Source organism: Copranaerobaculum intestinale (assembly GCF_009831105.1).
Classification (GTDB): domain Bacteria; phylum Bacillota_I; class Bacilli_A; order Erysipelotrichales; family Erysipelotrichaceae; genus Copranaerobaculum; species Copranaerobaculum intestinale.
In genome coordinates this window covers 1-57,671 of sequence record NZ_WUUQ01000005.1, presented here as the reverse complement: position 1 = coordinate 57,671, position 57,671 = coordinate 1, and the positions used below count along the sequence as shown (strand labels likewise).

The following is a 57,671-nucleotide window of genomic DNA, read 5'->3' as shown; positions in this document are numbered from 1 at the left end:
TAACAGCTGCTTCATAAGCGAAGCTTCATTACGAGCAATATCACCGATGGTATAGATTCCCTGCCGATATAATTTCTCTGCACTGGATCGTCCGACAAATAAAAGATCCTGTGCCGGGAGTCTCCATACCAGCTGCTGATAGTTATCCTTGCTGATAACCGTGGTCGCATACGGTTTCTGATAATCACTGCCCAGCTTCGCAAATACCTTATTCCAAGATACCCCGACCGAAATGGTCAATCCCAGTTCCTCAAACACCTGCTTTCGGATACGATCAGCCAGTATGTTCGCATCACATCCAAAATAGGACAGAGAACCGGTTACATCGATCCAGCATTCATCGATACCATACGATTCAATCTGATCACTGTAGCGTTCATAGATCGCTTTTACCCGCTGTGAGTAATATAAATAATCCTCAAAATGCGCATCGACCGCAATCAGATCCGGACATTTTTCATACGCTTCATACAGCGCATCTCCGGTTGTGATGCCATATGCTTTCGCTTCATAGGATTTTGCCAGAATAATGCCGTGACGCTTGGTAATATCTCCTGCTACTACTACCGGTTTCCCTTTGAGCCTTGGATGCTTCACAAGCTCTACACTGCAGTAAAAATTATTCAAATCACAATGTAAAATCGCCCGTTCCACGTTTTAACCACCACCTGTACCTCATATATACGGCAGTCCGAAATAAAAAAACAGCGGTAATAATTACCGCTCTGGAAACATTCTCCTTTGCTTGCTTTCAAAAAAGACGTATAATGGGGTACATAAAGGAGTGAAGGAGCATGCCCGAGTCAAAAATTACCAAGCAGGCAATCGCCCAGGGATTCAAGACCCTGCTCTTAAAAAAAGATTTTTCAAAGATCAGTGTTTCGGATATCGCCGGCCAGTGCGGACTGAACCGACAGACCTTCTATTACCATTTTCAGGATAAATATGAACTGTTAAACTGGATTTATTATCAGGAAGCAGTCATCCCGACAATTGACGGCGTAACCTTCGAAAATTGGAATGAACACCTGCTTTCCTTATTTAAAATTATGAAAGCGGATGAAGCCTTTTATATCCGGACGATCCGCAGTGAAGAAGTATATCTTCAGGGATATTTGCAGAACTTGACCACTACGGTTTTCTTACAGGCTATTGAAGACCTGGATAGCGAACATCATTTGGATGCCAAGGATAAAGAATTTTACGCCCGCTTCTATGCCTATGGAGTCAGCGGCTGTATTATCAGTTGGATTTATGAGGGTATGAAATCAACTCCGGAACAGCTGGCCGAGCAGCTGGAAAAGCTGGTTGAGGATACAGAAAAAATCGCTTACCGCAAATATCGGGAGCAGGTTTCCCGCTAAAAGTGATCCAGCATCCACTCCAAGATAGTGTCTTTATCTGCACTGAGTAATAGGATCAGCAGTTCCTCATACAGGCGGTCATACTCTTGTATTTCCATTGGACGAACCCGCAGCGAAAGCCCCAGTTCCATCACATTGCGGGCGGTGCGCTTTCGATTCTTATCACGATGATTCAAAAGCGGATTCAAAGCAATCTCCATGATTGCTTTTTTTATTTTACGATCGACGCTCATTGCCTTCACCTGCCTCTTATCCACCTCCTATTGTAAAAGAAAGTAGGAAATATGCTATATACAAATCATTTCTTCTGTCTAAAAAGCGTACTTACCGAGTTGATAAGATTTGCACGGCGATGCGATTTCCGTTTTCCGCAGCACGGCGATACCAGTACAAGGCACGTTCACGGTCCTGAACAAATCCTTCACCCTCATCATACATGCGGGCCAAGTAATACTGAGCTTCCGGCTGATCGAGCGCCGCCGCCTGTTCAAAATACAGAATTGCCGTTGCCAGATTGCGGTCGATCCCCAGTCCCTGATAGAATTGTTTACCGATCTCGCAAAGCATATTGGGATCACTGCTTTCACGGCTTCGCTCCAGCCAGGTAAAGGCCATCTGCTTATCTGCGGGAATACCTTCCCCATAAAAATACATCATGGACAATTCTTCCGCAGCCTTAGGGTGATTGGAAGCATAGGCCCGTTCCAGCCAGATGAGCGCTTTACCGCTGTTTTTATCGGTGCCAATACCTTTGCGATACATCTGCGCCAACTGAAACTGCGCGTTCATATCGCCGGCTCTTGCCGCATCCCGGTATTCATCAAAGGCAGCGTGATATTCTTTCAGCTTCATGCATGCCTCCGCCGAAGACAGCTTCAGCCACAAATCATCACGGCCCGCATCCTTCGCCATCTGCAGATATTCGAGCTGTGACCGCCATTCTCCCATTTCCCCATAGAGATAAGCAATTCGAGAAATCATATCCAAATCGGTATGGTGATTTTGCATATGGCTGCGATACATCTGAATAGCTTTTTTCAATGTGCGGTTTGCCTGCTGTGTCTTGCCGATCCGCTTCAAGGCCAACCCTAATTCACTGTTGGTTACTTCATCATCCTTGCCTTTGTGGATAGCTTCCTCCAAAAACATAACCGCATTTCGACATTGTGACTGCATATTCAAAATACTGCCGATCTGATAATTGATCTCTCCGTCATCACGCCCTGCCGAAACCGCCTGATAAAACTGATGCAGAGCTTTCTGCAAATCGCCGCACTGAACATATATCCAACCCATTTGATAATACAGTTCATCTCTTGGCAGATCATCATCCTGTTTTAAAAGCCGCAATGCCTCCTGCCAGTCCTCTTCCTGAACTGCTTCCCGATAGTGTTCCCATTCCATGCTGTCACCTCCCGGTCTTGTCACCCCTATTATATCAGAAATTTTACCGATCCAGGTATCAATACCCAAGACTCGATTTTGATTGCTGAAAAAGGAAAATCGTTTTACAATACCTGTGAGGTGAACAGCATGAAAGAAATCGAAGTGGTATGCGGCGCGATTGAACAGGGAAACGTCTATCTCATCGCCAAACGGGGAAAAGGCATTCATGAAGATATATGGGAATTCCCCGGCGGGAAAGTAGAGCCCAAAGAAAGCCGCGAGGATGCGGTGAAGCGCGAATTAAAAGAAGAACTGGATGTTGACGTGGAGATCCTTGAATATTTGACAACGGTGGAGGATGCATTCGATGATACCCTGCTTCATGTCCATGCCTATCGCTGCAGAATCCTCAGGGGACAGCCAACCCTGCATGTTCACAAGGAAATGCAATGGGTTTCGGCAGATGAACTAAACGATTATGGATTTCAGAAAGCCGATCGGGCAATTATTCAAAAAATTCAATCTAAACAAAACCGCTGAGATTTTCAGCGGTTTAATTATATGAGCTGCTTGGTAAACAATAAGCTAAAAATATAAACAAGAATGATTATTGAAAGGATCACTTTATCCATCAATCAATCATTAATAATATTTGATAATGATCCTTACATTCCCTATTCTTTCTTAATAGATCGGGAATTCTTTATTTCCAGTTTCTGTTTATGTTCCCGATATACCCTTTTATAAAAAGTGATCCACATATTTAAAACATTTTCTTTCGAATAAAATTCACTGATTTCCTCTGACCATCTAATACTTTGCGCATAAACCTCCGCATTCTCCTTTAAGCTGCGAATTTGTGAAACAAAGGTTTCATTCTTCTTACCGCTTAAATATTTATGAAAAAGAATGTCTTCATAAAGATCAAGATCGCGCAGCACCAACGGAAGATGCAGATTTACCGCTTCTAAAATCGCCATGGGAAACAATTCATTATAAGACGGCATAAATAAAACATCGGCAATATTGTAAAGCTCGTTCATCTTGGCGCGCGGCACAATACCTAAAAATTTCACGTTTTGCGGAGGGTTTTCCATAATTTTTTTCAGTTTTTCATACCCGTCCGTTATCCGCCCAAAAGAAAATCCCCCGCACCAAATAAAGGTGATATCCGGCAAGCATCGCGCTGTTTCAACAAAGTCCAGTACTCCCTTACGAGTCTGCACCTGCCCAACGCCGATCACCACAAAAGCATTCTCATCAATATCATACGCATTTCTCAAAGCACGAACTTCACATCGCGGTTTTTGGTAAAACGCTTCTTTGGAAACATAATTAGGAATATACACCAGCTTCTTACGCGGGATTCCATGATTTTCCAGGGCATGTATGAAAATAGGATTTACTACAATCAGATAATCTGCATACCTATATAAAGAAATTACATACTTTTTAAATAATTTAAAGATTGGCATTGGCAGATCAATGCTTCCATCCAGTGTATCCGGTAGGAAATGGACATAGCAGACACTGGCCGCATGGCTCATTTTCATTTTGACGTAGTTCCTCGGTTCAACCGTGTGAAGATGCAGAATATCACACTTTTTAGAACCGTTAAGAGTAACTGTAAACAGTTCCGCTGCCCCCTCTTTGATCAGTCTTACTTGTTCCAGATAAGCACTTCCAACTCCTTGACCGTCTATTTTATCGGCACTTGAAAGCATATTAATTTTTATTTTTTCCATTTTGCTTCTCCTGTCTCACTGTGTATTACATTTGTATTATTGTATTAATTATCTAATACAATAATACAATCAACTGATTACTTTGTCAATCGGAAACGCAGTTAACAGCAAAATGAAGCTGCTTCCATAAAAAAGGGCAGTCACATCTTAACCACCCTCATATTTTTGATATAAATATTACTCTAAATTAATTACCGATAATCGTTTTTAGTGATGATTCACTTGATGCTTTTTCCCTTTTTTGCGGCGCAGTCTCATAAACAGAATGACCAGGATCATCATTACTGCCAATATTCCGGCACCAATCGCAAGTATCATCATCCAAGGTATGCTTTCCTCATCAGTTGTCGTTACCTCTTTGACATCATCCACCGCAGTAACGGCAATATCGCTGCGATGAACCAGCGCAAACGTTCCGGTGCGGTCAAGCTTAAAGACAACCTTGTTTTTTGTTTGCATGACCGGCATTTTCACAACATCTTGACCATTGCTAAACAATACCTCATACTGATCTGTCTGCTTCGTGTCATCCGGTTTTGGAAGGGACACAACTACCTGCGTATCCAAGGCTTTTATTGCTTTCCCATTGTCCGATATATCAATAAAACGATAATTGTCGACCTGGACATGATTGGCTTTCGCAAGCTCACTGATCAGGTCTTTCGCATCAGCGTCTCCCTTATCTGAAATGGTGAATACAATTTCATTTTTATCATTTGCTTTTATATTCGATAGTAATGACAGACCCGATACGCTGATCCGTTTATCAAAGGTTTTCAAAGTTACTTTCAGATTATCACCGAGGGCTCGTTGAAACAATTTATCCATCGAACGGATATCGGTGATCGTAAAGAATTGTTTTCCATACTCCTGTACTTGTTTTTTAACTTTCAAAATAGCCTTTTTGGCATCTTCATTCAGCATAACTTTGCTATGATAGGTTTCAATCATGGCAGTTATAGATTGATCAATCGCTTCTTTCTTTGCATCCTTTTTTCGTACCTGAATGGAATAGGATATAGATACACCGCCGACTTTTACCGTTACCTTCTGCTTACCTGCCTTATCCAGATGATAATCGGATACCATATCCGGAGTAACAGAAATATTTATAGTGGATTTATCAGCGAAGGTCAGCTTTACTTTACCAGCCGTCACATCTAACTGATCCCCGATGATATAGGAAGCCTTTGGCTTTGTAATCCATTCTATTTTTTTGATCTTTTGATACTTCGCATGATATGTTTTCTTTTTCGCAGCACTGCTCAAGGTTTCTTTCCACCCGGTAAACAGCATATTTTTCTTTACCGGCGCATCAACTGCCGGAACCGTTCCCTTTTGTACCGACAGCTGGATCTTTTTACTGCCGTCCTCAAAGGTACCGCCTTTTCCGTCAAATGTGATGTCATAGAAGGTATGGGTAGGGTTTTTCTCACTTTTCAATAATACTGCAATATCCGCTGCTTTGATATAGCCGATGTTGTCTGAAAAATTATAGGCTTCCGCATTTCCCTTTCGCGCACTTACAATCGGATCGGTCTGAATCTGATACCAGGTTCCCGCCTTATTCTTGACCGTTTTAATAATCGAAAAGGACATACTGCTGATCGCCTTGGTTTCATACAGCGTTTTTGCTTTTGCTTTTGGTGATGCATAGACGGCAACATTTTCAAAGTTTGTATGAATGCCTAAGGTATAACGGCTTCGATCCTGAAAACCCATGGAACGATCCATTCGGTACATATAAGACGCAGCTTTCTCTCCCCAATATGGATCTGAGGCATAGGATACATTCATTCCGCTTTGTTTATCCCCAAAGAATCCGCCATGATACATATACTGCTTTGGATTCAAATAGGATTTAGAAATATAATTTCTGGCATGGGAATAAATGCTCTGCGAAACTTTATCATAACGAGACGCGCTTTCCTGCGCTGATGAATCAAACGCCGCATGACCGAATAGATTATTTTTCTGATAACTGATACTGCTTCGTCCCATGCCGCTTTCATTCATTGCCAAAGCCATCATCATCAAGGCATTGGCGCCATACATATTCTGATACTCTAAAAACGGCACAGCACTGTCTGCCAATAAGGATTGTGTCCATATATCATGGAGACCATCACCATCCATATCCATATAACCGCGGATTTCCTTTTTCAGTCCCTGATCGTCTTTTAAATAATTCGTAATCGCTTTGGATGTATAAGCAGTAACGGAGCGATGCGGCAGATATTGATAATAATTATAATAAGGATTACCGGCATTGACGGCATGCTCATCCGTTCCATTTCGTATATCATCAATCATATCCGTAAGCTTTGATTTTGTATAAAAGGAATGCCCGTCATAGCTGTAATACACCTTATCTGCCTTTAGATAATCCGGGGCCTGATCCAGTACGACCGTATTTCCGTAACCCTTTGAGGAAAGTGAGGTTTTGATGTGATGATACAGCTCCCCCTCGATGACCTCATAAGCAGAAAGCTGCTTCACCTGTTCCAACGGCAAAATTTCCACATCGTCCATAACCGCCCGTCCGCCGACACCGGAGATCAAAAAAGCGGCAGTCTGATAATCTTCGCCACTGCTGATATATGCCGCATCAGCACCATAGCACGCATTCGTATAACCGGCTTCACCATTCATCACATTGGTGTAGTTGACATTATAGGCACAGGTTGCTTCACGTTTAAAGGTTACGATACCGTATTGAATCTTCAGTATCTTTCCCTGATAATAAATGGCCGGATTGCGTGAGGTCTTCAAAGCATCCTCATACAGTTCCTCCGCATTCTTTAAGGAAGCGGTCTGTTTCTTGTCAACTGCTGTCCCATCACTTCGATGATCCACGATATGATATAACTCATCATTTGCGATATCTTTAGCGGAAACTGCCGATACCTGTAACATCTGACCCGGTATGATAACCCCGCACGCCAGTAACAAGCTCAATAGCCCAAGGTAGACCTTTTTCATAATTTACAGTCCTCCTTTTTATGTTACTTATCATACCATATTCTGACAGGAAACATCACATGGAAAGAAAAAACCGCATCGGCGGTTTCTTACTCCTGATTTGGTTTTGGATCCTTGACAAATATCAATACGATACCGCCGATTATCATCATCGGAATCAACCCCAGAATACCATAGGAAGTATTGCCGGATAGGGTGATAACAAGGGATACCGCGATCGGTCCCAAAATCGCTGAAAATTTTGAGAATACAGAGAAGAAGCCGAAGTATTCATTAGCATCCTCCTTGGCCGGAATCAATAGCGTGAAGTACGAACGGGATACCGATTGAATACCTCCCTGAAACAGCCCCACCAGCACGCCGACCACCCAGATCAAATTCACATTAGACGGAATCATAGCACCGAATGCAATGATAAAGAAGTAACCGACGATACCGGCATAGATCATACATTTTGAACCGAAACGATCGACCAGCCGGCCAAAGTAGATTGCACTTGGAAAAGCGATAAATTGAATGGCGATCACTACTGCCAGGCTCATGATATCAGATACTCCCATATCCGTTGCAAGTGATACAGCCATCTTGATAACAGTATTTACACAGTCAATGTAAAAGAAATAGGATATGCAGAATAGAAAGATATTACGGTTTGCTTTGATATTTTTAAACGTGTTGAACAGCCGTAAAAAGGAATCCTTGACAATATGCTTGGTCGGCTCATGATACTGGCGCTGATGAACATTCTTCAGCAGCGGACGAGAATATGCGAACCACCAGAAAACACTCAGACCCATTGAGATGCCAACCGCTAACCGATATGTCAGAGCGAAGCTTCCCAGCATCAATGTTCCATTTTCATCACCGAACAAGGTAACGGCCGCGAAAGGTATTATAAAGATTAAAAATGGCAGGACAGAACCGATATAGCCCCACGCATAGCCGGCAGAGGATACTTTATTTACCCGATCATCCGATGTAACATCCACTAAAAATGCATCATAGAATATAATGGAACCATTATATCCGATCATCGCTATGATAAAGATAACGATTGCGGCCTGATAACCGATAAATGGAAGTGCCAAAGCAAAGCCGGCAATAATACCGATATAAAGGAAAATGCGAAATAAGCGTTTTTTCTGTCCCTGATAGTCGGCGACCGTTCCCAGCACAGGGGACAAAACGGCTAATATAGCACCGTATATAGCGTTCGCCCAACCGACATAAACACTGCTGTCACCCGGTGTAATACGATTGATTAAGAGCGGAAACAGAACGGTCATCGTCATCAGCACCTGGGCAGAATTTCCGACATCGTAAAGAATCCAGCTAGTCTCTTCTTTGGTGAAGCCGAGTTTTGTTAAGATTTTCGTAAACATATCGTACCCTCATCTTTTCTTATATGTATCATATCAAATAATCGGAAATCTGTACGGTAATTCATGAAATTTTTACATTTCCTAGGAAATATGAAGTCTCAGTAAATTCAAGGCATGATTACAAACCCGGTTGATGATTTCGGTCTCATCACCAAATACTTCGATATGCGCGCTAAAGCATCCTTCATCACAGCAGATTGCGGTGTAGATATGACGCTTTCCTATCTCATCCAGTTCACTGAGCGAGGTAACGACACTGACACATCCTAGCTGCCAAAAAAACTGCTCGGCCAGCAATCGCACGTAGCTGTCAGAAACATAATTATTAGCATAGTGAAACTGCCGGAATTGTTCCTCGGTAACCGCAACACGATTAAAGGACAGCACTTTACGCATGCCTTCAACCTGTGCCAGCTTATAGATGAGATGACCGCGGGTAGCACCCTCGATGACTGCCAGCCGCTGCCGTTTATGTAATAAATTATGAACCGCTACTTCTTCCAGGGTACGGCCGCTGCCGCTGTAAATAAATGTTCCAAGCCGCCGATACAATTCCTTCAGCATCGGCTCCATCATGCGGACCGCCTTTTCCTCATTGCGGGCAGCACCGGTCAGCCGCAGTTCTACACCGTTTTCTTTTGCATATGGCGCCAGGGTAGGATTTTTACTGTCCATCAAATCCGCACATAGATCGTTTACTTTCGCCTCGCTGATGCCAAACATATACAAGGTTTTTGATACTAGAATTTTATCTGAAAGCTGCCGCAGATACGGTACTACCTGCTTATCAAACATCGGTTTCATCTCTTTCGGCGGTCCCGGAAGCACGACAATTACTTTCTTCCGCGTTTTCAGGATAAATCCCGGAGCAGTTCCATGCGCATTCTGTAAAATGATCGCACCCTTCGGCACATAGGCCTGTTTCTGATTGCTATGCGATGGTCCCTGATGAGTAAAGGCTCGCACCCGCTTATCCATATTATCAAAGGCAACTTGATTGAAAATCAGCGGTGCATCAAAAAACTGTGCAACTGCCTCTTTTGTCATATCATCCTTCGTAGGACCCAAGCCACCGGTCATAATCAAAATATCACAGCGCTCGATGACCCGTTCCAGATGCTCTAAAAGCCGCTTTTCATTATCTCCAACCACACTTTGGTAAAAAACATCGATACCCAGTCCGGCTAACTGCCTGGCGATATACTGAGCATTGGTATTGACAATATCCCCCAGCAACAGCTCTGTCCCCACACAAATAATTTCCGCATTCATCTTCTTATTCACCCTTGATCTTTCTTATTTCTGCTTTAACATCCTCACCCAACTCTATAACCGCATAAGTACATCCCGATTCCCCATAAGCAAGAGAACCGGGATTGATCAGCCACACTCCCTTTCGCTGACTGATTGATGCAACATGTGTATGACCGTAAAGAACAATCTGACAACCGTATTTCTCAGCTTCCAGACACAGCCGATCCTCCAATATCTGTACCAATTCCCGCTGCATCTCTTCATAATGCATTCCTTTGCGGATGACAATTCTTTCCAGCACTTCCTGCTCATAACACTGACCGTGTGTAACAAGCATCGTATAACCAGCTTCATGAAGAATCCGCCGAGGCGGAAACGGCTGACTGATATCGTGATTCCCTTTTACATAACAGCACGGTGGCAAGTCCTTCGGATCATATCCGATATCACCGCAATGAATAAATACATCGGCATTGGGATAGGCATCAAATACCTGTCTGGCTCGGTTCCATTCACCATGAGTATCACTTATCACCACAATTTGCATAAGCGCCTCCGCATCTAACTTTTATTATATCATTTTACCTGCATTTTCAATGCCCAAATTCATAATATATATAGGTATATTTATAAATTTCAATGTCAGAAAATCTAGGATTGAAAAATGACTGAAGTGTGCTATAATATTATGGCAATGCGGGCGTGGTGAAATTGGCAGACACGATAGACTTAGGATCTATTGCCTTCGGTGTGCAGGTTCGAGTCCTGTCGCCCGCACCATATAGGATATGAGTCGTGAAAGTGAATTAGCTTCACGGCTTTTTTGATACATAAGCGATTTATGTTTTTATCCATGATACTTACTGCTTTCGTTGTGAAAAGCAGCGTATTTATTTATGCTTCACTCTAAATGAAAAGTTTCACATAAAAAAACGTCCGGGATAAAACCCGGACATTTCTCCATTTTCTTTCTAGCATTTTTTCTGGATCCTGCTTAAACAACCGCATGGATCACAGCCGCAGCACGGACAGCAGCAAGGCCGGCATGGCGGAACTGGTGATTCACATGATGGTGTAGAAGTACCAACAGATGCACTCTGGGGACTAAATTGATCTTGCGTATATGCCTGTATAAAGTAATAATACACGGTTGAAGGTGACAGCGGCGCATCAACATAAGCAGTGTCAGCTGTATTACCTATTAATTGATAAGGACCTCCTGCAGCATTACTTCGATAAATATAATATCCATCGGCGCCGGCAGACGCTTCCCAAGTAATAAGGATTTCCGCGCAGCTCAATGCCTGTAACTGTACATTTGTCGGGGCAGATGGCGTAGGTGATAATGGATGCGTAGTTGCGGCCGCATAAGCACTTGCATTTCCTAGAACACCGTCAACGGTCGCTGCAACTCGATAATAATATGTGGTATTGGGAGTGAGTCCGCTATCCATATACGTTAGATCAGCCGTTGTTCCAACCAGCTGATACGTACCATTCGGTGACGTACTTCGATAAACAGAATACGCTGTGGCATTCGGCACGGCATCCCATGTTGTTATAATCTGGGTTGAACTCACTGACATCGCAGCGACATTTGTCGGCACTGGTATATCCGCATCTGTTGTCGCAGATGCAGTATTACTTTGCGCACTTTCAACTTCATTGACAACAGCAGTTACCCGATAATAGTAGGTTGTATTGGGAATCAATCCTACATTTGTATAAGATGTTGTGGTTGTGATCCCGATCAATACATATGGACCGACCGCTGTTGTACTGCGATATACATGATAGCGAGATGCGTTTGCGATTGGATCCCAAGTTGTATTGATCGTAGTGGATCCATTAGCAGCCGCAATCAGGTTTTGCGGTACATCGGAAGCGGCAGTAGTCACAATTGCCGGTTCTGACATAGGACCATCCCCGTCTGCATCATAAGCAGTTATCCGATAATAATACGTGGTATTAGCTGCCAATCCAGTATCCACAAGCGCTAATGAGGTTGTTTCCTGCACAAACTGATACGGGCCATCCGATGTGGTGCCGCGAAATACGTGATAACCAGCCGCCGATAAAACAGAAGACCATGTAATTAAAACATTTCCTGCATCTATCGCAACAGCTGTAACGTTGCTTGGGGCAACTGTAATGGCTGTACCATCGATGCTTTCATTCTTTTGTTCCATCATGATTATCCTCCTTTCAAAATGAGACAATGTCTCAATTTTAGTATATGGGACATAAAATATCAGGTGTTGGCATAGCGGAAATCAAAACCGGCATTTAAATGAATGTGCTTAAAAAATGATAAGTTTTAATATACAAATATGGAAAATAGATATGATATGTTCAATCTGATGAGAACCAAATTCTAATTTCAAATTATCCAAGCACAAATTGTACAGTTTTTTTACTATATGAGGTTTCAGAATTTGTATTGTAGTATCGTTCACTGCACGCTGTACATCTAGTTAATAATCTGTTTAGTCATCTTTTACTTCAAATAATACACTTTCATATATATTCAAACCTCTTCTAAAATAAAAATATATATTTTCTTGACAATAAAATTCACCTCTTATATACTAATATTATAAAAGAACAAAAATTTATAAATGCATTTTAATAATCAAATATCAGTAGAGCATTCTTAGTTTCAAATAATATATAAATAAGATAATGATTTAAGTATATTTGAGATAAATAATCAAATTATCAAGAATATTACGTTTGATAATGATTGGAAAAGGAGGGATAAATCTTTTACATTTTATAATTTATATGTTCAATTAATCGAATGAAATCATAGAAAGGGGGAACTAGATAATGGTAACGTTCAAAAAATTCACAGCATCAATTCTGTTGATAATTTGTTGTGCTTCTTTATTTCAGTCTATTAAGTTTCTGAATGGTGATACTAGTAATAATGTTATTAATGTTAAAGCTAAAACTAAAATCGTAGAAGATAAAAGCAATCCGTTTTATAGTGAAGAATTTTTAAATCAATACTTTCAGGATTTAAAACCTTCCGATAAGGTTCTTAAACTACCTGGTGGAGGATATCTTCACGGTGAAGCAACAATTTTAGATTCAAAGGGCAATGCAATTTCAACTTATAATAGCGAAACAGATCCAAAGGCAAAAACAGTCGAAGAAACAAAAAAAGAGTTACTGAGTGAAGGAGAAATTTATGAGTAAAAAAATTTTACTAAGTATTATATTCTTATGCTTAATCACACCTATTAAAATATCTGCAAATGAAAAAGATGTTAGTAACATATATACAAAATCATACTTAGAAGATTATTTTCAAGAACTGGATGATTCTGATTTAGTTTTAGAAATGCCGAATGGAGGATATCTTCACGGTGAAGCAACTATTTTAGATTTGGAAGGCAATATTATTTCAACTGTTAGTAGTCAAACTGATGAAAAAGCGAAAACAGTAGGTGAAATAAAAGAGGAATTATTGGGTAAAGAAATTATTACAAATCCAAGCTTTATTATGGCAAGAGGATCTACACCTCCTACCAAGATGTTGGAAATAAAAAAAGGAACAACGTATCGATCAAACTATTTTAGTGGTAAGGGTTGGAGATTCAGCGGATATAGTTTCTTTGCAAAGGAACCTTATCCCGCAACTGGTGGTATAATTACGTTTCAAACCTTTAATGATGATGGAAGAGTTGGAATTTTAAGTGAAGCTTTAAAAACACAATATACAGGTGCGATAACTGGAACGGCAGTTTATCGTGGAAAGCCATATTCTGTCTTCGCGTATTCAACAGGAGAATATGCACAAATTTATTATACATATAATCCAAACCCGAACACTTTCTATACAGTATCGTATTGATAAAAACAGTATGATTTATAATTGGAAATAAGAGGCTCATATGGCAGCCTCTTTTGCTTGTTATGCCTAAAGGTTTTGTTAATTAGAGAACGTATATAATTAATGAGAGTTGGAATGATAACAATTAAGTAATCATACCGATATTCTCAGATTTTTTGAAAATTTATTAGACAGCACTACTGTTTTACTATATGAAATTTTAGTATTCGTTTTACAGTATCATTCATTGCACGCTAAACACCGAAATAGTCTTAATGTTTTCATAAAACCTTACATCTATAACGTAATAAAATATGTTATCATAATAATAATAGAGGTGGATTATATGAAACAGAAGAAAATTCTTTTGATTATCAGTCTGGCAGTATGTATAGGGGTATGCGGTACAGGGGCTTTTTTCTTTTACAAAAATATAAAAGAAGTAGAAGCAAAAGAAAGAGCAGATCATCAAATGGCCGCAAAGAAAGCATTCGCTTCACTCTTCACCGATAAGGAACAAAAGCTTATCAAACTACATGTAACAAAGCAGAAGGTCGAAACTGCCAAGAAAGCAGTTGACCAGTTGGAGAATGATGACATCAAGAAACAAACATATAAGAAACGGCTGCGGCATATCGATTCCTTTCTTGAAATTCGCGATCTTATCATGTCCTATCTGCCAAATTCGGTATTGAAAAGTGATACAACTGATGAGAATATTGAAACAATGAGAACCAAATTTAATAAGCTGGAGCCAGGATTTCAAAGTGTATTAAAGGAAATGTTTGATCTTGCCGTACATCAGCGACAGGCATTAATCGATCTTGAATCCTTGGTTCAATCCTTTTATGCCGATAACGTAGTGAAAGAGGATATCAATACTGATGATTTTAATGCTTTAAAGGAAATACTGAAGACATTGCCGCAGCGAGATATCGCAGAAGGCTATATGGGGAAAGTAACAGAAATACAACAGAAGCTGGATTACTTGGAAGAACAGGAGCGGCAGCGAATTGAAGCTGAGCGCCAAGCGGCAGTAGCTCGTGCTCTCGCTGAATCAGAAAGGCTGCGTAAAGAAAATGAAGCAATTCAGGCCGCCAATGTTATAATTCCTAATGTGCCGCTTATCGATCAGAGTATCAATGTTCATAATGGCTGTGAAGTAGCGTCCCTGTTAATGGGGTTACAGCATTTCGGAATCAATCGCGGCATGTCGCTGCGTGATATTGCGAATGCGGTGCCAAAGACAAATGATCCGCACACCGGTTTTGTATTGGATATTTTCACTCTGTATCCGCGTAATGTCGCACATTGGATCGCACCGGACGCCTTATCCGCATTCGGCCAAACATATCATGCCGGAGTTGCCAATATAAGCGGTTCCAGTGTTGAACAGCTGAAGGCTGAAATCAACGCAGGCAATCCGGTTGTCATTTATGCGACATATGGCTTTGCCTGGCCGACCGCATGGTGCTGGAATGGTGAAATCCCGGTAAATATGCATGTGATGTTAATGGTTGGCTACAATAAAATCACCGGTGATATCATTGTGAACGATCCATGGGGAGGCAGACAGATCCTCGTATCCAGTGAGAATTTTGCCAGAGAATATAATCGACGCCATTACGCAGTCGCGATACGGCCATAAAAACAGGAAACACTGCTGAAAATCAGCAGTGTTTTTACTTCATGAAATATCTTAAATTTACGTTTATAAAAGCATCAAGCATAAGGATATGATTGTAAGAAAATTTTAATTTGTTTAAATAGGACATGTCCTCTTTTTGACGTATTATTTGAGTATGCTCTTTCAGTAAAATGAAATAAGTCCCACAGTCATTTTATGATAGTTATGAAATTATGCTATTTGCTGCATTCACTTTGTAAAGTGAACCGTAACTGAACCAACATCATTGGAAATGGTAATGAGATTTGCTCCATGATCACGGTTGGATTCGCTGGAATCCGTTCCAAAGTGCTGAGAACCAAAATTTACTTTACCTATATCATTCTTAATATCATAGCTGTAAGATTCCTGTTTACCGATAATCTGACATTCGATCTTTCCGGTGTCATTATCCAGCGTTATCTGTTTCGCAGTAATTCCATTTATTTTCACGGTTCCGGTATCGCTGTCTACTTTTAAAACCGCACAATCCAGTTTGTCGATATCAGCTTTGCCTGTATCCACATCCATATCCAGCGAATTCGCTTGAATGGATCCGATTTTAACAGTACCGGTATCGTTTGATAAAGATAATGCCGCCGCCTGCAAAGCTTTCACCTCTATCGTTCCGGTATCGCTTGAAAGCTCCATATGCTCTGCTTTCAAACTATCTGCTTCTATGCTGCCGGTATCAGAACTGATATCCAGATTCGTTAAATTTGCATTCTTAGGAATGGTTACGATAATTTGATATTTGGGATTGCTGAAATTTAAATGAGCAGAGGTTACTTCAAATTCCAAAGCTCCGCCGTTTTGTTTCTGGTGAATATACTTTTCAGGAATGTTTATGCAGTCAATCTCGAATGTATCATCATCACCGATCAATACCTGCACCTTTCCGATTTCCATGGATATTTCCATGCTGTTTAAATTTTTATATGTGTATGTTTTAGTCTTTTTTGATATCTGCTGTTCCACATCACCATTAAAATTTATACCGAAGAAATATCCATTTTTAGAATAAAATCCAAACGCATTATGGTAAAGACTTCCTCCGTTGGCGTAGCCTGCAAAAATTAACACGATTCCCAGCGTGATCAGACTTGCAGAGATCATACCAATGATTTTGTACTTTTTCATTCCATTGTCTCCTTTCTGCGAAAACGCTGATACAGACGGCTGACCATGCGGGTAAGCTCCGGAATACCCTTACGGGATAAATAAATCGTCAAAAGGATTCCCAGAAGTGATAACCCGATTGAAGCACAGCCCAATCCCAAAGCAATCAAGGAATTACCAGGAGCCTGTGAGAAATTGTAGATACCCGATGCAAAGCTTACACCGCCTGCTGCCAAGAAACCAACGATCGCGATGAAAAGTGCAAAAATCACACAGAATACAACAAGCATCATTGAGAAAATCAAAAGAATCAACGCAGCTCCCAGCGGTAAAGCAATCGGCAATGCACATACCCCCAGAATTAACATCCATAGATTTTTCAATGAATGTTTATTTTGCTTATCTGCACATGCCTGCGCGTCTTTTGAATCCTGTGATTTTAAAACAGCATCTGCCCTTAATTGTGCCGCAAATTTAGCCGGTGTACCAAGATCATTGATCGCCTGCTGTTCATTTTCCTCGCCTGCTTCATCAAAATATTCATTGCAGTAAGCAAGCGCGTCCGCAATTTCTGCTTCAGACAGACCGGACAGCCGCTGCTGCAGCTGTACTATATATTCACAACGTGTCATCCGCTTCATCCTCCTTCTCCAATAGTGAATCAATTGTTTCCCGAAACGTTTTCCATTCTTTCACATAAAATTGGTATTGATCCTTGCCATTTCCGGTCAAACGATAATAGCGTCGATTTCTTCCCATATGCTCTTGATCATATGTTTCCAGCATGCCTTCCTTCAAAAGCCTGCGCAGCACCGGATACAGCGTTGATTCACTGACGCTTAGAACATCCTTTACTTCCTGAGTAAGCTTGTATCCATACGCGTCTTCCTGATGAAGAATCGCCAGTACACATGCGTCAAGCAGTGTGGATCCTATCTGAAATGTCATAATATCACCTTTCTTCAACAATATTATATGCTGTATAATATTATCTGTCAACTAGGAATGTAACTTATTCCTGAAAGCATGCTATACTAGGAGCATAACAGAAGGAGTATTCAATATGGAAAATTGGTTTGATTCAGCAGTTTTTTATCATATATATCCGCTGGGTTTATGCGGATGTGAGCTTCGTCAGGAAAATCATGTGAATGAACATCGTATTCTGAAAATTCGTGATTGGATACCTCATCTAAAAGAGCTGTCTATAACCGCTGTTTACCTAGGACCGCTGTTTGCTTCTTCCTCTCATGGTTATGATACCAGCGATTTCAGAACCATCGATCCGCGGCTTGGCACTAACGAGGATTTTATAAATGTATGCAAAGCGCTTCATGAGGAAGGCATCCGAGTTGTTTTGGATGGAGTGTTTAATCATGTCGGTCGGGATTTCTGGGCATTTCAGGACGTTATAAAGCATCAAGAACAGTCTGCCTACTGTAATTGGTTCTATAACCTGCATTTTCATGAGATCAGTCCTTATCAGGATCCGTTCGTATATGAAAACTGGGAAGGACATTGGGAGTTGGTAAAGCTAAATCTGAACAATCCAGAAGTCGTAAGCTATCTAATGGATACCATTATGATGTGGATCGATACCTTTGATATTGACGGGCTGCGGCTAGATGCCGCGAACTGCATTGATTTCGATTTCTTTAAACAGCTGCGGCGGCACTGCAAAAGCCGAAAAGCTGATTTTTGGCTGATGGGCGAAATTATTCATGGTGATTATAATCGTTGGGCAAATGGAGAAATGCTGGACAGTGTTACCAACTATGAGTGCTATAAAGGATTATATTCCGCCCACAACACCCGCAATTACTTTGAAATCGCCCATTCTATGAATCGGCAGTTTGGTCCGCAAGGTATCTACAAACACTTAAAGCTGTATAATTTCAGCGATAATCACGATGTGAATCGATTAGCCTCAGCACTATCAAATAAACAAGATTTATTCAATGTTTATACGCTGCTGTTTACCATGCCCGGCATTCCAAGTATTTATTACGGCAGTGAATGGGGCATAGAAGGATGGAAAGGCAAGGATAGTGACGCTTTGTTAAGACCATGCTTGGAACTTCACAATTCCGCCTATGATCTTTCTCTAGCTGATCATATTGCGGCATTATCCAAGCTTCATCAGAAGCTGTCAGCATTACGCAGTGATGAATATGAAACAGTGCTGCTGCGCAATGAACAGTTTATCTTTAAGCGCACCTATAAGGATAATGTCGTTTATGTAGCCTGCAATCTCAATGATCAGCCCTATGAAGCAGCATGGAATGTTCAGGGAAATATTTTGATGGATGAATTAAATGATCATGCCTTATACAGTGTTGAAAATCAGACGGCTCATATTACAATTCCGGCAAAACGCTCTTTAATTCTCGTATGTATGGAAAGAGAGCCGCATAATCATGAAGAATCCGGCGATCAAGCTTCTGTTGATACCAATTTACTGAATGCCGCTTTGCCAATGCCCGGACGTTATCGTCATTTCAAAGGAAAAGAATATGAAGTTCTGATGATTGCCAAACACAGCGAAACACTGGAAGACTATGTTGTTTATCGAAAGCTGTATGGAGACGGCGGTGTGTGGATTCGACCGCTTGCTATGTTTAATGAAATCATTGAAATTAATGGTAAGAAACAAAGTCGCTTCACACCAGTCTGTGAAGAATGAAAAAGTCTCCTTTCGGAGACTTTTTCATATCCGTGCTTCTATTTCAAAAGCTATAAACTAATACATGACTTTTCATCGGAACAGATTTGCATTCCAAACGCATAAGCCTGTTTCAGATAAGGGGTTTCATCAATGCGCGGTTTTCCTTCCGCGCTGCCGCAGCCGCCTGCCAAAAGCATACCCCGGTCATGAAACCCAATATAGTTTACAATCGCAAACTGATAATAGGATACCGCCTGTTCAAAAGTCCAGAAAAAATTATCCGCGGCTGTCATCAATAAAGCACAGTCCTTAGCTGGGTAACGCTCATATCGACCAAGCGGGGGATTCTCATCAGCTTCCGCAATGCAGTAAAAGCGTTCAATAAAAGCCTTTAGTCGGGATGAAAAAGTCCAGAAATAAAGCGGTGAAGCAAAAACAATCATATCCGCGGCTTTGATTTTCGGTATCATTTCCGGAAAATCATCACGCTGCACACAAGATCTTCCATGGCGGCAAGCATTGCATCCTAAGCAACCCTTAACTTCCATTTTTACCAATGATAATGATTCTACCTCGGCCCCTGCATCTATTGCCCCATTAATAAATGCATCTGTCAGCCTAGCTGTATTCCCATGAGGCCGGCCGCCACCGATTACTACTAAGATTTTTTTCATATCGCATCCGATCCTTTCAAGTATCTTTGTACTTCTTATACTGCATGATCATATCCCTTACATGATGCTCTGTGCTGTATAAATATGAACGTTCATCAAGTAAGTATTTTTTATCAATTTTAAATCCGCGGCGGCTGACTCTCCATTACAAAAAATATCAGTAAACCAATTAATTTGTAACTAAAATCAACACTAACCATGTCGTACGGTCAAAATAACCCAATATCTCTCGCATGTCCAGCTGATATACAGCTATACGATAACAAATATACTCTAAAATACCGTAGGTAATAAGAATCAAAATCATCGGCATCAACTGAACAAAAAACTCATTCATGATAATCCCTTCCTATTTTTATTTATAAAGGAAACATGCGTCAATCGATATTTATTTCCGATTTGGACGCCGCTTAATTCTCAGCAGCTTATCAATATCCGCATATTGTGAGGAATCATGAGGCAGCAGCATCAACCATTTTCCGTCATGATAAGTTTCTGTCTGTTCATAACATGCCCTTGTTTCCGCGGTATACGCAAATTGTTCTGCTTCAAAAGTATCACGTTCCTTTTTGCCCAAAACGATCAGTAATCCAAGACAATCTGGATTGATGCACAGTGAACAAAGTGTCTTGCCGCCACGGCGATATTTATATTCATACCGCCATTTTTTCCCGCCGCGGCCCCACTGCTTATCCATATCATACTTGGCTTCAATACGTGTACAAAGTTCTTTCCAAACTTCATATAGAGTTTCTCCCAGCAGTTCTTTTATTTCGGCTTGATCCATAACACAATTATTCATTGTTTGCGCCTCCTATATACAATTAATTATCTGATGTTAAACATGCTATGTCTATCTCATAAAATGCTTTCATGTAGTGCAGTATCGCAGAATACTTTTCAGTATCAAACATATACTTTTCTTCATTATAACACAGTCCAAATGAATATTAGCAAACCAGCGAATTGATAAACGTTATTCATATAATAGAAGATCAAGGATTTTACTTTTGTTTATTACCAAACAGAAATGAATACTGCTTTTTTTCTGTATCTTTTTGATTCTGGTTTTATCACAATCGGTATAGATTATTCTTTCCCAACACAATTACGTTTTCATAACAAAAAAAGCCTATTTATACAATAGGCTTTTTTAAGTAAAATGGTGACGCGTACGGGATTTGAACCCGTGAATGCATGCGTGAAAGGCATGTGAGTTAACCGTTTCTCCAACGCGCCGAATGCTTTATAATAATAGCATACCTATTCGGCTTACGCAAGCATATTTTTAATCGGTTCATAAATCTTAATACAGGGGATTTTTCTCATTCAAATACTGTTCAAGACGGAACTCGACACAAATCTTTTTTACCTTCCAAGTAAAGATTGTTTCTCGAGTAACAATGGTTGAAAAACAATCATAGTGGCGGCCGGGCAGAAATACATTAGGCACACTGCCGGGGAATACGATTGCGCCTCCCTTATGGACAATCAAATGACAGTCTTTAGACGCATATGTCAATGTTCGTGAACCATGATTTTCATAACCCCAATGAACCAGATAGGTTCCATCATCATTTTGGTCGATCTGATGACAAAAAAGATCGATCTTGTCAGTAGAAATCTGTCCGGAGCCCGCTATCTTTCTGCGCATAAAAATGGTTTGAGACATTACTTTATCACCTTCATTACTATCCGTTCCCTCAGATTGGATTACTTTGAATCAGATGTCGTGACCGCTTCGATATGATAGTGCAGTTTCGCTTGTTTTCTAGTCACTTTACGGTAGAATTGCTGGGTAATTCGCTGTATGACCGCATAGCCGTTATCAATGGTTTCACACGGCAGAAGCAATACAATCTGAGTCTTGTTGATACGTGAATACACATCTCCCATTCGAAGTGAATTCTGAATGATTTTTGTCAGCTTGGTCATGATGGCGCGCAGCGGTTCATCATCCAAATCGGTGCTGATTTCAAACACGACCAGATACTGTTCGCGGCATTTACGTTTTATGTTTCTCAACTCGACTTGATAGATATGTTTAAAAAATTCATAATCACAATAAAATGCCCCGCTGCGATCAATATCACTCTCCAATTGTGTTTTTAACGTTTTGAGATTGATTTCTTCCTGTTCATCATTGGCAATAATGATTTTATAAAGAGATTTCATTTTCAAGGATAATGGCTGGCCAACCGACTGATAAAATTGGTCCTGAACATTTTTATACAGATCAAGTGCCTCTTTATATCGATTGGTTTCTATAAGCGCCTGGATATAATAATAGTATGCGTCTTCAAAATAGGGATCGATTGCAATAGCCTTCTGCATAACCGAAATCACTTTATGATAATCTTGCATATGCAGATAGTATTCACTGATTTTACTGATACAGGACTGAAAAATGTTGTGATACTCATTTTGAAGCTCCTGCAGCCAAAGCTGATCCGGAGCATCGACATACAGACGTCCTTTGTATACATCGACAATCTGTTGGGCACATTGTATAATCGTTTCCTGTCTCGCATCCTTATTATTTATCTGTTTCCATAATTCGTCAACCGTTTGGACATCAGTTTTAATTGGAATATTTTGGTTCAGCAAATAGCCCTGTTTCGTCGTTTGGACAAATTCAACATCTTTAAGGCTCTCAATTCCGCTCAGCATCTTACGAAGACGGAAGATTGAAAATTTCAGTACATTGGACGGATTGTCACTGTCCTGCCACAAATAATTAATCAATTTATCACGAGGAACCGGCTGATTTAGATTCAAAAAAAGGATTTCCAAAAGTATTGTAAGCTGCTTCGTTGCAGCTTCGTTAATTTTGATATTTTCTCCTTGGTAAGACATTGTAAAATTCTGAAAAAGAGTAACTTGCATAACTCCTTTTTCCATTTTGCGGCCCCCTTTCAGACATATCGTTGCTTATTTCAAGAATCCGTCAATAATAACTGCTTCTGCTTCTGATTCACTTAAACCAAAAGTTTGAAGCTTGATCAGCTGATCGCTATTGATCTTTCCGATCGCTGCCTCATGAATGATTTCCGCATCCACGTGATTCGCAGAAATCTCCGGAATGGAACTGACTCTCGCCTGATCCATAATAATGGAATCACACTGCACGTGGGCCCTGCAGTCATTGTTTCCAATCGCTTTTGGATGAAATACCTGACGGCTCTCATCCTTAGCAACGGAGCGGGAAATAATCTGCAGTGATGCACCTTTCCCATTTAACTCTACCTCCACATCAGAATGCGCTTCCTGTTTTCCATGCGTCATCAGTTTTTCATGAATGACCATCTTTGCCCCAGCCGCTAAATCCATCTGGGTTTTACGTATGGTACTGTCAACACCTTTGATCTGGGACATCATCATTTCACAGGTCGAATTTTTTTCCATATGGACGACGGTTGTCGGATTCAAAATACGCGCTCCGTTTCCGTCTCCTTCACCGTAATGCTTTTCAATATAAGTCACATGGGCATTTTTGCCGATGTAAAAGGTGTGAATCCCATCGTGCTGAGAGGCATCACATCCATCGTTATGAATACCGCAGCCGGCGATGATCTCTACATCAGCCCCCTCTCCAATATAAAAATCATTGTAGACCATATCCTTGATGCCGCTTTGGGTCAAAATTACCGGAATATGTACGCTTTCCTTTTGCGCATGCGCTGCCACGATAATATCAATTCCCGGCTTATCTGTTTTCGGATTGATTTTCACATTCGGTGTGGAATGACGCTCCACGCCTTGTCCATCCTTACGAAGGTTAAAAGCACGTCCTACCTGGAAGCCGCTGATACCTGCTATCGTCTTTAATAGATTCTTATCTGTCTGTTCCATTATTCACCTCTATAAACACTTGTCGCAGATGGTATCAAATTCATGAAGCAGCTGCGGCAGAATTTCTTCCCGGCTGCCCTGTTTGGTTACCATGCCCTGCTCAACAACGATAATCTCATCAGCCATCTGCATGATTCGCTCCTGATGCGATATCAAAAGGATACTCATGTTATATTTGCGCAGATTTTGAAAGGTATCAACCAGCTTCGCAAAACTCCACAGGTCGATTCCGGCCTCTGGTTCGTCGAAGATTGCGAGTTTCAAATCCCGTGCCAGCAGCGTGGCGATTTCAATTCGTTTTACTTCCCCTCCCGATAAGGAAGCATCCATCTCACGATCTAAATAGTCATGTGCACATAATCCAACATCACTTAAATATTGGCAGCTCATACACTCGGATAATTCACTGCCATGCGCCAGGGAAAGCAGTTTTCGGATCGTCAGTCCCTTGAAACGCGGCGGCTGCTGAAAGGCATAACCAATCTTGCGTTTTGCCCGCTCGCTTATACTCACATTCGTAATATCTTCGCCATCGAACAAAATCTGTCCGCCGGTTGGCTTTTCTAAGCCCATGACCAGTTTTGCCAGGGTGGATTTCCCGCCGCCGTTGGGTCCCGTGATCACGGTAAAGCTGCGATCCGGAACTGTGATATCGATATGACGAATGATCTCTTTGGAGTCATTGCTTTCATGAACTGCAAACTGTATATTTTTTAATTCCAGCATATCTGTTTCCTCACTTAAATTCCTACTTTCTATTCTATCACAAAATTTTTTATACGCACGATATCCCTAAAAACCGATGATGATTTATCAGTTAATTTTTCAAGCTCTGCAGCGGCGCTGGAATCTGACCTCCCCGATCGATCATGACCTTACAAGAACTTTGTGAAATATCCATGATCGGCCCGCTTCCCAGCAAGCCTCCAAAATTCAATTCCTCTCCGGCTTTTTTCCCGATTGCCACAATTGCCCGCACAGCCGTAGTTTTGCTGTTGACCATACCGATCGCCGCCTCGTCCGCAATAATTCCGGACAGGGTTTCCGCGGATGTGTCACCAGGCAATACTACCATGTCAAGGCCAACCGAACATACCGCTGTCATCGCTTCCAGCTTCGTTAAAGTCAAATGTCCAGAACGAGCCGCTTCGATCATACCTGCATCTTCACTAACCGGAATAAATGCCCCGGATAAACCGCCAACCCGGTTAGAAGCCATAACCCCGCCTTTTTTTACTGCATCGTTCAACATCGCCAGACATGCTGTCGTTCCATATCCGCCGCAGTTTTCCAAGCCCATCTCTTCGAGGATATAGGCAACCGAATCCCCGATGGCCGGCGTTGGCGCCAGAGATAAATCAACAATTCCAAACGGCACATTCAGCCGCTCACTTGCGACGCTTCCTACCAGCTGACCCATACGGGTAATTTTAAAGGCTGTCCGCTTTATGATTTCCGCTATCTCATGCATTGGAAGTGTTTTATCTGCTTTCGCCAAAGCGGCCCGTACAACTCCGGGGCCTGAAACACCGACATTGATGACACAGTCCGCTTCTCCTACTCCATGGAATGCTCCGGCCATAAATGGATTATCTTCAGGCGCATTACAGAAAACCACAAGCTTTGCGGCACCGATGCAATCGCGATCCGCGGTAATTTCCGCACATGTAAGCATCGTTATGCCAAGCATCTTCACCGCGTCCATATTGATGCCTGCCTTTGTAGAACCGATATTGACCGACGCACAGACATGCTCCGTCTGCGCCAGAGCCTGCGGGATTGCGGCGATCAATTCCCGATCACCTGCTGAAAATCCCTTCTGAACCAGCGCCGTAAAACCACCGATAAAGTTAACTCCAACGGTCTTTGCGCAGCGTTCCAGCGTATGTGCATATTTCAGCGGATCACCGCCGCTCGCCGCAACCAGCATCGCAATCGGGGTTACAGAGATTCGTTTATTGATAATCGGAATCCCATATTCTTTTTCAATACTTTCTCCAACCTTTACCAGGTCTTTCGCCTTGGTCGTTATCTTGTGATATATTTTCTCACAGGATGTATCGATATCGCTGTCACAGCAGTCAAGCAGAGATATCCCCATCGTTATTGTACGCACATCCAGATAGTCTTCATCGATCATCCGGATAGTTTCTAAAATCTCATTTACATTCATCATGATAAATGCTCCTAAATACGATGCATGGCCTGGAAAATATCTTCATGCATGACATGAATGACCATACCCATTGCCTTGCCTGTCCGCTCCATGTGATCCGCAAAATCCGTTAGTTCCTGATTCAACTTATCAATATCGACCAGCATTACCATTGCAAACATTTCCTGCAAAATAGTCTGGGATACCTCTATTACATTGGCATTCGCATTCGCACATTCCGTACTTACCTTTGCCAAAATTCCGGTCATATCTTTTCCAATCACACTGATGACTGCTCTCATATCCATTCCTCCTGTATATATGTAATGATTATATGCGATATCCCATAAAATTACAATTTGGAATAGCTTTGAATTTCCTTAAAAAAAGCAGAATTATACCATGAAATTGATATTGCGATGAGTAAAGCAAATTTGATCACTTCTAACCAGGGAAGGCCGAAGTTTTTTTATAAATCATTCATAGATTAGATAATTGTAAAATTCATTCTCATCATATAAAAAGAGGAGAACGTTTTATCCTTCTCCTCAAGCTTTTTATCTCATTTAAAAATTATGCCAAACTGCTGATTACTGCTGCAGCTATATCCTCTGCAGTCAAACCATACTTCTTCAACAATGCGGCTGGAGTGCCGGATTCTCCAAATGTATCCTGAACCCCTACCATCGTTACTTTCTTTGGTTCATGTCTTACCAGTACTTCACTTACAGCGCTGCCCAATCCACCGATAACATTATGTTCTTCACAAGTAATGATCGCATCATGTTTTTTAGCCATTTCCACGATCAAGGCTTCATCAATCGGCTTAATCGTGTGAATATCTACAATCGTCGGATCAATTCCTTTTTCTTTCAGAAGCGCTTGAGCCTGTAAAGCAGCCTGTACCATACAGCCGGTCGCAAAGATAACCGCTTTGCTTCCTTCATGCAGGACATTACCTTTTCCAATCTGATAATCAAAACCGTATTCATAAACATCTTCGACGGCACTGCGTCCCAAACGCACATAACAAGGGCCGTTATACTCATGAACAGCGCGGATTACCGCTTCGGTTTCCGCACCGTCACAAGGCTGAATGACCGTCATATTCGGAATTGCCCGCATGATTGCCAGATCTTCGATTGCCTGATGGCTCGCACCATCTTCACCAACTGTCAAACCGGCATGTGTTGCGCACACTTTGACATTCAATTTCGGATAGCAGATAGAATTGCGTATTTGTTCAAATGCCCGTCCGGCCGCGAACATCGCAAAACTGGATGCGTACACCACATGACCGCTCGCTGCCATGCCGGCTGCTACCGCCATCATATTTCCTTCGGCAATACCCATATTGAAATGACGTTTAGGACATGCGTTCTTCGCATCGATCGTCTTGGTGGATTTCGTTAAATCGGCATCCAGGACAATGACGTTTTCATCCTCCAGAACTAATTTCGCAAGTGCCTTTCCATAGGCTTCTCTGGTTGCTATTTTTCCCATTCTACTCACCATCCAATTCTTTCAGTGCCTGCGCACACTGTTCTTCACTCGGTGCGCTGCCATGCCATGCATAATTGTTTTCCATAAAGGAAACCCCTTTTCCTTTAATGGTTTTCGCCAGGATCATGGTCGGCTTGCCTTTAGTTTCACGTGCTTCCTTGAATGCATCAAGTATTTGTTCATAATCATGACCGTCAATGACAATAACATGCCAGTTGAACGCTTCAAATTTTTTATCCAATGGAGTCGGATTCATAACCGCCGTTATATCACCATCAATTTGCAGACCATTGAAATCAATAATGGCTACCAAATTGTCCAGTTTGTACTGAGCAGCCGCCATCGCCGCTTCCCATACCTGTCCTTCTTCACTTTCACCATCGCCAACCAGGGTATAAACCCGATGGTCGTTACCCTTCACCTTGTTCGATAACGCCATTCCAACAGCGCAGCTGATGCCCTGACCAAGTGAGCCGGTAGACATATCAACACCCTTCACATAATTCATATTCGGGTGCCCTTGAAGCTTGGAATCAATTTGCCGAAATGTATCCAGATCAGCTTCATCCAAGAATCCTTTCTCACACAAAGTCGCATACAACAATGGTGATGCGTGTCCCTTTGATAAAACAAATCGGTCGCGATCGATGGAATCCACATTTTCTGCGGTGATATCCATCTCATTAAAATACAGAACACTCAGAATATCAGCGGATGATAAGGAACCGCCCGGATGTCCCGATTTCGCTTTTGTAACCATCTTCACGATATTCTTGCGAATATTCGTTGCTTTTTCATGCAAAGATGCTGCTGTTTCCATAATACCCTCCTTTTTGTAATATACATAAACCTATTATACACGAATATCCGGGAAATTCCGATAACGGAAGCTTGAATTTTTGATTCTATTCCTATTAGATACAAGTGTATATTGCTTAGTGAAGCGGAAGCAGCGAAAGCTGCACCTTGTGTTTTTCCTCATCAATGTTACATACCCACACTTTGACAATATCTCCGATAGAAACAATATCGCTGGGGTGTGATATCCGTTTTTTGCTCATCTTGGATACATGAATCAAACCATCATCCTTTAAGCCGATATCGACAAACGCGCCGAAATCTACTACATTGCGGACAACGCCTTCCATTTCATCACCGATTTTTAAATCTTCCAAGGTCAATACATCACTGCGAAGCAGCGGACCGTCATACTGTTCACGATAATCACGCAGCGGCGCCGCAATCGCCTGTAAAATATCGGCGACGGTATACGGATCACTATTTAAAGCGGAAGCAAGCTCCTGAACTTTGATTTCTTTCATTACCTCAACCGCTTTTGATGTACCCATATCCGCTGTGTTCAATGACAAGCGGCTGAGTATCGCTTTTGCCAATGCATAACTTTCCGGATGAATCCCGGTGCGATCCAGAATTTCTTTGCCATCCTCAATGCGTAAGAAGCCCGCTGACTGTTCAAAGGATTTCGCTCCGATTTTTGAAATCTTCTTAATTTCTTTTCGATCGGTGATCCGGCCATGCTCGTTGCGATAGGATACAATCGACTTTGCCGTGGATTGATTCAGTCCTGATACATTTTTCAGCAGTTCAACACTGGCAGTATTGATATTAACACCAACCCGATTAACAGCCTTGGATACAACAAAATCCAGCCGAGAAGACAACTGAGAGACCGGCAGATCATGCTGATACTGCCCCACGCCGATTGACTGCGGATCAATTTTGATAAGCTCTGCGAGCGGATCCTGAATCCGTCGGGCGATCGATACGGCGCTCCGCTGCTCGACCTGCAGATCAGGAAATTCATCACGAGCCAGCTTAGATGCCGAATATACACTCGCACCTGCCTCTGATACCATCGTATAGCTAACAGAAAGGTGATTTTCTTGAATTAACTCTGCTATGAAGGCTTCACTTTCGCGGCTGGCCGTTCCATTGCCAATCGCAATAATATCGATTGGGTACTTTTGCAGCAGCTTCAGTGTAATCGCCTTGGCCTCTGCTTGCTTATTGATCGGCTTATGCGGATAAATCACTGATATTTCCAGCATTTTACCGGTTTCATCAATCACTGCAAGCTTACAGCCGGTACGATAGGCCGGATCCAATCCTAAGATCATTTTATTTTTCATCGGCGGCTGCAGCAGCAGACGCTCCAAATTCATGGAAAATACTTCAATGGAGGATGCATGCGCCTTTTCACTTAATTCATTGCGAACCGCTCGCTCAACGCCCGGAAAAGCAAGACGCTTCAAGCCGTCTTCAACTGCTTCACGGATATAAGGATCGGCAATGCTCGGACGTTTATGAGTATAGCGGCGATAGCACCATTCCAGCTGATACTCTTTATCATAGTCGAATGAAACTGTGATAACCTTTTCCTTTTCAGCCCTGTCAATCGCCATAATACGATGGGTTGCCAAAGTGGATACCCGCTCTGCATAATCATAATACATTTTATAGACGCGCTGTTCATCCGCATGATTCTTTTTTGCTTTGGTTACGATACGGCCATAGTTTTCTACCGAACGACGTATTTTTTCACGAACTTTCGGATCATCGCTTACTTTTTCCGCAATAATGTCTTTTGCCCCTTGTATTGCTTCAGCCGTTGCAGGAACCAAATCACTTATATACTTCAAAGCTTCCTTTTCAACATTTCCATGCATTGGCAGATTCAAAAGCCATTCGGCAAGCGGCTGCAGCCCTTTCGCAACAGCATCAGTTGCCCGAGTTTTGCGCTTTTGCTGATACGGGCGATAGATATCTTCTACCTGCGACAGCTTGTCACAGGCTGCCACATCGCTGCGGATTTCATCCGTCAGTTTTCCCTGCTGTTCGATCAACCGCAGGACATCTTCCTTTCGCTTAGCCAGATTTACCTGATAGTCATACTGTTCCTGAATCACTCGTATTGCTTCCTCGTCCAGTCCCTTTGTCATCTCTTTGCGATACCTGGCAATAAACGGCACCGTATTTCCTTCTTCCAGCAGCGCTAATGTCTGCTTGACCTGAGCCGGCCTGATGTGCAGCTGCTCAGCGATGGGTTCGATAATAGAATCCACCATGTTATCACATCCTTTTTTACGTGTAGTTATAGTATACAATACAACCCTGTGAATTGTTCAGCAAAAACAGTTATTTTAATAATAAAGTCGTCTGTCCCTTATTCATGCTCAGCATCGTCCGTACCAATCGCGGATGCCGATAATTTTTACGTACAAACTGCTGGAGCACGGTTCCCCGCTGAAACCCATGAATAACAGTTATTTCATGAATTGATAAAGGAAGCTGATCCAAATAACGATCCAACTGTTGCTTTGCTTCGGCAACCGTATAGCCGTGAATATCAATCTCATTCAGCATATACATCCACTCACTTTCTGCTATAATGATTATAATCGTTTCAGGTAACATGATGCAAATGGAAAGGAAATGCACAATGAGTGAAAAAGGACTGGAAAAACCGCGCCTTCATAAAGAACTGCTGGAAGCAGGGGATCTGAAAAAAATTATGAATCAGGAAGAATATATCTCAAATGTCTCCTTTGAAGGGGATTTTATCGAAACAGCAGAAGTTGATCGCATCCATTTTGATAGTTGCTATTTCCACAATGTGATCTTTTCAGAATGTCATTTTCCCCATATCGATATGCTGGACTGCGTATTCGATCACTGTGATTTCTCTAATATTGACTGTAGTGAAGGCAGTATTCATCGTTGCCAATTCGAACAGTGCCGCATGACCGGCAGCGACTTCAGCGACTGTGTGATTCACAACACCTCCTTCATTAAGAATATCGGAAAATATATTAATTTTTCCTTTTCTAAATTCAAGCAGGTAATGATGCTGGATGATGATTTCAACAGCGGCGGCTTCAATGGCTGTGAATTTAAAAAAACTGCTTTTGAAAACTGCAATCTCAATAAGTGTGAATTTATCAATGCTGCGCTGAGCGGTGTCAATTGGATGACCTGCACGATCGAGGAAATCATGATTACCATTGATAATGTAAAGGGGTTAACAGTATCCTCAGATCAGGCTGTCGACATCGCGCGGCTATTCGGCTTAACAATCAAATAAATGGATGTACGTTCATTTCTATCTATGCATTCATCACGACTCACATTGCTTATACATGATACAATTAAAAAAGAGGATGCTTATCCTCTTTTTTACGCATGAGTGGAAATATTTTCGACTATTCTTAACAGCAGCTCAACGATTTTTTCCATTCGCGGAATAGAAACATACTCAAATTTTCCATGGCAGTTATAGCCGCCGGTTCCGATGTTTGGACAAGGCAGTCCATCGTAGGTCAGACGGGCACCGTCAGTTCCTCCGCGAATCGGAGTACTGATCGGGGTCATTCCCAAATCCTGAATCGCCTGCTTAACCGTATCGATCACGCGCATATCCTTTTCGATATAGGAACGCATATTGGTGTAAGAATGAGTAATCGTACATTCTACGGTTCCTTCCGGATACTTCTTATTCAGATAAGCTGCCGCATTCATAAACTGTTGTTTTTGCCGTTCAAAAATCTCCTCATTATGATTGCGGATAATATACTGCAGAGTAGTTTCTTCACATACACCATGAATATTGGTTAAGTGATGAAACCCTTCATAACCTTCGGTACATGCAGGATCTTCATGCACTGGCAGTAAGGCATTGAATTCCATTGCGATCAGCTGAGAGTTCAGCATTTTATTCTTTGCTGCCCCCGGATGAATACTTAAACCATGAATTTTTACCACCGCTGCGGCCGCATTGAAATTCTCATAATTGACATCGCGGATATCTCCGCCGTCAACCGTGTACGCATATTCTGCACCAAAGCCCTTGATATCAAAATTATCAGCACCACGGCCTACCTCCTCGTCAGGAGTAAAGGCAATCTTTACTGTGCCATGAGCACTTCGCGGCTGGCTCATTAAAGCTTCTGCCATGACCATGATTTCAGCAACACCGGCTTTATCATCACCGCCCAACAAGGTAGTACCATCAGTCACGATCAAATCTTCACCAACATTTTCGTGCAGAGAAGGGAAATCCTTTGGATCCATAATAATTTGCTTAGCTTCATTTAAAACAATCGGTTTCCCATCATAATTCTTAATGATGCGGGGATTTACATTCGCTCCGGTCAAATCCGGTGATGTATCCATATGTGCTACAAAACCAATGGTTTCAGCTTTCGCATCACCTGGAATAGTTCCGTAGACAACTCCATATCGGTCTACATGGGCATCCTCAATGCCAAGCGCCTTCATTTCCTCGACAAGCACATTTGCCAAATTCAGCTGCTTCGCAGTAGAAGGAGTTGTTTCAGAATTTGGATCTGATTCTGTATCAATGCTTACATACTTCAAAAAACGTTCTGTTACATTCATTCTTTCACCTACTTTCTGCTTCATTATACACTAGAAAGCAGGGAAACGTCAGAACTATTTGTACTCCATCAAAAATTTGTGCAATGCATGGTAGATCGCACTATAATCATCCTTGATAATCTGAATCTCCTTTTGAAGCTCGCCATCCAATGTAAAATGTTTATCTTCAAAGTCATTCACTGCCTTAATCGCCATTTCAATCGACTTGGTTGCTTCTTCGATCACTTCAACATCGGTAACGATCAGCATGTTTTTCATCATTTCCATGAAATCAGTAATCGTTCCTTTGATCCCGGCAGAATCCGCCGGATCCCCATGCAGCCGTTCAATATGGTGCGTTAAGATTTCCTCATGATGCTTGAGTGTTTTCAGAATTTCCCGGAACTCTGTATGCAGCTCATGTGAAGATATTTTCTCAGCCAGATCTTCAAAAACAAAAGCACCCATGTGTGTTCCCTTTAATAATTGATTCAATGCTTCCAATATTTCTTCATATTGATTTTCCATTATTGTCACCTCAATATCAGTATGCTGAGGATTTAAGCTTCTATGTAAAAAAAAGACTTATAAGCATATTTTAATCTTATAAGTCACATATTACTTCTTATTGAACGCATCCATATAGGATTCAAAGTCGGAAACGGACAGCGGTCTTGAATAATAGTAGCCTTGAATTTCATCACAGCCCATACGCTGAAGAAACTTCATATCACTTTCATTTTCAATTCCTTCTGCAACACTGTGTATGTTCAATGTATGAGTTAAATTCAAAATTCCGGAGATGATAGCTTTCGCCCGCTGAGCATTGATTGCATCGGTTTTAAAGAACACCTGATCCAATTTAATCGTATTGATCGGGATATCCTTTAACATATTCAAGGATGAATAGCCGCTTCCGAAATCATCCATGGAAATGTAAAGTCCATTATCCTGCAGCTCCTTTACAATCGAGTATAATGCGTCACTGCGGTCAAAGATAACGCTCTCCGTGATTTCTATTTCGATATATTCATGATTGATCCCATAATGATCGATGATCTGGAGCACACGTTGGACAAATCCCGGTTTAAAAATATACGTACGGGAAACATTGAATGAAATTCGGATTGCTTTATCTGCTTCGATCCATTTTTTCAGGATCTGACAGACATGGTCTAGCATATACATATCCAGCTCTTCCAAAGAACCGCGATTCTCAAGCAGCGGAATAATTTCTCCCGGCAGAAGCATCCCATATTCCGGCGAATCCCAGCGGACTAGTGCTTCCGCACTGTGAACCCGCTGATCATCCAGGGTAATTCGCGGCTGCAGATATACTTTAAATTCTTCGTTGTCAAATGCCTTCTTAATCGAGGCTTCCATCCGGTTATGCCGCAGCATATTCTCATACATGCGCTCTGAGAAGAATGCATAAGCTTCCGTCTTGCTGTCACGAATTTGTGATTTTGCATAGACACAGCGATCATGACATTTCGAGAAGCTGTTTTCATTTCCGTGAAGCAGATAGATGCCGCCGTGGAATTCCAAGGTCAAATAATCGTTTTCACGGTGTGCTTTCTTTTGAATAGACTGGATTAACGCATGATAGCGCTGACGTACCGCATCCTGTTCATGCATTTTCCAAAGCAGGATAAAATGATCGGCAGAATTACGAGCACAGTATTCATTTGCCTGACAGTCCTGTTCACACATATCCATAGTGATTTTCAGCAGCTGATTGCCGACTGCATATCCGTACAACTCATTAACAAGCTTAAAATTACTTATATCAAACTCAATCATTGTATAGGAATCCGCATTTTTGCTGGTAAAGATTTGTTCTGCCAATACCCGAAACTGATTGAAATTATAATGGCTTGTCACATCGTCGAAAAAAATCACTTCGTTTAGCTTTTTCTGATTCTTTTTACGCATCGTAAAGATATATGCAAGAATCAGTGAAAGCACCAGTGCAACTACGATCCAGGTAAAAGCGGCAATTAAAATAATATTCTGAATTCGTCTGGTAACCACCGACACCGGTACAACTGAGTATACATACCAGTTATTGATTCCCAGCGGCATATAGGCCAGATAACGCTCTTCTCCTTTTAAGGATACAAATTGTGTCAATCCGCTTTTCAACTCTTTCAGCTGATCAACAGTAAAACCATTATCAAACTTAAGCTGTGATAAATTATGAAGATTTTTGTTTGCGGCTTTGCTTGGGGACTGCAAAACGATATTGCCCTCATTATCACCGATAGCCGTAAAACCTTTTCCGTCATAAATTTCCACCAACAAATCTTCTCCGAGTTCATTAGTCTTGCTGGCACCGAATAAAACATTGCTGATCATTCCATTTTCAACCACCGGTACAGCAATGACATTCAAATCGAAGCCGGCCAATTTATCAGACAGTGTATCGGAAAAAGAAGATTTACCCTTTAGTGCGTTTTGAAAATATATACGGTCACCGATATAAAAAGATTGATGGTCACTGGTGATGCAATTTCCTTCCAGATCGGCGATACCAAGTCTCATAAAATCGCTGTTTTCACTTGCCGTCCGCAAGGCTTCCATCAATTTTGTTTTATCCGAGGTAGCCTCATTTTCAAGCATATAGGCAATATTTTCAAGCGTGGATATACGATCTTCAATGCGGGAATGAATGGAAACAGTCGTAGATGAAGCAATCTGCTTCAAATTGTTCTTCATATCATCCAATAAGGTATTTCTAATTTCATCAATATAAAAACCTGCAACGCATGCTAAAACTAGCATGGTTATCAGAATGATACTGATTGGTTTCCATACGGCAATTTCTTTCTTCATCTGAATACCTCATTTATCTATAAAAACGATTCTGCGCTTTTACATCAGCAGAAATCAGGGGTATGCATGTATATTCCTTATTATAAGCAAGCTATGAAGTATTTACAACATATTCATGATTTAACTATGCATGTTTCCGTAAGCTGTTTGTTCTTGCGTCATGAATAGTCAATAATTTATTAAAATATCCATAGGCAAAACATAATACTTATAACAATCATAATTATTGTCCACTCAACAATCCTAATGAACCCCTTAATTGGTTTCTTATTCTCTCCACTCTCACTAATTATTCTATCAATGTTAGTTGATCCTATATTTTTTCGTATTTGTTCTTGAACTTTTTGGGGACGACTAAGTTCCTCTTTGTGAAGTAAAACATCAAAATGTGGTCTTTTCATAGATTTCGTCCTTTCAAATATGTTTTTCTTGTTCTTCTTTAAATGATCAATTATTAAAAAAGCCCTTCGGATGAGGGCTATGTTTATTATTGGAGCGGATGATGGGAATCGAACCCACGTAGTCAGCTTGGAAGGCTGAAGTTCTACCATTGAACTACATCCGCATAATCATTGGTGACCCGTGGGCGAATCGAACGCCCGACCCTTTGATTAAAAGTCAAATGCTCTACCAGCTGAGCTAACGGGTCAAATATATGCAGTAAAGATTGGCTGGGGTATCTGGAATCGAACCAGAGAAATGTCAGAGTCAAAGTCTGATGCCTTACCGCTTGGCTATACCCCAATGATTGCAAGATCGATAAGTAATGGTGGGGGGGGACAGATTCGAACTGTCGAACCAAAAGGAACTGAGTTACAGTCAGCCGCGTTTAGCCACTTCGCTACCCCCCCGGCACTTTCATAAAAATGGTGCCGACTATAGGAATTGAACCCACAACCTACTGATTACAAGTCAGTTGCTCTACCAATTGAGCTAAGTCGGCAAATAAAATGGTGGAGGTTAACGGGCTCGAACCGCTGACCCTCTGCTTGTAAGGCAGACGCTCTCCCAACTGAGCTAAACCTCCATCTTATTTGTATTGGCTTGCGCTTTTTCTTGGCGCTTTAATATAATATCATCACCTAAAATATATGTCAACATAAAATCTGAAAATTTTAAACTTTTTGAAAAAGGACTATTTAATCGTGTTTTTTCACTAAAAATGGTAAGTTCACATCATCATCTTAAATAATTATTTTTGCTGTTCCGCTATACCTGAGAACTCGGGTGAGAAGCTTGCTTCAACCGTTTCTTTTCCCACTTTCTAAGATCCTTCAAAACCATATCCCGGCACTGCTGGTAGCGAAAAGTTCGATACTGTTTTTCAATATACCCATTTTCATCAATGATATACGCACATTCATTAACAGTTCGATAGGCATTACCAAAAGTGATGCAGTCTTTTTCAACCTGATAACGGCGCGCAATCATGCGGCGGTAATCATACAGCAAGGGTGTATAGATGGGAATACCTTCATAAAATGGAGAAAGCTGCTTCATTGAATTAGGACAAATTCCAATAGCGATTAGATCAAGTGCTTCCAGTGATTCATAAGCAGCATCGATCGCAGCAAAAATATTTAATGTGCCAAAGCCACTAGTAATATCTTTCAGGAAAAACAAAAGAACTTTCTTACCGCGATAATCAGAAAGTCTAAAGATTTTGCCATTCGCACCAATCAGTTCAAATTCTGGTGCCTGTTCCCCCACACCCAGCATAATTTATCCCCCTATTTTATGAAATTGCTTTACATCAACAACAAATATGGTGGCACGTCCTGGATCATTCAAATTCTTTGCATCAGGCATATCTTCAATCATTTCACAGCGAATCGTCGTATTATCCTGAATAATCGATTCTACTTCCTTTATCTGTTCATCTTCAACACCCAATAGATATGTCGTATTGCCATAATGCAAAAATTCCCCAGTTGTCGATACCATTGTTGCCTGAAATTGATGTTCATTCAGCGCCTTCATAACTTCATCTTTATCTTCTTCATTTATAATGATCAACATCAGTTTCAAAGCAATCACCTCGCCTATAATGATACCATAGAAAGCATTTTATTTTCATAAAATTAGAGAAAATACAATTCCCATTTTCATTTACCAAAAAAGGAACTAGAATAGAGGGTAGATAAGCAAAGGAGAACAAGTATGCGCAATCATGAAGTCACTGAGCAGCATCCGCTTTTGAATGACAAAGGAGAGCTTCAGGAACCGGGATGGTCACGTTCCCTCATCCAAGCTTATTCCCGGAATCAGATCAAGGCATCCGCCTTCCGCATTAAGGAATGGGATTACTATTTAATGATCGGAAATGGCTTTGGCGTAGCCTTCACCATATCAGATGCTGGCTATATCGGACTACAGTCGGTTTCCCTCCTCGACTTTCAAAGAAAGTGGGAACACACGGAAACTATACTGAACGCTTTCCCGATGGGGAAACTGCATATGCCATCAACCTCAGAAGAAGGCAATGTTCATTATGAGGATAAACGACTGAGTCTTCATTTCGAGAAACATGATCAAACCAGACAAATTCAATGTCAATTTAAAAACTTTTATCGGGGCAAGACCTTTACCTGTGATATCCTTCTTCATCAACCGCCGATGGATACAATGGTAATCGCTACACCTTGGAAAAACAAGAAGCATGCCTTTTATTATAATCAAAAAATCAATGGGATGCGGGCAGAAGGAAAAGTAGAGTTTGATGGAAAAACCTACATTTTTCATCCAGAGACTGACTTTGGTACATTAGATTGGGGACGCGGCGTTTGGACCTACGACAACACTTGGTACTGGAGTTCAGGCAATGGTGTCGTTCAAGGCAAACCTTTCGGATTCAACCTCGGTTATGGTTTTGGTGATACATCCGCCGCCACTGAGAATATGCTTTTCTATGATGGAATCGGGCATAAGCTCGATGACGTTACTTTTCATATACCAAAGGATGACATGATGAAGCCATGGACGTTTACTTCCAGCGATCAGCGCTTTGAAATGAAATTCCGACCGATCCTAGATCGAGCTGCGAAGACATCGGCCGTTCTTATTGTTACGGATCAGCATCAGGTATTTGGGTATATGAGCGGTACTGCAATACTGGACGACGGTACAGTTTTACTGATAGACGATCTGCTATGCTTTGCAGAGGTTGTTCATAATCGCTATTGATCGGGCATATGCTTTGACCCCGTCTTTCAACCTGTCTACAATGTACATGTACAAAAAAACAGGGAGGCTATCTATGAAACAATTATTTAAAACAGCGGCATTTTATGCGGTATTGGGACTGCTGCTTGGCGTATTTTATCGGGAATTCACAAAATTCAATGCATTCACGGGCACGACTGCGATTGGATTTTTGCACGTACACACACTGGTGCTCGGCATGTTTCTGTTTTTACTTCTGATTGTGGTAGAGAAAAACTTCCAGATTACACAGGCTAAAGCATTCAAACCGTTCATGTATATATATAACAGCGGGTTACTTTTGACCATCTTCATGATGATCGTACGTGGAATTCCACAGGTTTTATCCTTAACCCTTAATCGCGGTGCAGACGCAGCCATCAGCGGTGTTGCCGGAATCGGTCACATTCTCTTGGCAGTGGGATTATTTCTGCTATTCAAAGCGCTTTACCAGCGCATCATCGAGTAAGATCGTATTAAAAATAAGAATACAATCTGCATTCAAACCATAATCCAGCCAATGAAATATGGTTCATCACTCAGATTGAACGTGAAAAAAATCACAGTCCTCATATTTGAAAACTGTGATTTTTATTTATTCCAAGTTCGGGGACGCTTCAGATAATCCGGAAGCATCGTCGCTTTATTTCCCTTTGCGCTATTTATTTGAAATTGGGTCAGAAATAAGGAGCAACGAAGATCAACATTTGAAAAATTTGCATCTCGGACATCACTTCCAAGGAAATTCACGTAAGCTAAATCTGCATCGGTAAAATCACAGCCAATCAAAAGCTTCATACTGAAATCACATCCTTTCAAAGACTGTTTTTTAAATGATTTTCCTAAAAAAGAACTGCCAATTATGTGTGTATCATTTGCATACTTTGTTTGGATACAAGCAGATACCCTTCTTAAAATACCATTTACCGCATCATGAGAGATTTCTATATCCGGTTTTGTTATCTTATCCGGTTCCTTCCTCAGCAGAATTTCCAGCTTTTCCAGCTCCCCTGTTGTATCAATATGAAGATGATGTTCTTCAATCAGCAAAATCGCCTGTTTTAAATACCACAACTGTTGATGAAGCTTCATCAGCTTATGAAAAGACTCCATCACGGCAGTATCCATTTGTTTATCTGTTATATAAATATTTTGTTGTTTGATCCAGGCACTCATATGCTGACCTGCACCGAAGCAATCATAGTTCATACACCCTTTTAAATGCTTTTCACCTAATTGAGAATATATGGAACAGCGTGAAGCTGCACACAGATAAGAACAAGCTTTGCCCGCTCGCTTGTTCTCGGGAAAACCATCCATTTTTGAAAAATACAAAGCACGGCAGCATAATCCAAAGCAATTTTCACATTGTATCCGCAAATCTTTCATTTCCATATTTTGATCCTAGCTTTCTTTAAACATGCGCGGAACAGCTGGCAGAAGCTGTCTATGCTTATTTATAAACTCCCGAAATGCTTCACGATCTGCCAGATTCGTCAAAGCACCAATACGTGACACCATACAGGCCGCATAAGCATTTGCGAATATTAAATAATCCTGCAATCGCTCATTATCAAGGTCTTGCCAATATACACTGTCATCCGACAAAAGGCAGAAAAGAAAAGCACCGATAAAACTATCGCCAGCCCCAGTTGTATCAAGGGCTTGAACCGGTATTCCCGCAGTCTCTAAGCAAGTACCGTCACGACGATATAAACGGGATCCATGCCTTCCCATGGTATACAGCAAATATTCACAACGTCCGGAAAACAGCATCGGCAGCGCTTCCTCAACCGTATCACATCCGGTGATAAAGGATACCTCGTCATCAGACAATTTCAAAATATCAGCATAGGGAAGAAATTCACGGATGGCATTTTGACATGCTTCCTCATTATCCCAAAGTGATAAACGAAGATTAGGATCAAAGCTAATCCACTTTTTATTTCGGATAGCTAACTCAATCAATTTCTTATGCGCGTATTTCATCGGTGATTCAACCAAGGATACACTGCAAAAGTGCATGATTGAACAGTCATCTAAAACATGTTCATCCACATCCTTGGGGGCATACTGCAAATCCGCAGCCGTACGTCGATAAAACTTGAAATCACGGTTCGCATCCGCACTTAACGATACAAATGCCAATGATGTATCATAGTCAGTGCTTCTTAAAATTTGACTGGTATCAATCCCGCTTTTCTGCATTTGATCAAGTAAATAATCACCAAAAGCATCCTGACCCAGCTTAGTTAAAAGTTTTGCTTGACCGCCAAGCCGACATACTGTTCCTGCAACATTCGCAGGGGCGCCTCCGGCTACCCGCTGAAAACCGGTGACCTCCTTCAGTTTTCCCTGCTGATCCGGAATGAAATCAATCAAAGCTTCCCCAATGGCACATAACGTATTCATGGTTTCTACCGCCCTTCATTTGCATCTTCATTATAACAAAAATCCGACAGTACGAAACCATCAGATTTTTGTTCATGAGGCATGATTATTTTTAAGGGAAAATAGAAACACATATCCTCATATTATATGCAGACAGGCAGTTGACCTGACAGCACCATCTCAAATACAGCTATCAGGCAGCACTTCTTCGGATCCATGATCGTTATAATACTGGGCCTGGGCATTCCATAAGGTCGCATAAACACCATTAGTATCTTTTAATAATGCTTCGTGATTGCCACGCTGCACCAATTCACCTTGATCAAAAACTAGAATATCGTCACAGAAACGGCAGCTGCTCATTCGATGAGAAATATAGATACTGGTTTTATTCTTTACCATTTCATGAAAATGTGAATATATTTCATACTCACTAATCGGATCTAAGGCTGCTGTTGGCTCATCTAAGATCACAAACGGCGCATCCTTATACAAGGCACGGGCAATCGCAAGCTTTTGTGCTTCACCACCTGATATATCAACTCCATCACCCATTTGATGAAACAACAGCGTATGGATTCCATCCCGCAATTTCTCAACTCGTTCTTTCATACCGGCACAATCTAATACATTCCAAACACGTTTTTCATCCGCATCACGGCTGCACGCAATATTTTCATCGATCGGGAAAGAAAACAATGCAAAATCTTGAAAGACAGCCGCGAACAAATTCAGATATTCTTCATAATCATACTTACGAATATCAATTCCATTCAAAGTGATCATGCCCTCACTGACATCATACATTCGGCAAAGCAATTTAATAAAGGTTGTTTTGCCTGCCCCATTGCGTCCTACTACCGCAAAATGATTTTTCATATCCAGTTTAACTGATACGTGTTTTAATACATACATATCACTTCCTGGGTAATGGTAACTTACATCATGAAATTCAATCTCGAATTCATTATCATTGCGTTTTTCCACTGGCAGAGTACCGGTATCCATCTGATTTTCTTTATTGATAAAATCAATATAAAAAGACAAATATGATTGCTTAACGATCAACTGATTCACTGCCTCTGCCATCTTACGTAGACCATCGTTCAACTGTTGGATCGAACCGACATATTGGGTAAAGGAACCAATCGTAATTGCTCCTGCATAAGCCTTTATCACCACGAAGAGATAGGCTAACAAAAGTACAGCATCATTCAAAAACGAAGAAGTCATCAACGATAAACGTTCAAAAGACCACTGTTTACTTAAAAATTGATGTGCTTCCATCGTGAACTTTTTCCATTCTGTATAAATCATGTCCTTCATATGATAAAGACGAATTTCTTTTGCCACTTTTTCATCCGAACACAAGCGATTTGAAAAATAACCCAACTTCTGATTCACATCCACCATCTCATAATACAATTTTAAATTATTCTGATTCACGTATTTTGAAAATCGCATATAGAGGAAAATCAATAGAACCATAATAACCGTAACTATGATCAGCGACCCTTTCGTCGATGTCAGAAAGTCAAATGGCGTACCACGCTGTGATTCCATAAGACACAGATTTACCAGAAATCCAATTGCAAACATAAAGCTGAAGCAGCCGGTAAGCATATTGGATAACTCCAGCAGATACATACCAAAGCCGCCATTGCGGCTAACATTATAATCCGCAGCTTCAAATTCTTCCAAATTCTTTTTATCTTCAAAAGTCGCATAATCCAGAGAGATAGCTTTCAGGCATATTTTACCGTTGCATTTGCGATTGATCGCCATACTAGCGCATTCTTTCTTCTTCATCAAATAACTGTGTAAAATACCAAAGATAAATAACCCGGTGATCATCACCCCTGCCTGCATCATTGCCTGCTTCCAGTCATGCAGTAACAAGGAATCAATGATCATGGCATTTCCAATAATGGTAATAAACGGTTCAACCGCTTGTGAAAAGGATGTGATTATATATAGCGGTATCATTGACCGATCCAGAGAATGAATGAGTTTCAGCAGGTCGAACATCTCTTTTAAGGTTTTATATACCCGCTTCATGCTTCTCCACCTCCTTTTGATAGTAGTGCGCTTGAATCTGATACATTTTCGCATAGTGTCCATGAAATGCCATCAGCTCATCATGCGTGCCCTGCTCCACGATTTTTCCATTCTCCAAAAATAAAATGCGGTCACAGAATCGTGTAGAACTCAAACGATGTGAGATAAAGATCGATATCTTATTTTCACATAATTTAGCATATTCCTGATACAGCTCACTTTCTGCAATCGGATCCAATGCCGAGGTAGGTTCATCCAAGATCAAAATCGGCGCTTCTTTATAAAGTGCCCGAGCCAGCATCAAACGCTGAATTTGACCTCCGGATAAATTAACTCCTTCATGATCGAGAATTTGCGTAAGCACGGTATGAATACCATTTGATAATTGAGACACTTTTTCCCAAAGATTCACCTGTTTTAAACAGCGAATGATTTTTTCTTCATCATATTCATTCATATGAATTTCAGATCGGTCTACCTGATCAAACGCATGACATATTTCCTGCCCTTGGTACATTTCTTTCAACCGTTGCTGTTCCTCATCATTCCACGCACAAGATACATTCTTAGCAATCGAAAAAGGCAGAACATGAACATCCTGAAAAAGGATAGAAATAGCACGAAAATACGCATCCTTATCCATTGTCGTGATATCTATATCATTCACGCTGATTTGTCCGTGTTTAAGCGGATATAAGCCGCACAGCATTTTTGTCAGCGTGGTTTTCCCAGCACCATTCACACCGACCAATGCGAGCTTTTCCCCTGCATGTATTTGCAAAGAGAAATGATCAAAAATAAGATGTTCCGGTTCATAGCCAAAACTTACATCAGAAAAGGTGATCTTATGACAGTCCTGCGGTACCGGCTGCGGCTTCGTATCTGTATCTGAAATTTCTTCTTTGACATAGCTGCGGTACATGGAAATCCCATAGCTGATCTTTTTTAAATACGTATAGCTTTCCACAATTTTGGTGATCCAGTTTCCAAATCCTGCAACAATTCCTATATAAATAATAAACATTGATACGTCCATTACCCCATCTGCAAGCTGCATAATCAAAAACAAATAAGCAAAGCCATCACGCAGGATTGAGGTAAATCGAACGATACTGTCCGCATAGAAATGGTGCTGCATGACATCATCATAAATGGATGATGCTTCCTCAGTATTATGGTGAAGCGCTTTTTGAAACCAGCGAATCAAATGATACATGCGGATATCTTTTGCTTTTTCAGTATTTATGGATTCATTTTTTATATACCAGAAGCGATCGGAATTCTCCCAGAAGGCTTTCATATTCATAAATTCATAATTGATCGCTCTTGCCTGGGCAAAGCAATTGATGATTGATGTAATAAACAACACGGCCAACAGCATTGGATGCAGAGAGCCGGCAATCGCACCATACAGCAGAAAACCGCCGATATTGACAAGCAATGCAATACTATACAGATAAAGACCGATTACTCCGGAATAGTTTCCCATTCCATCTGATCCATACAGCGCGTTCATGACTTCATTCAGCATATCACGCTCCTGGCTGCTTTCCACTTTCAGCAGATCACAGGAAAGCATTTCACGATTCAGTTTCCGCCAATACTGGGTATCGGTAAGAATCGCAGCCATGTTTTCAATCTTTTGGTGGGTGAAGGTACGAATCAGATTCATAATCAATATACCGAAAATCCATAAGGCAATCATGATCAGACTATCCTGTAGATTTCGCTTTTCCTGAAACATACGAACTACTTCAGCAGGAATCAACACCAATAAAAACGGAATCACAATCTGGGTAATGATATCACAAAACAGATATGCATAATAACGTATACCAACCGTTTTCATCTCACGCAGACCATGCATCATATTATTAGGCAGCGAATATTGTTTTCGTGCCGTTTCACGATTTAACAAAACAATCCCTCCTTGTGAAGTCATTATAGCAAGAATTAAAAAAAAGAACCGTTTCAGTACATGAACAGGTGAAAATCGTTCACGAAACGGTCAATTCAGGGGGATCATCAATTCGCTGACAAAAACTCCCGGTTCATTTTTCAGGTTCAGGTATCCGTCATATTTATCTACAGTAAGCTTTACCCGCTTCATACCATGACCGTGATTACCGCGTTTCTCACTAATATAGCGTTTTTGATCTTCCGATATATTTTCATTTGCTGAGTTTGTAACGGAAAGGTAAAACTGCTGATGAACGATATCGGTATAGACACGGATACGGCGCTTATCCGGTGGAATCTGATCACATGCTTCAATCGCGTTATCCATGAGGTTACCGATCATAACACAAATATCAATATCAGAAATACATAAGGATTCCGGAGTCACAGCTTTACAATGAATTTCAATTTGGTGTTCTTTGGCAAGCGATAGTTTTGAATTCAGGATAGCATCCATCATGAGATTACCGCTCTTTACCAGCTGATCAACACTGGATAAATCAGCTTCTAATTCATTCAGATACGATTCCAGCTGCGTATACTGCTTTAACTGCAGATAGGCCTTCATAGTTTGAATATGATTATGGTAGTCATGGCGCCAGCCGCGCATGTTTAAGTACACCGACTTCACTTCTTCGTAGTGGTGAGACATGACTTGATTTTGGAAATCAGCAGTATCTCGATCGAGTGTTTGAACATAAAATTGATACATATTCTCAATGAAAATGATAAAAATATAATGGCAAAGAATCATAAGCTGGGAATGCATATGGTAACTTACTATGTAAAAAACAAGTGTGAACAGAAGGATATTCATTGCCAATATAAAATTTAGCCGCTGTTTCAAGATCAGCATCAATAAATACATCGCGGTGAAAAACAAGATCGGAAATAAGGGTAAGCAGAGTAATGCCGAGCCACCCAAAGTTATAACGAATATGAAAAATTCAAGAATAAGGAAAAGCCGAAAATGTTCATAATTCTCGATATAAAATAGTAAGTAGAGATTTGTCAGCAATAGCAGGATAAACCATCCGATGACCTCAACGTGAAAGCGCCAAGTGATAAGCAGTGTGAAAATCAACAACAGGAGTAATACAATCTTACTGATTTTATCTTTCACAATGGGAAACATCCAATAGGAAATTATCAGTGTCGACATAAGAAAAAATAGCGTAGTAATGATCATTTTGTCGGGCCTCCATGAAAATGGTACTGCATGAAGGCTTCACTGATTTCACGGTACTTCCCTTTGGGAATGGGGATGCGAATTTCATTGATCAAATAGATATCTTTAGAGGTGATTCTTGCGACTGCGTCTAAATTCACAATATCACTTCTGCTGATGCGATAAAATTGCCCTGCACTAAGCTCCTGTTCCATATCTTTTAAACGCTTTTTCAGACGGTAGGATTGTTTATCAGTATAAATTTGAAGATAATGACCGTCACTCTGAATGCATATTATATCGTTTTCGGGCAGCTTGATAATGTCCTTATCAATTTGAAGAAGCAACGCTTTCTCGTTTTTCAAAAGGGAAACTGCCTGAAAGAGACAATCGTTTACTTTTTCATCATCTATCGGTTTTAAAAGATAATTGATTGCGTGGACATGAAAGCCATCATAAATAAAATCGGTATCTCCGGTCACAAAGATAATAGCACTTCTATTACCATTACGGCGCAGCTGTTTGGCAAGCTCCATACCATTCATTCCCTGCATCTGGATATCCAGCAATAAAATATCGATATCCTTTGCTTGTTCATGATGAAAAAGCAGCTGTTCTGCGCTTTCATATTCCATAATTTCATAAGGAATTGATTCTCTTTCAAAAAATTGGGATGTGATCTTTTTCAGTAATGCACGCTGAATGGATTCATCATCACAGATTGCTATTCTCATATGTACCCTCTTTGTCGTTGTAAAGTACTACTATTATAGCATTTCTCGCTGTATTATAAAAAGGAATCATGTGGTAACATGAATCCTATATTAAGAGATAGTTATTACGTGATAGTATAAATAGGATTAAGTTTTTATAAGTTTATAAACATTTATATGCCAGGATATTAACCATTCCTTTTCCTTCATACTTTTTCATTTTATATCGTTTCGGGAAGGCGGCAAGTAAATCGGTTAATTTTAAATAACCGAAGGTCCGCAAATCAAAATCTGGTTTGGTTCGTTTGATATAAGCTCCGGCTGTGCTGACATAAACATATCCTTCATCATCCTGATAGGTTTCATACGCAATGCGTAATAAGCCATGGATTTCATCCAGAGCTTTCGTATCCTGATCGATCGCGTCCGCTTCAACAACAATATCTTTGGTTATTTTTTCTTTATCACCAAGATTCTCCAGGAATATAAATTCATCGCAGGCATTTCGAAACGCTTCCGGCGTTTTCTTTTCTCCAACTCCCATGACAAATACACCGGATTCATGCAGCTTGATTGCGAGCGGTGTATAATCGCTGTCACTCGCGACAATAACGAAGGCATCGTAAATGCCGCTGTGCAGTTAATCAAGAGTGTCAATGACCAATGCCATATCGGTTGCGTTCTTACCGGATATATAATCAAATTGCTGCTCGGCTTTGATCGCTAAGCGCTTCAATTCATCTTCCCAATTTTTAAGAATATCTTTCTTCCAATTACCGTAGGCACGTTTCACAACGATTCGGCCATGGGTTGACACTTCGCGGATGACCGCCTCCATTTTCTTAAGTTGGGTATTATCTGCATCAATGAGTAATACGATTTTGTGTAAATCTTCCATGTTTGTCCTCCTGCGTTGAATATTCGCAGATATATTTATCTTTCTGATGAAGTAATTTATCCTCAAATACATAAATCAATCATTTTATCCATAAATTTTAATTTTTGATATATTAAAATTTAAATTAGATGAATTATCTATACATACATATTATATCTTCATTATAAAAGCAAAATTTTATCATTGCCTATAAAGTTATAGAATTTTCATATTGATTAGATTTCAAATATATTTTGCAAAAGCATTATCTTAAGTATTCCTTGCGTTATCAAAAATAAACAATCAGGATCGTTTAAATTTAATTAACACTATAACAACATAAATAATTAACTATAAAGAAAATGGATTTATATTTCTTTCTGCAATAGACATAGTATTAATCCAATATAGCTCTAAAATTAACTAATTTAATAAATCATTTAGTCTTACTCCACCTTCTGTCTTCCAATCATTTCTTCCATTAGAAGCTCTTCCTAGGATAACAGCAGAAGCTGCCGATGGTGCACTAAACTCGAAATTTTTAGTAAATAAATATCCTGATATAATTCCATCCAGTTCTAGCTTCCTTCGTAACTCATAATATGATTTGGCACCATCAGCAAAAGAAGGCGCCAATGTTTCTGACACTTTTGATCCAGCGACTACGGTGAACCCTCCAGCGCTAATAAATCCTTTTCCATCTGCACTATTACTTTTACAATAAAGATAGGTAGTATTATTAGTAGGTTGAGGCGTGGATATTAAAATATTATAACCCATTGCTTTAACCAATACTTTGATATTATCGATAAACTCCTCCATACTTGCTTTTTGTGATTCTTTAATGACCGTATGCTTATATGTGCTTTTAGTTAAAAGTAAAAAGTTACCACAATCTTCTGCTATTTCCACAAGCCGGTTTTCTAAATATCGTATTAAAGCTTTATTTAAATCTCTGCCTACGAATATTACAGCTGTGTTCCAGTAATATTTTTCTTTACCAGCTTTATAATCTCGAAGATGTTGTAATAATCGTTCATATATATTTTCTGCTTCACCAATATAAACTGAATCTGTCCCATCGTCTCCTTGACAAAACAGAAAATAAATACCTATTCCACGAATATCATCACGATGACACGATATTAAATCAGTACGAGGGATTTTTATACCCTTACCATTCCAATTTGACAACTCAGCCGTGACAATTCCATCAGATGTACCATTAACCCAAAAAAGTTCTATAGCTTTCCCAAAATTCACTTTAACATCTCCATCCCAATTACAATTTTTATTTAATTCAACTATTTATTCCCACTCAATGGTTCCGCACGGCTTCGGTGTTAAATCATAACAAACACGATTCACACCTTTTACTTCCTTTAAAATACGATCTGTAATTTTATGTAATGTCGGCCAATTAATATCTTCAACGGATGCACTCATCGCATCTACCGTATTTACTGCCCGAAGTATTACAGGATATTCAAAACTGCGGGCATTATTCTTTACTCCAACTGATTTGAAATCCGGTACGATTGTGAAATATTGCCATACTTTTTTATCTAATCCAGCATTTGCAAACTCTTCTCTCAAAATCGCATCAGATTCGCGTACTGCCTCCAAACGATCCTTAGTGATAGCACCTAAGCAGCGAACTCCTAAACCCGGACCTGGAAATGGCTGCCGATACACCATGTCATACGGCAAACCTAATTCTACTCCACAAGCGCGCACTTCATCTTTAAATAACTGGCGAAGCGGCTCTACCAATTGAAAGGATAAGTCATCCGGTAAACCACCTACATTATGATGTGATTTTACCACCTTCGCCGTTTTTGTACCGCTTTCCACAATATCCGGATAAATCGTTCCTTGTGCTAAGAAATCAATACCCTCTAATTTTCGTGCTTCTTCTTCAAAAACACGAATAAATTCAGTGCCGATAATTTTGCGTTTCTGTTCTGGGTCAGACACACCTGCTAATTTTCCTAAAAAACGAAAGCTGGCATTAACATACACCAAATTGGCATCCATCTGATTTTTAAAAACTTCAATAACACTTTCAGATTCACCTTTTCTCATTAATCCATGATTCACATGAACACAGACAAGCTGTTTACCAATGGCTTTCAAAAGCAAAGCAGCTACTACGGAGCTATCCACTCCACCAGAAAGTGCTAACAATACTTTACTATCTTTAACTTGATTTCTAATTAATTCAATCTGATCAGCGATAAAATTTTTCATATTCCAGTTCGCTTCCGCCTTACACATATCAAATACGAATGCTTGTAATTGATCTTTAGATGGCCATTCCTGGTATTTTATATCAATAGCAGCTGCTTCATGATCAATTGCCATCATTGGCAAACCTAATTCATAAATTTCTGGTGAAACATCAATATCTTTACCATCAACATGGCGATGTTCACCACCACATAAAACAACACCTTTTACATTTGGTAATTTAGCAAGTTCATTTTTGGTTATATCATGCGGATAAATTTCACTGTATACGCCCAATTCTCTAATCTCTCTTGCCAATTTTGTGTTTTCACTGCTTCCCAAGTCTAAAATTACAATCATATCCTGTTTCATTTTGCGCTCTCCTAATTTTATGTATATGTAAAGTTTACCATAATCTTTGTTAGATATAAATATATAACGTATTGCTTAACCATATGAAAAGGTATCCCATTAGATACCTCAAATTCACTGTTCAAATTGAAAAATAGGAAGATCAGTTGTAATTAACGCAATTTCAAGTTCTTCGGAAACTGCTCGAATTGGGGATAGAATCGCATAATTCAATACACCGCCCCAAAGTAAACCCATTACATTATTTCCGTGTTCCCCCTCATACATAAGGACTGCTGATCCTGAATCGCCAGGTTCCGCAAACGGTACTTCTCCTCTTACCACGATTTGATCTTTTTTATCGATGATTGTAACAAAAACATAATCTATAATACCTATCGTTATACCACTTGTTCGACCTCGTTTCACGACCTTTTCGCCAAGATTATCAATCGTAATGTCATAAACACCCGTTATCTGTCCCAAATCAACGATTGTAAAAGGGTCAGCATTCTCATAGCTGGTCATCTTTGCGATACCGCCGTCAATACGATTGTTATCGATAACTCTTGAAGAGAATGCGATTAGTTCTTCAGGATTATCCGAAATAGGCTGCATGACTGCTTGATTCACTTCCCGTAAACAGTGGGCATTTGTTAAAAGATAAAGATCAGAAGCGGAATCACCTTCTTTTATTGATTGTGCATACATACCTGATGTGCAGATACCGCCATTTACTTCTGTTCGGGGCATATAAATTTCAACCCCACCAGGTACTGGCCGATATTTTTTACCATCTATGTTAGAGGGATTTATCTCATCTTCATCAAATTCTGTCGGAATATAATCAAAAGGAGGAATTTCAACAACATCGGTTGGAATACCTTCAATAAAAGGTGGTATGATTTGATCAGAATCTAAGTATGCCTCCTCTTCTTTTTGTTTTGTGTGTATCACAATAGCTAGTGTATCTGTTTTTACACCGTTAACTTCCTTGTAGCCAATACTTACTGCATGCACATCTTTCAATGCTAATAATTCATCTTCATAAGCATGCTTAACTTCCAGAATTTTATGATGTTGATTTTCATCCATAAGTAACACCTCATTCTATTATATGTGTTACTATGTGAATGGAATAGACTTTTTATCATGCATAAAAAGACATCAATTTGATTTTTTGAAAGGAATTCACTGTCCACTACTCCCACTCGATTTAAAATAAGATTTCATACATGTTTTATTACCAAAATTGAGGTTTTCATGCAAAATATATCATTATTATTCTATTTTTAACTGGCTGTCAAAATTTTTGCACTCAAAGTGTACTCAAAGTCCATGATAATATATCGTATAATTTTGTTTATTATAACAAGATCTAAATGACAGTTAATTAATCAATGAATAATAAAACATAATAGAAAATATCTATTTTCAAACACATAATTAAATGGTTAAATATTGGTTAGAAATGCGAATTTACCTAATATTTAACCAATTATTTAACCAATTATTTAACCAATCAATACGTAAATTTATAGGCCCAGTGTTCACAAGCTTTCATCATTAGAATGATTAATTTGAAATCAAACTATGACATATTTTTCAAATCACTCTTCAATTAAAAAAGATATAGCATAAATCTAAAATTGTTATATCAATACTAGTCCTTTCAAATATTAAAATCATTTTATATTTCATCTAATTTACTATTTATTTCCATTAGATGATATAGATTAGAAGCAACTTTTATTGTTTCATCATCCATCAATGCAACGTCCACACCTTTCAATTCTGGTATCGTTTATGTGTATACAAACTTTTCTATATTTTCACACGAAAATAAATCGATCTCTATATTGTTAGAAAATTTATTGGATGCAGAATTATAAGCCAATTTATTCCTCATTTTTAAATTTTTTTTGTACACTCAAAAAAGTAAAACATTCAAAACTTCGTTGAATAGATGGTATATCAAAATCTAATTCTGATATAATTGAAACCTCTTTATTTAATTCAACTACTTCTGATATACTAAGACGACTAAAATCCTCATTCTCTTTAAACTCTAATTTTGTTAATTGTATATGATCATCATCACTATTATAAGTAGTGGTAATTATTTCATCATATCTAAAATATAGTCTATTTAAATTCAGATTAGAAACTTTAGGAATAAGCTTTTTTGTATTGTTTTTTCGAATTTATTAAATTCAACTAGTCTTCAAATAATGCATATGAAAACATTCATTTTCGCTAAATTATTTTTAGCAAATCTTTCACTCTTCCTCTCTCTGCATTTTCTACATCTTCCATAAAATTTTCTATGAAATTGAAATCGGGCATATATCCTTCTTCAGAAAACTCTTTATTTGGATCTATTATATATTCATTTTCAACCATTTTTACTGGTAATTTTATATTAATTTTTTTGCTGTCTCCAATTCTGCACTGCCTACCATAATTCCATTTATAATTCTCACTAAAATTAATTATAGAAACTATAAATAAGCCTATTTTTCTATTCAAATTAAATGCTCTTGGTCTAAATATATTCACATCACTTGTAGCACAAAAATCCTCAGATTGATAAAAACAAGTACATCCAACTTTTCCAGTAACAATGCAATTCCCTTTAAAATCTGGATCTAGATTTATTCTTTGTTGTATTCCATTATTCATGTTAGAAGCAGACACATAAGGTGTATTCCCCACATCATACTCATCCGAATAATGATATACTCCAGCACTTATTACAAAGAGTTATATTTAAATTTTATATCTAATTTTTGATTATCCGCATAAACACTATACTTTCAAGTATTTTGCAGTATAGAAAATCATTCATTTTACCACGAATTTACCACGATTGAATGAGCCTTGATATGACCATTATAATAACACCCAAAAGACACCATTACACCTAAATGGTGTCTTTTTAAAAGCAGTCAATCCTAAGACTAACTGCTTTGTGTGCATGGATATGAAATTGTCAAACTGGAATTTCTTGCTATTTCCCCAATATACTTGATAAAATAGCCGTTGATAAAATAGCAAGTGTAATCATTTCAATACGGCTTGATACAGCATATCATCCCATTGCTATACCTCGTAACTTCTCATCATCATTACTAATCTTCCATAATGTCTATACTGATTTTATAACAATTCATTATATTCAGGGGCTACAATAATTCCTGCTGAGATATTTGATAGAAATTCACCGTCAATCGTTGCCTGCATACGCAATTCTTCCACTGTAGAAAAAGATTGTTTATCAATATACACTGTCATCAATTCATTTGAAAATGTAATTCTTTTCTCAGTTTTTGCTCTTTTTTTATCATACTTAATTCCCATAAAATGAACATTTCCATTATACTCAAACATTATTTCTGGTCCAGTACTATAACACTTTGCTTCTACGTCTTCAGTAGCCAACGATACAGCTTTTGTTAAAAGATCACACAATTGTGTTCCCGAAATGCTTATCACCTCATGCTTTTTTTCTTTCTTTTTTCTTCCAAATAAAAAACCCATACTCCAACCTTCTTTCACTTCATTAATCAACAACATCAATTGTTTTCCCTATATATTTTAAAAGTAACTCTTTAATTCTATCAAGATTATAATTATATATAATTAAACTTCTAATTTGTCCTTTTCTTCATACCATATTATAACAGTTCCATATATCCGCCACAATAAAAATCAGCATACCCTTTAAATATTTTCTGCATTGAAAATACACACTTTTTCTTTCTTCCTCTTGATTACCCACCACAGAAAAGAAAAAGCCCTGTCAAGAGCTTGCCACCATTGGTGGTGCTTTGCACTCTTTACTGGGCTTTTTATTTGCTGTATTTTTTATGCAAGAGGAAAATCAAAGTCCTCTGTTCCATTTCTCCTTTAGATAATCATCATAGTCCGCCTCATTGAAATCTGATTGTGGGGAAGTGTCGGGAATATTGTTTCTGTTGTCAATATCCGCAAGCTGACGGAATATCCAATCATCATAAGGGTCGTGGTATTTATATTCTTTGGGCTGTTCTCTGTATCGGTCTAAACCTCGCATTTCCTTATGCACTTTCATCATGCGTTCCAATTTCTGACGCTGTATCAACTGCTTGATTTCCATAAGTTCTTCCAACTCCGTAACCTCATTGGTAATGTAGTTATGAATATACTGTATGAGTTTATATTCCATGTAAAATCTACATTCTCTTTCGTCATTGAAAAATTCATTTTCAGACAGATAATCTAAAGAAACATTAAAATCCTGTTCCCGTTTGATAACGTCCATGATATATGGCTCGGTGTGGTCGATATACTTCCATTCTCCCGACAATAATTCATTGGGCGTTACTCCTAGCACGTCCATTATCTTTTCCAACGTATCAAAGGTAGGATAATTCACACCACGTTCAATCTTGGAAAGGCTCTGCATATTGATACCGATTTTGTCCGCAAGCTCCTGTTGTTTCATTTTCCTGTGTTTTCTTATGGTTTGTATGTTCTCTCCTAAGAAACTGATTTTCTTTATATAACCCTCCATAACTTAGTACAACCGCTCCTTTCGTTGCTTTTCTTGGTATTTATAAGCATATCATACTTAATATATGTCCAAAAGTCAATAAAAACTTCTTGACAAGTAATTCTAATGACGTTATTATCGTATCAGATAGAGTGATTAAGCACGCTAGGGTCAATCACAAGCTTGAATAAGCATATAAAATATATATTTTCACTTTGATAGCATGAAAAGGCATGGACTATCAGACTGAAAATCGGGTTTCTGACTGGGGCTGTTCCGTTTAGCCACGAGCCTTACAAGGCTCGTGAGTGTTAAGAACGGATCAGACACAGGAAGAAAGGGAACGCCTTTCGGCGAACGCATAGGGCGTATATGTAACACCGCCCTGCGCATACATGTCATAGTACCTAGAAACTGTGATAAATAAAGGACAAAACACGATTTTTACCCCGCAAAAAAACGGGAAGTACGAAAGGAGTAATGCACTATAACTACACACAAAAATTTATCCGTTAAGATTGATTACATCAGTATTGTATTTGATACTGCAACCGCAGAAGATGTCATCATGCACATTTTAGGTTTACCGACTGACCTTTTCAATGTCTATCCGGCAAGCGTTAAATACAAAACCTATCAAGCACGCTGGCAGATTGGAGATATTTATGTATCGGGGGACGCAAGAAAGACAGAGGATAACCCACAAGGGCTAGGCTGTTATCTTGTTATGACTGGCAGAGGTTGTGATGATATTTTCCGTATTCTCGACAGTAGGAATTATACCTTTGGGGATATGTTCCGACGTTGTGAGCGAAGATACGGACTGGATAATTTCCACTTCACAAGGCTTGATATTGCCATTGATGATAAGAACGAAAAGCCATTCTTTACCATAGAGCAGATAAAGAAGAAATGCGAAAAAGAGGAATTTATCTCGAATAGTGAGGGCTACCACTTTGACGAAAGCAAGTTTGACGATTTCGATACCGCAAAGACAGTTTATATCGGTGCTGGTAAATCGGGATTGTCCTACCGCTTTTATGATAAGGATAAGGAAGTCTGTTCAAAACATAATAAGACACTTGATGAAGTCGGCAGTTGGAAACGGACAGAAATGCAACTGCGTGATGATAAGGCTCATGCTTTTGCCATGACATTCAAAGACAGACCGCTGGAACTGGGAGAACTGGCTTTCGGGCTATTGTCAAACAACCTACGCTTTGTCGTGCCAAACAGAAACGAAAGTAATAAAAGCAGATGGAAAACGTGTCGGTTTTGGGAACGCTTTTTAGGGGCTGTGGAAGTCTTGAAACTGCAAGTACCAAACCAGCAAAATTCCCTTGAGGAAACACAGCAATGGCTTACAGAGGGTGGCGTGATTTCCGCTGTCAAAAGTTTTTACTTCTTAGAAGAACATGACGCATTAGGTGGATTGGAAAAAGTGGGAACTATGCTTGATAAGGCAAGATACAGCAATTCCCTTTCCAGTAAACTAACCGCCCATTTACAGAGGATAAACCGCACCGACCTTATCCCTTATATCCAGTATGACACAAAACATGGGAAAGGGGGTATCTGATGAATAACAACGATATTCCCGTATGGGAAAAATACACCCTTACCATTGAAGAAGCGTCTAAGTATTTCCGTATCGGAGAAAACAAGTTAAGACGATTGGCAGAGGAAAACAAGGACGCTGGCTGGCTCATTATGAATGGCAACCGCATACAGATTAAACGCCGACAGTTTGAACAGGTTATTGATAAATTGGACGCAATCTAATGCAAATGAGCCTTGTATGTGTTATGATGAACACAAGTCATATCAAGGCTCTTTCCAACAAGGAAAGGAGCAGACACCATGAAAGAAAAAAGACGGGATATCAAAGGACGCATCCTGCATACTGGAGAGAGCCAACGAACAGACGGAAAATACTTATATAAATATGTGGACGCATTTGGAAACACAAAATATGTGTATGCTTGGAGATTGACACCCACAGACCCGACACCAAAGGGAAAACGGGAAAAACCCTCACTTCGTGAACTGGAACAGCAGATAAGACGGGATATTGAGGACGGTATCGACAGCACAGGCAAGAAAATGACACTTTGCCAACTCTACGCCAAACAGAACGCACAGAGGGCAAACGTGAAGAAAAGCACAATAAAACAACGGGAACAGCTCATGCGGTTATTGAAAAAGGACAAGTTAGGTGCTAGGAGCATTGATACAATCAAACCCTCTGACGCTAAAGAATGGGCTTTACGCATGAAAGACAAAGGCTTTTCCTATAACACCATTAACAACCATAAACGCTCGTTAAAAGCGTCATTCTATATCGCCATACAAGACGATTGTGTAAGGAAAAACCCT

54 protein-coding genes, 8 tRNA genes and 1 pseudogene (1 of these 63 running past the window's edge) are annotated in these 57,671 nt (G+C 40.0%); 13 read left to right on the top strand and 50 right to left on the bottom strand.

Annotated elements, in window-relative coordinates; genetic code table 11:
* Window positions 1-654, bottom strand: partial view of a DNA polymerase IV gene (gene dinB, locus GSF08_RS10195; protein ID WP_160625688.1) — the 5' portion only. The gene continues 594 nt to the left of window position 1, outside the view; the window shows 654 of its 1,248 coding nt (coding positions 1-654); the start codon lies at window positions 652-654; the stop codon falls past the left edge of the window.
* Window positions 655-794: 140 nt separating this feature from the next.
* Between dinB and dhaS the strand changes: the two genes are divergently transcribed.
* Window positions 795-1,364 (top strand): dihydroxyacetone kinase transcriptional activator DhaS, encoded by a 570-nt coding sequence (dhaS, locus tag GSF08_RS10190; protein WP_160625687.1) that lies wholly within the window; start codon window positions 795-797, stop codon window positions 1,362-1,364.
* Here the strand turns inward: dhaS and GSF08_RS10185 are convergent.
* Window positions 1,361-1,606, bottom strand: coding sequence for a hypothetical protein (locus GSF08_RS10185; protein ID WP_160625686.1), 246 nt, complete (start codon window positions 1,604-1,606; stop codon window positions 1,361-1,363). The two genes, dhaS and GSF08_RS10185, sit on opposite strands and share 4 nt — an antisense overlap.
* A gap of 82 nt (window positions 1,607-1,688) precedes the next feature.
* Entirely contained in the window at window positions 1,689-2,768 is a 1,080-nt protein-coding gene (locus GSF08_RS10180; protein WP_160625685.1) for an SEL1-like repeat protein, read from the bottom strand.
* 129 nt (window positions 2,769-2,897) lie between these two features.
* Here GSF08_RS10180 and GSF08_RS10175 point away from each other — a divergent pair, with 129 nt between their 5' ends.
* Entirely contained in the window at window positions 2,898-3,290 is a 393-nt protein-coding gene (locus GSF08_RS10175) for a (deoxy)nucleoside triphosphate pyrophosphohydrolase (RefSeq protein ID WP_160625684.1), read from the top strand.
* Between the two features lie 134 nt (window positions 3,291-3,424).
* On the opposite strand, the gene GSF08_RS10170 is transcribed toward GSF08_RS10175, so the two are convergent.
* The 5 genes from GSF08_RS10170 to GSF08_RS10150 form a co-directional block, all read right to left on the bottom strand.
* Entirely contained in the window at window positions 3,425-4,495 is a 1,071-nt protein-coding gene (locus tag GSF08_RS10170; protein WP_160625683.1) for a glycosyltransferase family 4 protein, read from the bottom strand.
* A 207-nt stretch (window positions 4,496-4,702) separates the two neighbouring features.
* Window positions 4,703-7,477, bottom strand: coding sequence for a glucosaminidase domain-containing protein (locus tag GSF08_RS10165; RefSeq protein WP_160625682.1), 2,775 nt, complete (start codon window positions 7,475-7,477; stop codon window positions 4,703-4,705).
* 89 nt (window positions 7,478-7,566) lie between these two features.
* Window positions 7,567-8,859 carry an MFS transporter gene (locus tag GSF08_RS10160; RefSeq protein WP_160625681.1) on the bottom strand — a complete coding sequence of 431 codons (1,293 nt, stop codon included), beginning with the start codon at window positions 8,857-8,859 and terminating at the stop codon, window positions 7,567-7,569.
* An 81-nt stretch (window positions 8,860-8,940) separates the two neighbouring features.
* Window positions 8,941-10,143 (bottom strand): CinA family nicotinamide mononucleotide deamidase-related protein, encoded by a 1,203-nt coding sequence (locus GSF08_RS10155; RefSeq protein ID WP_160625680.1) that lies wholly within the window; start codon window positions 10,141-10,143, stop codon window positions 8,941-8,943.
* Window positions 10,136-10,660, bottom strand: a complete 525-nt coding sequence (locus GSF08_RS10150) for a metallophosphoesterase family protein (RefSeq protein WP_160625679.1) — start codon at window positions 10,658-10,660, stop codon at window positions 10,136-10,138. Before GSF08_RS10150 ends, GSF08_RS10155 begins: the two co-directional genes overlap by 8 nt.
* A 149-nt stretch (window positions 10,661-10,809) precedes the next feature.
* Here GSF08_RS10150 and GSF08_RS10145 point away from each other — a divergent pair.
* Window positions 10,810-10,893: transfer RNA gene (locus GSF08_RS10145), tRNA-Leu, on the top strand.
* A gap of 191 nt (window positions 10,894-11,084) precedes the next feature.
* Here the strand turns inward: GSF08_RS10145 and GSF08_RS10140 are convergent.
* Complete coding sequence (locus tag GSF08_RS10140; RefSeq protein ID WP_160625678.1) at window positions 11,085-12,305, bottom strand: fibronectin type III domain-containing protein; 1,221 nt, start codon at window positions 12,303-12,305, stop codon at window positions 11,085-11,087.
* A 637-nt stretch (window positions 12,306-12,942) separates the two neighbouring features.
* On the opposite strand from GSF08_RS10140, the gene GSF08_RS10135 reads away from it, so the two are divergent.
* The 3 genes from GSF08_RS10135 (at window position 12,943) to GSF08_RS10125 (ending at window position 15,599) form a co-directional block, all read left to right on the top strand.
* The gene (locus GSF08_RS10135) at window positions 12,943-13,314 is read left to right on the top strand and encodes a hypothetical protein (protein WP_160625677.1); all 372 of its coding nucleotides are present in this window, start codon (window positions 12,943-12,945) and stop codon (window positions 13,312-13,314) included.
* Entirely contained in the window at window positions 13,307-13,972 is a 666-nt protein-coding gene (locus GSF08_RS10130) for a hypothetical protein (RefSeq protein WP_160625676.1), read from the top strand. Before GSF08_RS10135 ends, GSF08_RS10130 begins: the two co-directional genes overlap by 8 nt.
* A gap of 325 nt (window positions 13,973-14,297) precedes the next feature.
* Entirely contained in the window at window positions 14,298-15,599 is a 1,302-nt protein-coding gene (locus tag GSF08_RS10125; RefSeq protein WP_160625675.1) for a C39 family peptidase, read from the top strand.
* 228 nt (window positions 15,600-15,827) lie between these two features.
* On the opposite strand, the gene GSF08_RS10120 is transcribed toward GSF08_RS10125, so the two are convergent.
* The 3 genes from GSF08_RS10120 to GSF08_RS10110 are packed head-to-tail and all read right to left on the bottom strand — an operon-like array spanning window position 15,828 to window position 17,684.
* The gene (locus GSF08_RS10120; protein ID WP_160625674.1) at window positions 15,828-16,757 is read right to left on the bottom strand and encodes a DUF4097 family beta strand repeat-containing protein; all 930 of its coding nucleotides are present in this window, start codon (window positions 16,755-16,757) and stop codon (window positions 15,828-15,830) included.
* Window positions 16,754-17,368 (bottom strand): DUF1700 domain-containing protein, encoded by a 615-nt coding sequence (locus tag GSF08_RS10115; protein WP_160625673.1) that lies wholly within the window; start codon window positions 17,366-17,368, stop codon window positions 16,754-16,756. Before GSF08_RS10115 ends, GSF08_RS10120 begins: the two co-directional genes overlap by 4 nt.
* Window positions 17,355-17,684 (bottom strand): PadR family transcriptional regulator, encoded by a 330-nt coding sequence (locus GSF08_RS10110; protein ID WP_160625672.1) that lies wholly within the window; start codon window positions 17,682-17,684, stop codon window positions 17,355-17,357. Before GSF08_RS10110 ends, GSF08_RS10115 begins: the two co-directional genes overlap by 14 nt.
* A 115-nt stretch (window positions 17,685-17,799) precedes the next feature.
* Between GSF08_RS10110 and GSF08_RS10105 the strand changes: the two genes are divergently transcribed.
* Window positions 17,800-19,419 carry a DUF1653 domain-containing protein gene (locus GSF08_RS10105; protein ID WP_160625671.1) on the top strand — a complete coding sequence of 540 codons (1,620 nt, stop codon included), beginning with the start codon at window positions 17,800-17,802 and terminating at the stop codon, window positions 19,417-19,419.
* 50 nt (window positions 19,420-19,469) lie between these two features.
* Here GSF08_RS10105 and GSF08_RS10100 read toward each other — a convergent pair whose 3' ends face one another.
* From GSF08_RS10100 to GSF08_RS10040, 13 genes are all read right to left on the bottom strand, one after another.
* Window positions 19,470-20,075 (bottom strand): flavodoxin family protein, encoded by a 606-nt coding sequence (locus GSF08_RS10100; RefSeq protein ID WP_160625670.1) that lies wholly within the window; start codon window positions 20,073-20,075, stop codon window positions 19,470-19,472.
* Between the two features lie 388 nt (window positions 20,076-20,463).
* Window positions 20,464-20,877 (bottom strand): DUF3788 domain-containing protein, encoded by a 414-nt coding sequence (locus tag GSF08_RS10095; RefSeq protein ID WP_160625669.1) that lies wholly within the window; start codon window positions 20,875-20,877, stop codon window positions 20,464-20,466.
* Window positions 20,878-21,238: 361 nt separating this feature from the next.
* Window positions 21,239-21,314: transfer RNA gene (locus GSF08_RS10090), tRNA-Glu, on the bottom strand.
* Between the two features lie 67 nt (window positions 21,315-21,381).
* The gene (locus GSF08_RS10085) at window positions 21,382-21,747 is read right to left on the bottom strand and encodes a hypothetical protein (protein ID WP_160625668.1); all 366 of its coding nucleotides are present in this window, start codon (window positions 21,745-21,747) and stop codon (window positions 21,382-21,384) included.
* Window positions 21,748-21,788: 41 nt separating this feature from the next.
* Window positions 21,789-22,976, bottom strand: a complete 1,188-nt coding sequence (locus tag GSF08_RS10080) for an AfsR/SARP family transcriptional regulator (protein WP_160625667.1) — start codon at window positions 22,974-22,976, stop codon at window positions 21,789-21,791.
* A gap of 30 nt (window positions 22,977-23,006) precedes the next feature.
* Window positions 23,007-23,927 carry a SufB/SufD family protein gene (locus GSF08_RS10075; protein ID WP_160625666.1) on the bottom strand — a complete coding sequence of 307 codons (921 nt, stop codon included), beginning with the start codon at window positions 23,925-23,927 and terminating at the stop codon, window positions 23,007-23,009.
* A 9-nt stretch (window positions 23,928-23,936) separates the two neighbouring features.
* The gene (locus GSF08_RS10070) at window positions 23,937-24,653 is read right to left on the bottom strand and encodes an ABC transporter ATP-binding protein (protein ID WP_160625665.1); all 717 of its coding nucleotides are present in this window, start codon (window positions 24,651-24,653) and stop codon (window positions 23,937-23,939) included.
* 91 nt (window positions 24,654-24,744) lie between these two features.
* Window positions 24,745-26,103 (bottom strand): PFL family protein, encoded by a 1,359-nt coding sequence (locus tag GSF08_RS10065; protein ID WP_160625664.1) that lies wholly within the window; start codon window positions 26,101-26,103, stop codon window positions 24,745-24,747.
* An 11-nt stretch (window positions 26,104-26,114) separates the two neighbouring features.
* A complete protein-coding gene (locus tag GSF08_RS10060) occupies window positions 26,115-26,384 on the bottom strand; it encodes an ACT domain-containing protein (protein WP_160625663.1) in 270 nt (89 codons plus the stop codon).
* A gap of 271 nt (window positions 26,385-26,655) precedes the next feature.
* Complete coding sequence (locus GSF08_RS10055) at window positions 26,656-27,585, bottom strand: transketolase family protein (protein ID WP_160625662.1); 930 nt, start codon at window positions 27,583-27,585, stop codon at window positions 26,656-26,658.
* A gap of 1 nt (window position 27,586) precedes the next feature.
* Window positions 27,587-28,405 carry a transketolase gene (locus GSF08_RS10050; protein ID WP_160625661.1) on the bottom strand — a complete coding sequence of 273 codons (819 nt, stop codon included), beginning with the start codon at window positions 28,403-28,405 and terminating at the stop codon, window positions 27,587-27,589.
* A gap of 115 nt (window positions 28,406-28,520) precedes the next feature.
* Entirely contained in the window at window positions 28,521-30,671 is a 2,151-nt protein-coding gene (locus GSF08_RS10045; protein ID WP_160625660.1) for a Tex family protein, read from the bottom strand.
* A 70-nt stretch (window positions 30,672-30,741) separates the two neighbouring features.
* On the bottom strand, window positions 30,742-30,969 hold the full coding sequence (locus GSF08_RS10040) for a Smr/MutS family protein (protein WP_160625659.1): 228 nt from the start codon (window positions 30,967-30,969) through the stop codon (window positions 30,742-30,744).
* A 76-nt stretch (window positions 30,970-31,045) separates the two neighbouring features.
* Here GSF08_RS10040 and GSF08_RS10035 point away from each other — a divergent pair, with 76 nt between their 5' ends.
* On the top strand, window positions 31,046-31,687 hold the full coding sequence (locus tag GSF08_RS10035) for a pentapeptide repeat-containing protein (protein WP_160625658.1): 642 nt from the start codon (window positions 31,046-31,048) through the stop codon (window positions 31,685-31,687).
* A gap of 92 nt (window positions 31,688-31,779) precedes the next feature.
* On the opposite strand, the gene pepT is transcribed toward GSF08_RS10035, so the two are convergent.
* The 11 genes from pepT to GSF08_RS09980 all read right to left on the bottom strand — a co-directional run bounded on the left by pepT (window position 31,780) and on the right by GSF08_RS09980 (window position 37,833).
* Complete coding sequence (gene pepT, locus GSF08_RS10030; protein WP_160625657.1) at window positions 31,780-33,000, bottom strand: peptidase T; 1,221 nt, start codon at window positions 32,998-33,000, stop codon at window positions 31,780-31,782.
* Window positions 33,001-33,054: 54 nt separating this feature from the next.
* A complete protein-coding gene (locus GSF08_RS10025; protein ID WP_160625656.1) occupies window positions 33,055-33,507 on the bottom strand; it encodes a DUF2383 domain-containing protein in 453 nt (150 codons plus the stop codon).
* A 90-nt stretch (window positions 33,508-33,597) separates the two neighbouring features.
* Window positions 33,598-35,814, bottom strand: a complete 2,217-nt coding sequence (locus tag GSF08_RS10020) for a bifunctional diguanylate cyclase/phosphodiesterase (protein WP_160625655.1) — start codon at window positions 35,812-35,814, stop codon at window positions 33,598-33,600.
* 491 nt (window positions 35,815-36,305) lie between these two features.
* A tRNA-Gly gene (locus GSF08_RS10015) sits at window positions 36,306-36,379 on the bottom strand.
* Window positions 36,380-36,387: 8 nt separating this feature from the next.
* Window positions 36,388-36,463 (bottom strand) — tRNA-Lys (locus GSF08_RS10010).
* A gap of 19 nt (window positions 36,464-36,482) precedes the next feature.
* Window positions 36,483-36,558: transfer RNA gene (locus GSF08_RS10005), tRNA-Gln, on the bottom strand.
* Window positions 36,559-36,581: 23 nt separating this feature from the next.
* Window positions 36,582-36,665: transfer RNA gene (locus GSF08_RS10000), tRNA-Tyr, on the bottom strand.
* A gap of 16 nt (window positions 36,666-36,681) precedes the next feature.
* Window positions 36,682-36,757, bottom strand: a tRNA-Thr gene (locus tag GSF08_RS09995).
* A gap of 8 nt (window positions 36,758-36,765) precedes the next feature.
* Window positions 36,766-36,841: transfer RNA gene (locus tag GSF08_RS09990), tRNA-Val, on the bottom strand.
* Window positions 36,842-37,023: 182 nt separating this feature from the next.
* Window positions 37,024-37,533: a peroxiredoxin family protein gene (locus tag GSF08_RS09985; RefSeq protein WP_160625654.1), complete on the bottom strand. Its 510-nt coding sequence runs from the start codon at window positions 37,531-37,533 to the stop codon at window positions 37,024-37,026.
* Window positions 37,534-37,536: 3 nt separating this feature from the next.
* Entirely contained in the window at window positions 37,537-37,833 is a 297-nt protein-coding gene (locus GSF08_RS09980; protein ID WP_249806081.1) for a cyclic-di-AMP receptor, read from the bottom strand.
* Between the two features lie 141 nt (window positions 37,834-37,974).
* On the opposite strand from GSF08_RS09980, the gene GSF08_RS09975 reads away from it, so the two are divergent.
* Window positions 37,975-38,997 carry a DUF2804 domain-containing protein gene (locus GSF08_RS09975; protein ID WP_160625652.1) on the top strand — a complete coding sequence of 341 codons (1,023 nt, stop codon included), beginning with the start codon at window positions 37,975-37,977 and terminating at the stop codon, window positions 38,995-38,997.
* 73 nt (window positions 38,998-39,070) lie between these two features.
* Window positions 39,071-39,484 (top strand): DUF2871 domain-containing protein, encoded by a 414-nt coding sequence (locus tag GSF08_RS09970; RefSeq protein WP_160625651.1) that lies wholly within the window; start codon window positions 39,071-39,073, stop codon window positions 39,482-39,484.
* Between the two features lie 122 nt (window positions 39,485-39,606).
* Here the strand turns inward: GSF08_RS09970 and GSF08_RS09965 are convergent, their stop codons facing one another.
* The 14 genes and pseudogenes from GSF08_RS09965 to GSF08_RS09905 form a co-directional block, all read right to left on the bottom strand.
* The gene (locus GSF08_RS09965; protein ID WP_160625650.1) at window positions 39,607-40,410 is read right to left on the bottom strand and encodes a pentapeptide repeat-containing protein; all 804 of its coding nucleotides are present in this window, start codon (window positions 40,408-40,410) and stop codon (window positions 39,607-39,609) included.
* 9 nt (window positions 40,411-40,419) lie between these two features.
* On the bottom strand, window positions 40,420-41,427 hold the full coding sequence (locus GSF08_RS09960) for a carbohydrate kinase family protein (RefSeq protein ID WP_160625649.1): 1,008 nt from the start codon (window positions 41,425-41,427) through the stop codon (window positions 40,420-40,422).
* A gap of 159 nt (window positions 41,428-41,586) precedes the next feature.
* Window positions 41,587-43,464 carry an ABC transporter ATP-binding protein gene (locus tag GSF08_RS09955; RefSeq protein WP_160625648.1) on the bottom strand — a complete coding sequence of 626 codons (1,878 nt, stop codon included), beginning with the start codon at window positions 43,462-43,464 and terminating at the stop codon, window positions 41,587-41,589.
* On the bottom strand, window positions 43,448-45,382 hold the full coding sequence (locus GSF08_RS09950) for an ABC transporter ATP-binding protein (RefSeq protein ID WP_160625647.1): 1,935 nt from the start codon (window positions 45,380-45,382) through the stop codon (window positions 43,448-43,450). The genes GSF08_RS09955 and GSF08_RS09950 overlap by 17 nt, the downstream gene beginning before the upstream one ends.
* 90 nt (window positions 45,383-45,472) lie before the next feature.
* Window positions 45,473-46,135: a sensor histidine kinase gene (locus GSF08_RS09945; protein ID WP_160625646.1), complete on the bottom strand. Its 663-nt coding sequence runs from the start codon at window positions 46,133-46,135 to the stop codon at window positions 45,473-45,475.
* Between the two features lie 473 nt (window positions 46,136-46,608).
* A complete protein-coding gene (locus GSF08_RS09940) occupies window positions 46,609-47,325 on the bottom strand; it encodes a LytR/AlgR family response regulator transcription factor (RefSeq protein WP_160625645.1) in 717 nt (238 codons plus the stop codon).
* 142 nt (window positions 47,326-47,467) lie between these two features.
* Entirely contained in the window at window positions 47,468-47,695 is a 228-nt protein-coding gene (locus GSF08_RS11670; RefSeq protein ID WP_347338001.1) for an OST-HTH/LOTUS domain-containing protein, read from the bottom strand.
* Between the two features lie 96 nt (window positions 47,696-47,791).
* A pseudogene (locus GSF08_RS11580) lies at window positions 47,792-48,202 on the bottom strand (NYN domain-containing protein); the annotation flags it as partial.
* A 402-nt stretch (window positions 48,203-48,604) separates the two neighbouring features.
* Window positions 48,605-49,444 (bottom strand): DUF4357 domain-containing protein, encoded by an 840-nt coding sequence (locus tag GSF08_RS09930; RefSeq protein ID WP_160625644.1) that lies wholly within the window; start codon window positions 49,442-49,444, stop codon window positions 48,605-48,607.
* 45 nt (window positions 49,445-49,489) lie between these two features.
* Window positions 49,490-50,782, bottom strand: a complete 1,293-nt coding sequence (gene guaA, locus GSF08_RS09925; protein ID WP_160625643.1) for a glutamine-hydrolyzing GMP synthase — start codon at window positions 50,780-50,782, stop codon at window positions 49,490-49,492.
* Window positions 50,783-50,896: 114 nt separating this feature from the next.
* Window positions 50,897-51,856, bottom strand: coding sequence for a Nal1-like putative serine protease (locus tag GSF08_RS09920; RefSeq protein ID WP_160625642.1), 960 nt, complete (start codon window positions 51,854-51,856; stop codon window positions 50,897-50,899).
* Between the two features lie 1,161 nt (window positions 51,857-53,017).
* The gene (locus tag GSF08_RS09915) at window positions 53,018-53,515 is read right to left on the bottom strand and encodes a restriction endonuclease subunit S (RefSeq protein WP_160625694.1); all 498 of its coding nucleotides are present in this window, start codon (window positions 53,513-53,515) and stop codon (window positions 53,018-53,020) included.
* A gap of 405 nt (window positions 53,516-53,920) precedes the next feature.
* A complete protein-coding gene (locus GSF08_RS09910; protein ID WP_133301694.1) occupies window positions 53,921-54,301 on the bottom strand; it encodes a hypothetical protein in 381 nt (126 codons plus the stop codon).
* Window positions 54,302-54,644: 343 nt separating this feature from the next.
* Complete coding sequence (locus GSF08_RS09905; protein WP_087213576.1) at window positions 54,645-55,316, bottom strand: helix-turn-helix domain-containing protein; 672 nt, start codon at window positions 55,314-55,316, stop codon at window positions 54,645-54,647.
* Window positions 55,317-55,812: 496 nt separating this feature from the next.
* On the opposite strand from GSF08_RS09905, the gene GSF08_RS09900 reads away from it, so the two are divergent.
* From GSF08_RS09900 to GSF08_RS09890, 3 genes are all read left to right on the top strand, one after another.
* Window positions 55,813-56,874 (top strand): replication initiation factor domain-containing protein, encoded by a 1,062-nt coding sequence (locus GSF08_RS09900; RefSeq protein WP_347338000.1) that lies wholly within the window; start codon window positions 55,813-55,815, stop codon window positions 56,872-56,874.
* Window positions 56,874-57,077 (top strand): excisionase, encoded by a 204-nt coding sequence (locus GSF08_RS09895; RefSeq protein ID WP_002607397.1) that lies wholly within the window; start codon window positions 56,874-56,876, stop codon window positions 57,075-57,077. The genes GSF08_RS09900 and GSF08_RS09895 overlap by 1 nt, the downstream gene beginning before the upstream one ends.
* 78 nt (window positions 57,078-57,155) lie before the next feature.
* On the top strand, window positions 57,156-57,671 hold a 516-nt coding region (locus tag GSF08_RS09890), incomplete at its 3' end, for a site-specific integrase family protein (RefSeq protein ID WP_249806070.1).

Coding starts and splice junctions, on each gene's coding strand:
- GSF08_RS10040 (WP_160625659.1), bottom strand. CDS start 30,969: ATGCTGAATGAGATTGATATTCACGGCTATACGGTTGCCGAAGCAAAG.
- GSF08_RS09940 (WP_160625645.1), bottom strand. CDS start 47,325: ATGAGAATAGCAATCTGTGATGATGAATCCATTCAGCGTGCATTACTG.
- GSF08_RS10140 (WP_160625678.1), bottom strand. CDS start 12,305: ATGATGGAACAAAAGAATGAAAGCATCGATGGTACAGCCATTACAGTT.
- GSF08_RS10110 (WP_160625672.1), bottom strand. CDS start 17,684: ATGACATTTCAGATAGGATCCACACTGCTTGACGCATGTGTACTGGCG.
- GSF08_RS09945 (WP_160625646.1), bottom strand. CDS start 46,135: ATGTATCAATTTTATGTTCAAACACTCGATCGAGATACTGCTGATTTC.
- GSF08_RS09980 (WP_249806081.1), bottom strand. CDS start 37,833: ATGTTGATCATTATAAATGAAGAAGATAAAGATGAAGTTATGAAGGCG.
- dhaS (WP_160625687.1), top strand. CDS start 795: ATGCCCGAGTCAAAAATTACCAAGCAGGCAATCGCCCAGGGATTCAAG.
- GSF08_RS10150 (WP_160625679.1), bottom strand. CDS start 10,660: ATGCAAATTGTGGTGATAAGTGATACTCATGGTGAATGGAACCGAGCC.
- GSF08_RS10100 (WP_160625670.1), bottom strand. CDS start 20,075: ATGAAAAAAATCTTAGTAGTAATCGGTGGCGGCCGGCCTCATGGGAAT.
- GSF08_RS10130 (WP_160625676.1), top strand. CDS start 13,307: ATGAGTAAAAAAATTTTACTAAGTATTATATTCTTATGCTTAATCACA.
- GSF08_RS10035 (WP_160625658.1), top strand. CDS start 31,046: ATGAGTGAAAAAGGACTGGAAAAACCGCGCCTTCATAAAGAACTGCTG.
- GSF08_RS10045 (WP_160625660.1), bottom strand. CDS start 30,671: ATGGTGGATTCTATTATCGAACCCATCGCTGAGCAGCTGCACATCAGG.
- GSF08_RS09920 (WP_160625642.1), bottom strand. CDS start 51,856: ATGGATGAAAATCAACATCATAAAATTCTGGAAGTTAAGCATGCTTAT.
- GSF08_RS09985 (WP_160625654.1), bottom strand. CDS start 37,533: ATGCTGGGTGTGGGGGAACAGGCACCAGAATTTGAACTGATTGGTGCG.
- GSF08_RS10180 (WP_160625685.1), bottom strand. CDS start 2,768: ATGGAATGGGAACACTATCGGGAAGCAGTTCAGGAAGAGGACTGGCAG.
- GSF08_RS09970 (WP_160625651.1), top strand. CDS start 39,071: ATGAAACAATTATTTAAAACAGCGGCATTTTATGCGGTATTGGGACTG.
- GSF08_RS10060 (WP_160625663.1), bottom strand. CDS start 26,384: ATGAGAGCAGTCATCAGTGTGATTGGAAAAGATATGACCGGAATTTTG.
- GSF08_RS09910 (WP_133301694.1), bottom strand. CDS start 54,301: ATGGGTTTTTTATTTGGAAGAAAAAAGAAAGAAAAAAAGCATGAGGTG.
- GSF08_RS10170 (WP_160625683.1), bottom strand. CDS start 4,495: ATGGAAAAAATAAAAATTAATATGCTTTCAAGTGCCGATAAAATAGAC.
- GSF08_RS10085 (WP_160625668.1), bottom strand. CDS start 21,747: ATGTCTCAAACCATTTTTATGCGCAGAAAGATAGCGGGCTCCGGACAG.
- GSF08_RS10175 (WP_160625684.1), top strand. CDS start 2,898: ATGAAAGAAATCGAAGTGGTATGCGGCGCGATTGAACAGGGAAACGTC.
- GSF08_RS10120 (WP_160625674.1), bottom strand. CDS start 16,757: ATGAAAAAGTACAAAATCATTGGTATGATCTCTGCAAGTCTGATCACG.
- GSF08_RS10070 (WP_160625665.1), bottom strand. CDS start 24,653: ATGCTGGAATTAAAAAATATACAGTTTGCAGTTCATGAAAGCAATGAC.
- GSF08_RS10095 (WP_160625669.1), bottom strand. CDS start 20,877: ATGAATAATTGTGTTATGGATCAAGCCGAAATAAAAGAACTGCTGGGA.
- GSF08_RS10160 (WP_160625681.1), bottom strand. CDS start 8,859: ATGTTTACGAAAATCTTAACAAAACTCGGCTTCACCAAAGAAGAGACT.
- GSF08_RS10050 (WP_160625661.1), bottom strand. CDS start 28,405: ATGGAAACAGCAGCATCTTTGCATGAAAAAGCAACGAATATTCGCAAG.
- GSF08_RS10105 (WP_160625671.1), top strand. CDS start 17,800: ATGGAAAATTGGTTTGATTCAGCAGTTTTTTATCATATATATCCGCTG.
- pepT (WP_160625657.1), bottom strand. CDS start 33,000: ATGAATGTAACAGAACGTTTTTTGAAGTATGTAAGCATTGATACAGAA.
- GSF08_RS10020 (WP_160625655.1), bottom strand. CDS start 35,814: ATGAAGAAAGAAATTGCCGTATGGAAACCAATCAGTATCATTCTGATA.
- GSF08_RS09895 (WP_002607397.1), top strand. CDS start 56,874: ATGAATAACAACGATATTCCCGTATGGGAAAAATACACCCTTACCATT.
- GSF08_RS09905 (WP_087213576.1), bottom strand. CDS start 55,316: ATGGAGGGTTATATAAAGAAAATCAGTTTCTTAGGAGAGAACATACAA.
- GSF08_RS10135 (WP_160625677.1), top strand. CDS start 12,943: ATGGTAACGTTCAAAAAATTCACAGCATCAATTCTGTTGATAATTTGT.
- GSF08_RS10165 (WP_160625682.1), bottom strand. CDS start 7,477: ATGAAAAAGGTCTACCTTGGGCTATTGAGCTTGTTACTGGCGTGCGGG.
- guaA (WP_160625643.1), bottom strand. CDS start 50,782: ATGAAACAGGATATGATTGTAATTTTAGACTTGGGAAGCAGTGAAAAC.
- GSF08_RS10065 (WP_160625664.1), bottom strand. CDS start 26,103: ATGATGAATGTAAATGAGATTTTAGAAACTATCCGGATGATCGATGAA.
- GSF08_RS10075 (WP_160625666.1), bottom strand. CDS start 23,927: ATGGAACAGACAGATAAGAATCTATTAAAGACGATAGCAGGTATCAGC.
- GSF08_RS10025 (WP_160625656.1), bottom strand. CDS start 33,507: ATGGAAAATCAATATGAAGAAATATTGGAAGCATTGAATCAATTATTA.
- GSF08_RS09960 (WP_160625649.1), bottom strand. CDS start 41,427: ATGAATACGTTATGTGCCATTGGGGAAGCTTTGATTGATTTCATTCCG.
- GSF08_RS10055 (WP_160625662.1), bottom strand. CDS start 27,585: ATGGGAAAAATAGCAACCAGAGAAGCCTATGGAAAGGCACTTGCGAAA.
- GSF08_RS09975 (WP_160625652.1), top strand. CDS start 37,975: ATGCGCAATCATGAAGTCACTGAGCAGCATCCGCTTTTGAATGACAAA.
- GSF08_RS10125 (WP_160625675.1), top strand. CDS start 14,298: ATGAAACAGAAGAAAATTCTTTTGATTATCAGTCTGGCAGTATGTATA.
- GSF08_RS09955 (WP_160625648.1), bottom strand. CDS start 43,464: ATGAAGCGGGTATATAAAACCTTAAAAGAGATGTTCGACCTGCTGAAA.
- GSF08_RS09965 (WP_160625650.1), bottom strand. CDS start 40,410: ATGGAAATGAAAGATTTGCGGATACAATGTGAAAATTGCTTTGGATTA.
- GSF08_RS10115 (WP_160625673.1), bottom strand. CDS start 17,368: ATGACACGTTGTGAATATATAGTACAGCTGCAGCAGCGGCTGTCCGGT.
- GSF08_RS10080 (WP_160625667.1), bottom strand. CDS start 22,976: ATGGAAAAAGGAGTTATGCAAGTTACTCTTTTTCAGAATTTTACAATG.